Annotated in this window: 56 protein-coding genes and 2 tRNA genes; 35 read left to right on the top strand and 23 right to left on the bottom strand. The window is 67.8% G+C overall.

The features are described from left to right. Positions 1-206 precede the first annotated feature (206 nt). The 4 genes from Q8S30_RS20200 to Q8S30_RS20185 all read right to left on the bottom strand — a co-directional run bounded on the left by Q8S30_RS20200 (position 207) and on the right by Q8S30_RS20185 (position 3,451). Complete coding sequence (locus Q8S30_RS20200) at positions 207-647, bottom strand: hypothetical protein (RefSeq protein WP_371135565.1); 441 nt, start codon at positions 645-647, stop codon at positions 207-209. 33 nt (positions 648-680) lie between these two features. Continuing rightward, positions 681-1,679: an SLAC1 anion channel family protein gene (locus Q8S30_RS20195; RefSeq protein ID WP_305667824.1), complete on the bottom strand. Its 999-nt coding sequence runs from the start codon at positions 1,677-1,679 to the stop codon at positions 681-683. A gap of 86 nt (positions 1,680-1,765) precedes the next feature. After that, complete coding sequence (locus Q8S30_RS20190) at positions 1,766-2,119, bottom strand: DUF5368 domain-containing protein (RefSeq protein ID WP_305667823.1); 354 nt, start codon at positions 2,117-2,119, stop codon at positions 1,766-1,768. A 12-nt stretch (positions 2,120-2,131) separates the two neighbouring features. Then, positions 2,132-3,451, bottom strand: coding sequence for an FAD/NAD(P)-binding oxidoreductase (locus Q8S30_RS20185; protein ID WP_305667822.1), 1,320 nt, complete (start codon positions 3,449-3,451; stop codon positions 2,132-2,134). A gap of 166 nt (positions 3,452-3,617) precedes the next feature. Here Q8S30_RS20185 and Q8S30_RS20180 point away from each other — a divergent pair, with 166 nt between their 5' ends. The 3 genes from Q8S30_RS20180 to Q8S30_RS20170 all read left to right on the top strand — a co-directional run bounded on the left by Q8S30_RS20180 (position 3,618) and on the right by Q8S30_RS20170 (position 4,834). Then, positions 3,618-4,103: an Rrf2 family transcriptional regulator gene (locus tag Q8S30_RS20180; protein ID WP_305667821.1), complete on the top strand. Its 486-nt coding sequence runs from the start codon at positions 3,618-3,620 to the stop codon at positions 4,101-4,103. A gap of 110 nt (positions 4,104-4,213) precedes the next feature. Next, complete coding sequence (locus tag Q8S30_RS20175) at positions 4,214-4,375, top strand: hypothetical protein (RefSeq protein ID WP_305667820.1); 162 nt, start codon at positions 4,214-4,216, stop codon at positions 4,373-4,375. A gap of 60 nt (positions 4,376-4,435) precedes the next feature. Then, positions 4,436-4,834 carry a TfoX/Sxy family DNA transformation protein gene (locus Q8S30_RS20170; protein WP_305667819.1) on the top strand — a complete coding sequence of 133 codons (399 nt, stop codon included), beginning with the start codon at positions 4,436-4,438 and terminating at the stop codon, positions 4,832-4,834. A gap of 13 nt (positions 4,835-4,847) precedes the next feature. Here the strand turns inward: Q8S30_RS20170 and ndk are convergent, their stop codons facing one another. Further along, positions 4,848-5,270 carry a nucleoside-diphosphate kinase gene (ndk, locus tag Q8S30_RS20165; protein ID WP_305667818.1) on the bottom strand — a complete coding sequence of 141 codons (423 nt, stop codon included), beginning with the start codon at positions 5,268-5,270 and terminating at the stop codon, positions 4,848-4,850. Positions 5,271-5,549: 279 nt separating this feature from the next. On the opposite strand from ndk, the gene Q8S30_RS20160 reads away from it, so the two are divergent. Next, entirely contained in the window at positions 5,550-7,397 is a 1,848-nt protein-coding gene (locus Q8S30_RS20160) for an ABC-F family ATP-binding cassette domain-containing protein (protein WP_305667817.1), read from the top strand. A 243-nt stretch (positions 7,398-7,640) separates the two neighbouring features. On the opposite strand, the gene Q8S30_RS20155 is transcribed toward Q8S30_RS20160, so the two are convergent. After that, entirely contained in the window at positions 7,641-9,239 is a 1,599-nt protein-coding gene (locus Q8S30_RS20155; protein ID WP_305667816.1) for a hypothetical protein, read from the bottom strand. A gap of 401 nt (positions 9,240-9,640) precedes the next feature. Here Q8S30_RS20155 and Q8S30_RS20150 point away from each other — a divergent pair, with 401 nt between their 5' ends. From Q8S30_RS20150 to Q8S30_RS20140, 3 genes are read left to right on the top strand one after another with little or no spacing between them, the layout of a single operon-like run. After that, a complete protein-coding gene (locus tag Q8S30_RS20150; protein ID WP_305667815.1) occupies positions 9,641-10,291 on the top strand; it encodes a MarC family protein in 651 nt (216 codons plus the stop codon). A gap of 57 nt (positions 10,292-10,348) precedes the next feature. Next, a complete protein-coding gene (locus Q8S30_RS20145) occupies positions 10,349-10,930 on the top strand; it encodes a TIGR02281 family clan AA aspartic protease (RefSeq protein WP_305667814.1) in 582 nt (193 codons plus the stop codon). A gap of 7 nt (positions 10,931-10,937) precedes the next feature. Continuing rightward, the gene (locus Q8S30_RS20140; RefSeq protein WP_305667813.1) at positions 10,938-11,621 is read left to right on the top strand and encodes a M48 family metallopeptidase; all 684 of its coding nucleotides are present in this window, start codon (positions 10,938-10,940) and stop codon (positions 11,619-11,621) included. A gap of 68 nt (positions 11,622-11,689) precedes the next feature. Here Q8S30_RS20140 and Q8S30_RS20135 read toward each other — a convergent pair whose 3' ends face one another. The 3 genes from Q8S30_RS20135 to Q8S30_RS20125 all read right to left on the bottom strand — a co-directional run bounded on the left by Q8S30_RS20135 (position 11,690) and on the right by Q8S30_RS20125 (position 14,207). Continuing rightward, positions 11,690-12,232 (bottom strand): RSP_2648 family PIN domain-containing protein, encoded by a 543-nt coding sequence (locus Q8S30_RS20135; RefSeq protein ID WP_305667812.1) that lies wholly within the window; start codon positions 12,230-12,232, stop codon positions 11,690-11,692. Further along, positions 12,232-13,458 (bottom strand): RSP_2647 family RNA methyltransferase, encoded by a 1,227-nt coding sequence (locus tag Q8S30_RS20130; RefSeq protein ID WP_305667811.1) that lies wholly within the window; start codon positions 13,456-13,458, stop codon positions 12,232-12,234. The genes Q8S30_RS20135 and Q8S30_RS20130 overlap by 1 nt, the downstream gene beginning before the upstream one ends. A 77-nt stretch (positions 13,459-13,535) precedes the next feature. Then, on the bottom strand, positions 13,536-14,207 hold the full coding sequence (locus Q8S30_RS20125; RefSeq protein ID WP_305667810.1) for a DUF6778 family protein: 672 nt from the start codon (positions 14,205-14,207) through the stop codon (positions 13,536-13,538). Positions 14,208-14,560: 353 nt separating this feature from the next. Between Q8S30_RS20125 and edd the strand changes: the two genes are divergently transcribed. Then, positions 14,561-16,366 carry a phosphogluconate dehydratase gene (edd, locus tag Q8S30_RS20120; RefSeq protein WP_305667809.1) on the top strand — a complete coding sequence of 602 codons (1,806 nt, stop codon included), beginning with the start codon at positions 14,561-14,563 and terminating at the stop codon, positions 16,364-16,366. A gap of 54 nt (positions 16,367-16,420) precedes the next feature. Then, the gene (eda, locus tag Q8S30_RS20115; protein WP_305667808.1) at positions 16,421-17,077 is read left to right on the top strand and encodes a bifunctional 4-hydroxy-2-oxoglutarate aldolase/2-dehydro-3-deoxy-phosphogluconate aldolase; all 657 of its coding nucleotides are present in this window, start codon (positions 16,421-16,423) and stop codon (positions 17,075-17,077) included. Positions 17,078-17,220: 143 nt separating this feature from the next. Here the strand turns inward: eda and pgi are convergent, their stop codons facing one another. The 3 genes from pgi to zwf are packed head-to-tail and all read right to left on the bottom strand — an operon-like array spanning position 17,221 to position 20,987. Further along, entirely contained in the window at positions 17,221-18,831 is a 1,611-nt protein-coding gene (pgi, locus tag Q8S30_RS20110; protein ID WP_305667807.1) for a glucose-6-phosphate isomerase, read from the bottom strand. A 30-nt stretch (positions 18,832-18,861) separates the two neighbouring features. Then, positions 18,862-19,533, bottom strand: a complete 672-nt coding sequence (gene pgl / locus Q8S30_RS20105; protein ID WP_305667806.1) for a 6-phosphogluconolactonase — start codon at positions 19,531-19,533, stop codon at positions 18,862-18,864. Beyond that, complete coding sequence (gene zwf / locus Q8S30_RS20100) at positions 19,530-20,987, bottom strand: glucose-6-phosphate dehydrogenase (RefSeq protein WP_305667805.1); 1,458 nt, start codon at positions 20,985-20,987, stop codon at positions 19,530-19,532. Before zwf ends, pgl begins: the two co-directional genes overlap by 4 nt. Before the next feature lie 211 nt (positions 20,988-21,198). On the opposite strand from zwf, the gene Q8S30_RS20095 reads away from it, so the two are divergent. Together Q8S30_RS20095 and Q8S30_RS20090 are read left to right on the top strand one after the other, a co-directional pair. Then, the gene (locus tag Q8S30_RS20095) at positions 21,199-22,152 is read left to right on the top strand and encodes a radical SAM protein (protein ID WP_305667804.1); all 954 of its coding nucleotides are present in this window, start codon (positions 21,199-21,201) and stop codon (positions 22,150-22,152) included. A 73-nt stretch (positions 22,153-22,225) separates the two neighbouring features. Beyond that, entirely contained in the window at positions 22,226-23,149 is a 924-nt protein-coding gene (locus Q8S30_RS20090) for an HNH endonuclease (protein ID WP_305667803.1), read from the top strand. Positions 23,150-23,164: 15 nt separating this feature from the next. On the opposite strand, the gene Q8S30_RS20085 is transcribed toward Q8S30_RS20090, so the two are convergent. Next, a complete protein-coding gene (locus Q8S30_RS20085) occupies positions 23,165-23,923 on the bottom strand; it encodes a GNAT family N-acetyltransferase (protein WP_305667802.1) in 759 nt (252 codons plus the stop codon). Positions 23,924-24,046: 123 nt separating this feature from the next. On the opposite strand from Q8S30_RS20085, the gene msrB reads away from it, so the two are divergent. Further along, the gene (gene msrB / locus Q8S30_RS20080) at positions 24,047-24,445 is read left to right on the top strand and encodes a peptide-methionine (R)-S-oxide reductase MsrB (protein ID WP_305667801.1); all 399 of its coding nucleotides are present in this window, start codon (positions 24,047-24,049) and stop codon (positions 24,443-24,445) included. Between the two features lie 26 nt (positions 24,446-24,471). On the opposite strand, the gene Q8S30_RS20075 is transcribed toward msrB, so the two are convergent. Then, positions 24,472-24,939 carry an outer membrane protein assembly factor BamE gene (locus tag Q8S30_RS20075; protein ID WP_305667800.1) on the bottom strand — a complete coding sequence of 156 codons (468 nt, stop codon included), beginning with the start codon at positions 24,937-24,939 and terminating at the stop codon, positions 24,472-24,474. A gap of 307 nt (positions 24,940-25,246) precedes the next feature. On the opposite strand from Q8S30_RS20075, the gene Q8S30_RS20070 reads away from it, so the two are divergent. The 16 genes from Q8S30_RS20070 (at position 25,247) to Q8S30_RS19995 (ending at position 38,179) form a co-directional block, all read left to right on the top strand. Then, a complete protein-coding gene (locus Q8S30_RS20070) occupies positions 25,247-25,819 on the top strand; it encodes a YceD family protein (RefSeq protein ID WP_305667799.1) in 573 nt (190 codons plus the stop codon). A gap of 461 nt (positions 25,820-26,280) precedes the next feature. Then, positions 26,281-26,487 carry a 50S ribosomal protein L32 gene (rpmF, locus tag Q8S30_RS20065; RefSeq protein WP_161346859.1) on the top strand — a complete coding sequence of 69 codons (207 nt, stop codon included), beginning with the start codon at positions 26,281-26,283 and terminating at the stop codon, positions 26,485-26,487. Positions 26,488-26,517: 30 nt separating this feature from the next. Next, complete coding sequence (gene plsX, locus Q8S30_RS20060; protein WP_305667798.1) at positions 26,518-27,702, top strand: phosphate acyltransferase PlsX; 1,185 nt, start codon at positions 26,518-26,520, stop codon at positions 27,700-27,702. Positions 27,703-27,704: 2 nt separating this feature from the next. After that, a complete protein-coding gene (locus tag Q8S30_RS20055) occupies positions 27,705-28,676 on the top strand; it encodes a beta-ketoacyl-ACP synthase III (protein ID WP_305667923.1) in 972 nt (323 codons plus the stop codon). Between the two features lie 147 nt (positions 28,677-28,823). Continuing rightward, on the top strand, positions 28,824-29,126 hold the full coding sequence (gene ihfA, locus Q8S30_RS20050; protein ID WP_161346853.1) for an integration host factor subunit alpha: 303 nt from the start codon (positions 28,824-28,826) through the stop codon (positions 29,124-29,126). 121 nt (positions 29,127-29,247) lie between these two features. Continuing rightward, positions 29,248-30,219, top strand: a complete 972-nt coding sequence (locus tag Q8S30_RS20045) for a MerR family transcriptional regulator (protein WP_305667797.1) — start codon at positions 29,248-29,250, stop codon at positions 30,217-30,219. 105 nt (positions 30,220-30,324) lie between these two features. Continuing rightward, a tRNA-Pro gene (locus Q8S30_RS20040) sits at positions 30,325-30,402 on the top strand. A 60-nt stretch (positions 30,403-30,462) separates the two neighbouring features. Continuing rightward, positions 30,463-31,545, top strand: coding sequence for a 2'-deoxycytidine 5'-triphosphate deaminase (locus Q8S30_RS20035; RefSeq protein WP_305667796.1), 1,083 nt, complete (start codon positions 30,463-30,465; stop codon positions 31,543-31,545). 119 nt (positions 31,546-31,664) lie between these two features. Beyond that, complete coding sequence (locus tag Q8S30_RS20030; RefSeq protein ID WP_305667795.1) at positions 31,665-33,704, top strand: ASKHA domain-containing protein; 2,040 nt, start codon at positions 31,665-31,667, stop codon at positions 33,702-33,704. A gap of 89 nt (positions 33,705-33,793) precedes the next feature. Beyond that, positions 33,794-34,390: a sigma-70 family RNA polymerase sigma factor gene (locus Q8S30_RS20025; protein WP_305667794.1), complete on the top strand. Its 597-nt coding sequence runs from the start codon at positions 33,794-33,796 to the stop codon at positions 34,388-34,390. A gap of 7 nt (positions 34,391-34,397) precedes the next feature. Beyond that, complete coding sequence (locus Q8S30_RS20020; RefSeq protein ID WP_305667793.1) at positions 34,398-35,066, top strand: anti-sigma factor domain-containing protein; 669 nt, start codon at positions 34,398-34,400, stop codon at positions 35,064-35,066. Positions 35,067-35,158: 92 nt separating this feature from the next. Further along, a complete protein-coding gene (locus Q8S30_RS20015) occupies positions 35,159-35,704 on the top strand; it encodes a fasciclin domain-containing protein (protein ID WP_305667792.1) in 546 nt (181 codons plus the stop codon). Between the two features lie 306 nt (positions 35,705-36,010). Further along, positions 36,011-36,084, top strand: a tRNA-Gly gene (locus Q8S30_RS20010). Positions 36,085-36,688: 604 nt separating this feature from the next. Then, positions 36,689-37,039: a RidA family protein gene (locus Q8S30_RS20005; protein ID WP_305667791.1), complete on the top strand. Its 351-nt coding sequence runs from the start codon at positions 36,689-36,691 to the stop codon at positions 37,037-37,039. 131 nt (positions 37,040-37,170) lie between these two features. Beyond that, positions 37,171-37,710, top strand: coding sequence for a TIGR00645 family protein (locus Q8S30_RS20000; RefSeq protein WP_305667790.1), 540 nt, complete (start codon positions 37,171-37,173; stop codon positions 37,708-37,710). 40 nt (positions 37,711-37,750) lie between these two features. Further along, positions 37,751-38,179: an NUDIX hydrolase gene (locus tag Q8S30_RS19995; protein ID WP_305667789.1), complete on the top strand. Its 429-nt coding sequence runs from the start codon at positions 37,751-37,753 to the stop codon at positions 38,177-38,179. Between the two features lie 191 nt (positions 38,180-38,370). Here Q8S30_RS19995 and Q8S30_RS19990 read toward each other — a convergent pair whose 3' ends face one another. From Q8S30_RS19990 to Q8S30_RS19960, 7 genes are all read right to left on the bottom strand, one after another. Further along, positions 38,371-38,694, bottom strand: a complete 324-nt coding sequence (locus Q8S30_RS19990; RefSeq protein ID WP_305667788.1) for a hypothetical protein — start codon at positions 38,692-38,694, stop codon at positions 38,371-38,373. Between the two features lie 152 nt (positions 38,695-38,846). Beyond that, a complete protein-coding gene (gene adhP / locus Q8S30_RS19985; protein ID WP_305667787.1) occupies positions 38,847-39,863 on the bottom strand; it encodes an alcohol dehydrogenase AdhP in 1,017 nt (338 codons plus the stop codon). A gap of 86 nt (positions 39,864-39,949) precedes the next feature. Then, positions 39,950-41,476, bottom strand: a complete 1,527-nt coding sequence (gene adh, locus Q8S30_RS19980; protein ID WP_305667786.1) for an aldehyde dehydrogenase — start codon at positions 41,474-41,476, stop codon at positions 39,950-39,952. 159 nt (positions 41,477-41,635) lie between these two features. Beyond that, positions 41,636-42,601: a GAF domain-containing protein gene (locus tag Q8S30_RS19975; protein ID WP_305667785.1), complete on the bottom strand. Its 966-nt coding sequence runs from the start codon at positions 42,599-42,601 to the stop codon at positions 41,636-41,638. A 393-nt stretch (positions 42,602-42,994) separates the two neighbouring features. Beyond that, on the bottom strand, positions 42,995-44,158 hold the full coding sequence (locus Q8S30_RS19970; RefSeq protein ID WP_305667784.1) for a hypothetical protein: 1,164 nt from the start codon (positions 44,156-44,158) through the stop codon (positions 42,995-42,997). Continuing rightward, entirely contained in the window at positions 44,139-44,921 is a 783-nt protein-coding gene (locus tag Q8S30_RS19965) for an RlmE family RNA methyltransferase (RefSeq protein WP_305667783.1), read from the bottom strand. The genes Q8S30_RS19970 and Q8S30_RS19965 overlap by 20 nt, the downstream gene beginning before the upstream one ends. Positions 44,922-45,021: 100 nt before the next feature. Continuing rightward, on the bottom strand, positions 45,022-46,140 hold the full coding sequence (locus Q8S30_RS19960; RefSeq protein WP_305667922.1) for a Ppx/GppA phosphatase family protein: 1,119 nt from the start codon (positions 46,138-46,140) through the stop codon (positions 45,022-45,024). A 292-nt stretch (positions 46,141-46,432) separates the two neighbouring features. On the opposite strand from Q8S30_RS19960, the gene Q8S30_RS19955 reads away from it, so the two are divergent. From Q8S30_RS19955 to Q8S30_RS19940, 4 genes are all read left to right on the top strand, one after another. Continuing rightward, entirely contained in the window at positions 46,433-46,732 is a 300-nt protein-coding gene (locus tag Q8S30_RS19955) for a virulence factor (protein WP_305667782.1), read from the top strand. 46 nt (positions 46,733-46,778) lie between these two features. Next, on the top strand, positions 46,779-47,690 hold the full coding sequence (locus Q8S30_RS19950; RefSeq protein WP_305667781.1) for a methylenetetrahydrofolate reductase: 912 nt from the start codon (positions 46,779-46,781) through the stop codon (positions 47,688-47,690). A 2-nt stretch (positions 47,691-47,692) separates the two neighbouring features. Further along, positions 47,693-48,646 (top strand): methyltetrahydrofolate cobalamin methyltransferase, encoded by a 954-nt coding sequence (locus Q8S30_RS19945; protein WP_305667780.1) that lies wholly within the window; start codon positions 47,693-47,695, stop codon positions 48,644-48,646. A gap of 76 nt (positions 48,647-48,722) precedes the next feature. After that, positions 48,723-49,850 carry a class I SAM-dependent RNA methyltransferase gene (locus Q8S30_RS19940; RefSeq protein WP_305667779.1) on the top strand — a complete coding sequence of 376 codons (1,128 nt, stop codon included), beginning with the start codon at positions 48,723-48,725 and terminating at the stop codon, positions 49,848-49,850. A 7-nt stretch (positions 49,851-49,857) separates the two neighbouring features. Here Q8S30_RS19940 and aroB read toward each other — a convergent pair whose 3' ends face one another. After that, positions 49,858-50,982, bottom strand: a complete 1,125-nt coding sequence (gene aroB, locus Q8S30_RS19935; RefSeq protein WP_305667778.1) for a 3-dehydroquinate synthase — start codon at positions 50,980-50,982, stop codon at positions 49,858-49,860. A gap of 5 nt (positions 50,983-50,987) precedes the next feature. After that, complete coding sequence (locus Q8S30_RS19930; protein WP_371135563.1) at positions 50,988-51,533, bottom strand: shikimate kinase; 546 nt, start codon at positions 51,531-51,533, stop codon at positions 50,988-50,990. A gap of 212 nt (positions 51,534-51,745) precedes the next feature. Here Q8S30_RS19930 and Q8S30_RS19925 point away from each other — a divergent pair, with 212 nt between their 5' ends. The 3 genes from Q8S30_RS19925 to Q8S30_RS19915 form a co-directional block, all read left to right on the top strand. Next, positions 51,746-51,883 carry a hypothetical protein gene (locus Q8S30_RS19925; RefSeq protein WP_305667776.1) on the top strand — a complete coding sequence of 46 codons (138 nt, stop codon included), beginning with the start codon at positions 51,746-51,748 and terminating at the stop codon, positions 51,881-51,883. Continuing rightward, a complete protein-coding gene (locus Q8S30_RS19920) occupies positions 51,870-53,417 on the top strand; it encodes a hypothetical protein (protein ID WP_305667775.1) in 1,548 nt (515 codons plus the stop codon). The genes Q8S30_RS19925 and Q8S30_RS19920 overlap by 14 nt, the downstream gene beginning before the upstream one ends. Positions 53,418-53,440: 23 nt before the next feature. After that, positions 53,441-54,333 (top strand): tyrosine recombinase (locus tag Q8S30_RS19915; protein WP_305667921.1); only part of this gene is annotated, 893 nt, incomplete at its 3' end.

Raw genomic sequence — 54,333 nt, 5'->3', positions numbered from 1 at the left:
GCGCTGTCCTCACGGTCTCGTGTGGCCAGCGGCTCCGGGTGGCAGGTCCCGCACGGGCGGGGCGAGGCAGTGCCTCGCCTTTTCCCGCCCGAACTGCGCGGTCCGAATTACGCGACTGGCTCGAAGCCACTATTCTGCGCCACCACCCCACATGCCAAGGGCCGCGCGGCACAGCCGGCGGCCCCTCTCCTCGCACTGATTCCGGATCAGAAGCTCATCACCTGCGTATCCTCGGCAATGACCGCCGCGCCCATCGCATCAGGCGCTGCGGCCGTCACGCCGTCGATCAGCACCGAGGCATCGGCCCCCTTGCCCGGCAGGTAGATGGCGCAGACCTCTACCTGCACGCCGTTCTTCTCCATCAGCATCTTCATCAACCCCTGCGGGCTCGCGCCCTTCGGCGGCTGGCCGGCGGTGGCGGTTTCGGGGGCCTCCTTCAGCGCGATATCGGCGGCCGGACCGCAAAGCAGGATCCGCGCCTCGGCGCCCGCGGCGACGGCATTCATGGTCAGCACCATCGCCATCAGCTGGGTCTGCGGCTCGGGCGCGGTCAGGATGGTGATCAGCTTTTGCGCCTCATCGGCGGCGGCAGGCTGGGCGATCATCAACGCGGCAATCGCGGCGGGCAGGAAACGGGCCTTGGTCATCGGGTCGTCCTTTTCAGGTGAGGGGGAAACGGGTCACTCGGGCCGGCAGATCTCGCCCCGGGCCACGGCAAGCGTGGTACGCCCCACCAGCCCGGCGATCACCACCGCCAGCAGCGCCAGCAGTGCAAAGCCGATGCGCTGATGCGCGATCGACTGCGCCGCGGCGCCGTGGGCAAAGCTGGCGATGGTCAGCGCCGCCAGCGGGAAGGACAGCGCCCAGAACGACATGACGAAGGGCAGCCGCAATATCCGCGGCGCCTGCAGCGCGACGAGGGCGGCAAAAACATAGCCCAGGCTCAGCAGGATATGCCCGAAGGCATCCACGCCGGTGGCAGGCGCCATCATCCGCAGCCAGGCGACATAGGCCACCGCCGGGGGCGCGATCAGGATCACCAGCGTCGGCTGCAAGCGGCCCGGCAGCGGGTCGTGGAACACCAGCCGGTTGAAGACCAGCGTCAGCAGCACCAGCCAGAACAGCAGGCCGCCCGAGAAGAACAGCCAGGACAGGTCCATGTACCCCAGCGGCGCCCCCGCCACCGGCACGATCACATTGCCAACGGCGGGGATGAACCAGGCCGGGCTCAGATGCCCGTGCTGAAACGCCCGAGTCCCGATCCAGCCCGAGATCACCGCCAGCGTCAGCGCCCCTTGCAACAGCGTGCCAAGCGCCCAGACCACCAGCGCCAGCCGCGGCCAATCCCCCAGCAGCGCCACTCCCAGCAGCAGCATCGAGACCGACACGGTGGGAAAGAAGGCCAGCCGCACCGGATGGTGCCACTCCGCGCGCACCGCCGCCGGATGGCGCAGCGCCTTGGCGCCATAAAGCGCGATCAGCGTCAGGAACACCGCCCCCGTCACCGCCAGCAGCAGATGCGACAGGCCGGGCCCCCGCCCAAGCGCGCGCTCGGCGGCATGGACGGCGAGCGTGAAGCCGCCAAGACCCATGGTCGTGGCAAAGAAGGTGATCGGGAAATGCTCCAGCCTTCCATGCGGCACGGCGGGGGCAGAGGCGACGGGACTGGACGAGAACATCGGTAATACTCCGGCAGAGGGGGGCCACCGCGTGGCGGCCGCCGCGCGGGAAGGGCAGGTTTCGGTGTCGGCCGCTGGGGCCTATGTCAGCCGCGCTGCGGACCGCCGATCAGCGCCTGCGCGACATAGGCAAAGATGGTCAGCCCCACCGCGCCCGCCGCACCGATGACGATCAGCACGATCACGTCGACCGGCCCGCCGATGTCGCGGAACCCCGACGACGTCATCTCCTGCACGAACCAGATCGCGGCAAGGGCGCCGACCGGGGCCAGCAGCTCGGCCCGTACCAGGCGGCGGCTGACCAGATTGCGGTCGCGGATCAGCACATAGACGAAGGCTATCGTCCCCAGCGCCGCTGCCACGACCATCGCCCAGAACAGGCCAAAGCCGAAAATCTCCTCGAACACCGCCAGAAGCGTCTCGAATGTCAGGTCTTTCATGCCCGTCTCTCCTCAGGCCTTGCCGCGCAGCATGGCGTTATAGGTGGGTTTCAACGCGATTTCCTTCATCAGCCAGGAAATCCACAACTCCTCCAGCGGCGCGATCACACCGGGGAAAGACGGGGTCAGGTTGTCGTTATAGTCGAACTCGACCAGCATCGCCTTGCCGATCCGGGTGATCAGCGGGCAAGAGGTATAGCCGTTATAGACCTGAGTGCCCTCCTTGCCCTCGATCTGCGCGACCAGATGATCCTCGACCACCGGCACCATCCATTTGACGCTGGCCGCGGTCTTGCCCTTGGGCACGCCGCAGATGTCACCCAGCCCGAACACCTCGGGGAAGCGGGCATGGCGCAGCGTGCCCTTGTCCACCTCGATCCAGCCCTGATCGGTCCATTTGTCGGCCCAGGACAGGCCGGAGGCCCGCACCACATCGGGCGCCCGCATCGGCGGGATCACGTTGATGAAGTCATAGCCCTCTTCCTTGGGCCCCTCGGGCGTCTGGAAGGTGGCAATGCGGCGGCCCGGATCGAGCGCGATCAGCACATGGTCAAAGGCGGTCTGGATCCTCCGCTCGCCAAACAGCATCCGCAGCTTTTCCGACACGATGGGGACAGAGAAGAAGGCCTTGTTATGGGCCAGATACTTGATCTCCACCTTGTCCCGCGTGCCTTTGCGCACCGCATAGTCATCGGTCAGGAAGGTGTATTTCAGCGGCGCGCCGGCGCATTTCATCTCGGTCGCCGGGCGCGAGAACAGGCCCACCCCGCCCTCCGAGGTGAACTTGTCCATCGCTTCCCAGGTCTTCGCCGCATGCTCCGGCCCGGCATAGACTGACCCCACGCCATCGCTGCCGATCAGGTCCAGCGACATGCCGGGGATCGCGTCGTAATCGAGCTTCAGGCCCGTCGCCACCACCAGAAAGTCATATCCCAGCACCGTGCCGCCGGTAGAGGTCACGGTCTTCGCCACCGGGTCGATCCCGGCCGCCGCCTCCTCGATCAGGGTCACGCCCTGCGGCAGCCAGTCCTTCGTCGCCGACACAGAATAACCGGCAGGCTTCAGCCCCGCCGCAATCAGCGTGAAGCCGGGCTGATAGAGATGCTGCTTGCGTGCATCCAGCAGCGTGATCTCGGCCCCTTCCAGCCGGGTCACAAGCCGGTTCGCCAGCGCCGTGCCAGCGGCCCCCGCACCCAGAATCACGACCCTCGCCGCAGTCTTCACCCGCGCCGCCTGCGCCGGGGCAGAGCCCAAGGCCAACAGCGCCGCGGATCCGCCCGCCAGCCCCAGAAATCCCCGGCGCGACGATACCACCCCGTCAAATCCGTTCATCCACCCGTCTCCCCGTTACACATGCATGATCTAGCATGTATTCACAGGGAGCTATTTGATGCAGATCAAAACATACATCGCCAATATGTGATCTGCGTCAATTCGCCGGGCTTCGGACCCGATTAGGGTGTGCGGCAACCGCAGCCCCAATCAAGGACATCCCGCGATGAGATTGACGATCCGCACCAACCTCGCCATGCGCGCGCTGATGTTCTGTGCGGTGAACGAGGGGCGCTATGTCCGCAAGCATGAGATTGCGGCGGCCTGCAACGCCTCGGAAAACCATCTTGCGCAGGTGGTGAACACGCTCGCGCAGCTTGGTTTCGTCGATACCCAGCGCGGCCGCGCCGGGGGCTTGCGCCTCGCCCGGCCGATGGACGCGATCACCGTCGGCCAGGTCTGCCGTGCTTTCGAGACCGGAGTGCCCTTCACGGAATGTTTCGATCCCGAAGTGAACACCTGCCCGCTGACCGCCTGCTGCCGGCTGCGCAAGGGTCTCGTCGACGCGCTGGAGGCCTTCTATTCCTCGCTCGACAGCCTCAGCCTCGCCGATCTGGTCGAGGATAACGTGCCTCTCGAACACTTGCTGTTCCTCGTCACCCCGCGGCGGCCGCCCGCCTGCACCCAGATGCAGCCGCTGCAGACCCATTGACGCAGCCCTGATCCCGTCTTAACTCCGCCACGCTTCGGCCTGACATCCCTGTCACGCTGGGGCAGAGGCAGCAGAACGCCCCGAATCATGGGGCAACAGGATCAACACGCATGACCATTTCCCAGATGTCTTCCAGCAGCGCCCCGGCGCAGCAACAGGGCTCAGCCACCACGCCCACCTCCAAGCCCGAGGCAAAACGCGAAGGCAGCGCCCCGCAGCAGATGCAGGCCGCAGCCCCCACCCCGCGCTTCACCGACTGGGCCTCGATCTGATCGCTTGACGCCGCCTTGGGCGCCGCGGCAGCATCGCCGCGAGTCCAAGGAGCGTTCGCGATGCCCGCCGAGCCCAAGCCCGCCCGGCCCCGCGCCGCACAGACCGACGCTGATGCGCCGGACGGCGCGCGCCCCGTCTCTGCAATCCCCAACCTCGGCCCCGCGGCCGAGGCCGACTTCGCCCGCATCGGCATCACCTCCGCCGAGGCGCTGATCGCGCTTGGCCCAGATGCCGCCTATGCCCGGCTGCTCGCCTCCGGCACCCGCCCGCATTTCATCATGTATTACGCGCTGGTCATGGGCCTGCAGGGCCGCCCCTGGAACGATTGCCGCGGGGCAGAGAAAGACGCGCTGCGCGCCCGCTTCGACAAGCTCAAATCAAGTAGTGCCCAGAACGACGAAAGCCGCTCCCAACTGGAAGCGGCCCTCGATATGCTTGGGGTGCGGTCAGCGCGCTGACCGCCTGCCCGGCTTAGCCGACCAGTTCGAGACCCGAGAAGAAATAGGCGATCTCTTCGGCAGCGGTTTCCGGCGCGTCCGAGCCGTGGACCGAGTTCTCGCCAACCGACAGCGCGAATTCCTTGCGGATGGTGCCGTCATCGGCGTTCGCCGGGTTGGTCGCGCCCATCACTTCACGGTTCTTGGCAATGGCGCCTTCGCCTTCCAGAACCTGCACGACGACCGGCTCGGAGGCCATGAACTCGGTCAGCTCGCCAAAGAACGGCCGGTCCTTGTGGACCTCGTAGAATTTCTGCGCCTGCGCCAGGCTCAGGAAGATCCGCTTCTGCGCGACGATGCGCAGCCCGGCTTCCTCGAATTTCGCGTTGATCTTGCCGGTCAGGTTGCGCCGGGTCGCGTCGGGCTTGATGATCGAAAGGGTGCGTTCGATGGCCATGTGCCTTGCCTTTATCCGTTCGGCCGCGAGCCCCTGCCCGCAGCGGTAATTGCCCGCGCCTGCTACCATGCCCGCCCCGCCTTGAAAACCCGCCTTGAAAACCCGCCTTTCCGGCAGCCCCGCCCTGCACCCAAAGCGCGCCCCTCCTCCCCCTTCGTTTTGGTCCAAGTATCCCGGGGGGCCCGGGGGGCTGGCCCCCCGGCCTCCGCCAAGCCCTCAACACGCCCTTGCTGCCAAGCAGCAATTGACCTTCGCGCCTCCATCAGGCAGGGAGACGCCATGCTCAAGATATCCGACATCACCTATTCCGTGGAAGGCCGCCCGCTGTTCGAAGGCGGCACGGCCACGATTCCCACCGGCCACAAGGTCGGCCTCGTCGGGCGCAACGGCGCCGGCAAGACCACCCTCTTCCGCCTGATCCGGGGCGAACTGGCGCTGGAGGGGGGCACCATCACCCTGCCCAACCGCGCCCGCATCGGCGGCGTCGCGCAGGAGGTCCCCTCCTCCGGCACCTCGCTGATCGAGACGGTGCTGGCGGCAGACGTCGAACGCGCCAGCCTGATGGCCGAGTCCGAAACCGCCACCGACCCGCACCGCATCTCGGAAATCCAGACCCGCCTCACCGATATCGACGCCTGGTCCGCCGAGGGTCGCGCCTCCGCCATCCTCAAGGGCCTCGGCTTCGATGCCGAGGCGCAGCTGCGCCCCTGTTCCGACTATTCGGGCGGCTGGCGGATGCGGGTGGCGCTGGCAGGGGTGCTCTTCGCGCAGCCCGACTATCTGCTGCTCGATGAACCCACCAACTATCTCGACCTCGAAGGCGCGCTCTGGCTCGAGGCCTATCTCGCCAAATACCCCCATACCGTCCTCATCATCAGCCATGACCGCGGCCTGCTGAACCGCGCTGTCGGCGCCATCTTGCATCTCGACAACCGCAAGCTGACGCTCTGGACCGGCAATTACGACACCTTCGCCAAGAACCGCGCCGCCAGCCTTGCCGTGCAGGCCGCCGAGGCGCGCAAGCAAGACGCCCGCCGCCAGCACCTGCAGGCCTTCGTCGACCGCTTCAAGGCCAAGGCCAGCAAGGCCAAGCAGGCGCAAAGCCGCGTGAAGATGCTGGAGAAGATGACGACGATCACGGCCCCCGAAGAGGCCGCCAAGCACGTCTTTACCTTCCCCGCGCCCGAAGAGCTGCCGCCGCCGATCATCAACATGGAGGATGCCTCGGTGGGCTATGGCGGCCCGCCGGTGCTGCGCAACCTCTCGCTGCGCATCGACCAGGATGACCGCATCGCGCTTCTGGGCCGCAATGGCGAGGGCAAGTCCACCCTGTCCAAGCTCCTCGCCGGCAAGCTGACCGCCAGCACCGGCAAGGTCACCCGCTCGAACAAGCTGCGCATCGGCTATTTCGCCCAGCATCAGGTCGATGAGCTGCATCTCGATGAAACGCCGCTCCAGCACATCATGCGCATCCGCCCGGCCGAAGGGCAGCCGCGTCTGCGCGCCCGCCTCGCCGGCTTCGGCCTTGGCGCCGATCAGGCCGAAACGCCCGTGGCGCGCCTCTCGGGCGGCCAGAAGGCCCGCCTCTCGCTGCTGCTCGCCACCATCGAGGCGCCGCACCTGCTGATCCTCGACGAACCGACCAACCACCTCGACATCGAATCGCGCGAGGCGCTGGTCGAGGCGCTGACCGACTATTCCGGCGCCGTGATCCTCGTCAGCCACGACATGCATCTCCTGAGCCTCGTCGCCGACCGGCTCTGGCTGGTGAAGGGCGGCGCCGTCGCCCCCTATGAGGACGACCTCGAGGCCTACCGCGCCCTCTTGCTGCAATCGGACGATCCCAAGCCCGAAAAGCCGAAAGCCGAGAAGAAACGCGCCAGCCGCGACGAGATTCTGGCGCTGAAGGCCGAGCTGCGCAAATGCGAGGAGCGCCTCGCCAAGATCAACGAGATGCGCGACCGGCTGGCGAAGAAGCTGGCCGACCCCGAGCTCTACGAAAAGGGCCGCGGCGGCGAGGTCGAGACCTGGCAGAAGAAATATTCCGAAGTCATGGACGGCCTCGACCGCGCCGAGGCGATGTGGATGAAGGCGCAAGAACGGCTGGAGGCGGCGGAGGCGGCGTGAGGGGGGCGATGGGGGCCAGCAAGGCGGCCAGTCCGTTTTTTGCAGCAATGACTTAAGAGAGCCTTTGTTGCCACTCGGCTCTTACCGCGCGTGCCCGCCCGGGACCTCACTCCCGCGTTTTGGCAACCAGGATCGCAACTCCATTTAGACGACATTGGTACCTCGCGCATGGCGCCATTATCTCGCGCGCGATTGATGGTTATTACATCAGCACAATCGGCGGCAAATGCACTTACATTTGAACTACACCTGGGTAGAAGACAAAAAACCTTCCATCTCGTCAGAGGCATCGGCACTGGGCAGGATAGTTATTCGCGTCCCGCTAAGCTTGGCAGTGTGATTAGCGAACTCGCCCAACGCAGCTTCGTCGTCAGCTACCTTGGAAATGTGCAGAGGAGTCATGCTAGTTGACCGAAATTCACAGTGCTCTCCTGTTTTTTCTAGAGATAATGCGAGCTTCAGTGCATACGCATAGACATCCTCACCCAGAACGAATGTGCTCACGAAAAGAGCAGGGTACTCGCCCGATTCGACGCACTCATCGGCCTGCATCTCAAACGAGAATGGACCAAGATCATTTGAGCGGAAGAAGAAGCCATGGATCTGCGTGAGCGCTTTGGCAGATATCTTTAGGTCACGCAGGCTAACTGGGCGGTTAGCGGCACTAGCTTCAATTAGAAGGCTGTTAGCCATTTCGAGCAAGGATAGAATCTCGTTTAGATACTCAGGTCGGTCGTCAATGTTCACAGCATCGCCAAAGCTACCAGAGAGTAGTTGACGCCCATCGTTCGTACGAACTGTGAGTTCTGAGTCACCGGCAAACACGACATCCCACAGCTTGAAGATCTTAAGCCACTCTCCGATAGGGTGCGCGCTGCTCTCGTCGAAGGTGTTGGTGAGTTGAATGGCCCCTTGCTCTACGCTGAAGATTGCATCGAGCAACTCAGATCTGGCGATCATTTTCATCGTCTCGATAGGAATCGCAGGAAAGATCGGTACGATTAGATCACAGTTCAACTCGATGCGCTCATCGCGTATTCGGCTGAAAATTGAGATGACACCAGCATCCACGGGTGTCGGAGTGATCTGCAGCACGGCGCCTTCCATACCACCCGGGATGGGCAATCCACCAGGAAGCTTAATGCTGAATCGTTCTTCAAAAGGCTTGAGGCCCTTGATGCCCAACTTCTTCAGTCCGAGCATTCCGTCGATGAGGTCTCTCGGAGTAATTTCTTCGAAGGTAATGTCTATCGAGTAACGTCCGCCGTCTTGGTAGCCTGCTGTATCGCGCTGGCGGATTTTCTCGGCCGCGTAGGCGTTCATATCCTCGCCGATAATTAAGGTGAGTGCTTCTTTCAGCGCGTCGGGCGTTTGCTCAACTTTATGAGCAGCTGCAACTCCAAAAGTGATCTCAACCCTATTGAGGGCGTCGGTACCCTTCGAGAATTCTTCCCGGAGCCGTTGAAGTATCCTTGATAGGTTGTCGTCCAATATATGCAAAAGGTGCATATCGACGACGTTGTCGCAGTCGTCCACGCGTATGATGCACACCAAAGTTGGGCGATTATCGATGGCCAGCCGCTCCGCAACGGAGAGCTTTACGGATACTCTATCGTTTGTGGCCAGAATGGTTTTGATCTGGATCGAGCAGCCCAGAGGCGCCGCTCGCTTGTCATATGGCTCCGACTCGAGCCTGGCCTTGGCTGGGAACTCGAGAACTCGATCGCGCCCAAGACGATCTGGCTCGATGCGGCCGACGAGTAACTTGGCTTTGTTCGTGAGCAGGTCGAACCAAGACTCGCCGATTCTGCCAATGTGGTCTGAAATTGAGAATTCGCTCATGCGGTGGTCCATTTGGTCATGCCTAGTTTGGCATCTTAACATATCAGGGCAGAGACCAGACTGTAAGAAAACGACCCCGAAGCAGACATTGATCGCGGTCGCAGCGAATCCGCTTCGTCCTGCATAGCTACCAGTCGGGCGGCCCGAAGCCGCGCCCCTGGCAAGGCAACCCGGCACCGCCGACCCAATTCCTCCTGCCCCCGCGGCGACGCCCAGGCCCCAATTCCCGACTCTTTCACCATACATATGACATCCATATAGCTTCTGTATGGTTTCCACATAGCCGTTTTCAGCGAAATCAATGGCTTGCACCGCGATCCGCCCTCCCGCCCCTCCCACCCTCCCCACCTCCCCCCACAACCCCGCTTGCACCCCTCACCCCGAGGCCCCACACTCCCCTCATGGCCGACCTCTCGCTCTACATCACCGCCTTCGTCACCCTGTTCATCGTGGTCGATCCCATCGGCCTCGCCCCCCTGTTCATTGCGCTGACCCAAGGCATGAGCCCCCGCCAGCGCCGCGCCGTCGGCCTGCGCGCCTGCGCCGTCGCGGCCATTCTGCTCACCCTCTTCGGCCTGCTGGGAGAGCAGCTTCTGGGCGGCATCGGAATCTCCATGCCCGCCTTCCGCATCGCCGGCGGGCTCCTGCTCTTCCTCACCGCGCTCGACATGCTCTTCGAACGCCGCACCCAGCGGCGCGAGGGGCAATCGGCAGAATCCGCGGCAGATCAAGCAGATGACCCCTCGATCTTCCCGCTGGCGACCCCGCTGATCGCCGGTCCCGGCGCCATGGCGACGATGATCCTGCTGGTCGGCAGCCCCGGCGCCGGCTGGGGCCATGTCGCCGCCATCCATGGGGTGATGCTCTCAGTGCTGGCCTGCGTGATGGCCCTGTTCCTCATCGCCGGCCCCATCGAGCGAGCGCTCGGCCGCACTGGCGTGCTGGTCGTCACCCGGCTGCTGGGGATGCTGCTCGCCGCCCTCGCCGTACAATTCGTCCTCGACGGCATGCGCGGCGCCGGGATGATCGGCATGCTCCCCACAGGACGGTGAAGTGCTGCCCCTGACATTTGCCGCCCGGCACCCTACATTCCACCGGGGAGGCGCATGATGACCGGCGACGATTACGGACGGCTGATCTATCTGGGACTGCTGGCGCTTGTCGTCGGCGGATCGGTCTTCCTCGCCGCCCGCCGCAACAGCGCCCGCATGGCCAGCCAGGCCGCGATCTGGGTACTGATCTTCCTCGGCGTCATTGCCGCCCGGGGCCTGTGGAACGACATCAGCCATGAGGTCATCCCCCGCCAATCCGCCTTCGAGGAAGGCGCCCGCGTCGAGGTCCCGGTCAGCCGCGACGGCCATTATTACCTGACGCTGGACCTCAACGACACGCCGGTGCGCTTCGTGGTGGACACCGGCGCGACAGACATGGTGCTCAGCCGCAGCGACTCCGCCCGCATCGGCATCAACCCCGAAACGCTGGCTTATGTCGGCTCGGCCATGACGGCCAATGGCCGCGTCGCCACCGCGCCGATCCGCGTCGACAGCGTGGTTCTCGGCGGGGTGGAGGACCGAAATGTCCGCGCCACCGTCACCGATGGCGGGCTCGAGGAATCGCTGCTCGGCATGGGCTATCTCTCGCGCTTCTCCAGCATCGAGATCCGACGCGACACGCTGGTGCTGACAAGGTGAGCCTGACATGCTGAAATTCCTGCCGATCCTGCTCATGCTCGGCTATGGCCTGCTGATGTGGCAGTTCTCCTCGTGGAAACTGCGCAAGGAACTGGACGAGAAATCCGCCCGCCTCGTCGATCCCACCCTGCGCCCGGTGCTGGACCGGCTGGCCGCGGCGGCCGGCGTGCAGTCGATCCCGGTGCAGATCTACGAGGTGGACGCAGTGAACGGCCTTGCCGCCCCCGATGGCCGCATCTTCCTGACCCGTGGCTTCTACCAGAAGTTCCGTGACGGCGCTGTCAGCGCCGATGAACTGGCCTCCGTCGTGGCGCACGAACTCGGCCATGTCGCGCTTGGCCATTCCCGGCGGCGGATGATCGACTTCACCGGGCAGAACGCGGTGCGGATGCTGCTGATGGCGGTCATCGGCCGCGTCATCCCCGGCCTCGGCGCCGTGATCGCCAATTTTGTCGCGGGCCTGCTCGCCGCCCGCCTCTCGCGCGGGGATGAGTATGAGGCGGATGCCTGGGCCTCGGCGCTGCTGGTCAAGGCCGGCATCGGCACCGCCCCGCAAAAGACCCTGTTCACCAAGCTCAACGCCCTCACCGGCAACCGCGGCAGCGCCCCCGCCTGGCTGCTGAGCCACCCCGCCACCGAAGCCCGCATCGCCGCCATCGAGGCGAACGAGGCCCGCTGGGGCCTGCGCTAGGCCCCCCCTCTTCTTTGCAAAAATTCCCGGGGGGGAGTCTCCGCAGGAGACGGGGGGCAGCGCCCCCCTTACGCCGCCAGCGCCTTGCCGAGCCTCGGCAATCGTGCCCGCTTCATCAACGCCCGCAGCGGCTGCGCTTCCCCTGACAGCCGTTCCGCCTCGGCCCGCACCGCCTCGACCACGGCGGCGACCGCGCCAGGATGCGCGCGCCAAAGCTCCACCAGAAACTCGTCGGGATGCACGGCGCGGATGCCCCTCGGGGCCAGCGCCCAACTCGGAAAGTCCCGCAAATTCAAGGTGACGATCGCATCCGCCTCTGCCGCAATCGCCGCCGCCAGCACATGCCGGTCATCCGCATCGGGCAGGTCCAGCGTCAGCTCGGCGCCCGGCGCAAACCCCACACTCGCGGCCGGAAACCGCAAAGCCGCCGCCACCGCCTCGCCGCGCGCAACGACCTCCTGACCAGGGCCAAGCCGCGCCGCGGCCCGCGCCCATTCCTCGATCAGCCGCGGCGACCAGAGCGGGGTATACAGCCCCCGCCCTGCCAACCCCAGCATCACCTCGCGCAGCACGGTCGGGTAGAGGACGCAGGCGTCCAGAACCGCCCGCATCAGCCATCCAGCCGGAAGAACACCGTCTTGAGGTAGCCCGACTCCGCCAGCTGCGGCAGGATCGGATGGTCCGGCCCTGCCGAGCCCGTGTAAAGGATCTGCCCCCGCCGCCCGCCACGGCCGATGCCGCGGGCGCTGGCATTGCGGAAGCTGGCAAGATCGGCGGCGTGCGAGCACGAGCAGAGGCACAGATAGCCGCCGGGTGCCACCAGCGCCGCAGCCTTCATCGCCACCCGCTCATAGGCGCGCAAGCCCGCCTCCAGCGCCGGTTTGGCGGGGGCAAAGGCCGGCGGATCGCAGACCACGAGGTCGAAGACCTCGCCCTCGGCCGCCAGCGCGTCCATCACCTCGAAGGCATCGCCCTGCCGCGTGGCAAAACGCGCGGCCATGCCGCCCGCCTCGGCGCCCTGCTCCGCCAGCGCCAAGGCCGGGGCCGATCCATCGACAGCCAGCGCAGACGCAGCACCGCCTGCCAGCGCCGCAAGGGCAAAACCCCCGACATGGGCGAAGACGTCCAGCACCCGCGCGTCCTTGGCCAGCGTCGCGGCAAAGGCATGGTTCGGGCGCTGATCGAAGAAGAGGCCAGTCTTCTGCCCGCCAAGCACATCGGCCATATAGGTCGCGCCATTCATCCGCACCGGCACCGGACCTTCCACCGCGCCTTGCAGCAGCAGCGTCTCCTCCGGCAGGCCTTCCAGGGTGCGCGAGCGTCCCTGCCCGTTCTTGACGATGGCGGTCACGCCCGTCACCTCGGCCAGCGCCGCCGCGATCTCGGGCAGCAGCGCCTCGGCCCAGGCGGCATTGGGCTGGATCACCGCGACATCGCCGAAACGGTCGATCACCACGCCCGGCAGCCCGTCCGCTTCGGCATGGACGAGGCGATAGAAGGGTTCAGGATACAGCCGCGCCCGCAGTGCCAGCGCCCTGGTCAGCCGCGCCGCGATCCAGGCGCGGTCGATCACCGCCTCGGGGTCGCGGTCCAGCATCCTTGCGATGATCTTGGAATTGCCGTTGACGGTGACGGTGCCCATGGCCCGCCGCTCGCTGTCTTCCAGCCGGGCGATGGTGCCGGGGGCGAGCGCCTGCGTGCGCCGGTCGGTCACCAGCTCATCGGCATAGATCCAGGGGAAGCCATGGCGGATCGCCCGGGCCTCGGCCTTGGGGCGCAGGCGCACGGTGGGACGGGACGCAGGGTCGAGGGCGGTGGGGGTGAGGGGATCGGTCATCCCCTTCCTCTAGTCGTTTTGGCCGCGCCGCGGAAGGGGGTCTGGGGCGGGAAGCCCCCGGATCCCCCTTCGCAGCCTCAGTTCTGCAGCATCGCATCCGCCGGGCGCACCTGCGCATGCGACACGAGCGCCGGTGCAGGCGTTCCCACCGGAGCCGACAGCTCGCGCAGGATCACCGATTTCAGCTGCTCGCCGATCAGCACCTTGTCGGTCAAGCCGCGGGCCTCGGCCTCGACCGCGCGCTTGCCGCCCCAGGCTTCGAGATCGGCATTCACCATCCGCGGGCCATCCACCACCGCGCCGGTCTGGGCATCGCGCACGGTCAGCAGGAAGCGGATCGCATGCACCCCGCCGGTGGTGAACTTCGCCTTCTCCGTCAGCGAGTGGAAGCGGCGCAAATCGACCTCGACCACCACCGCCGGGCCGCTGCGCATGCTGCGCGTGCCCTCGGTCAGCGCCGCGGTCATCAGCGCCTCCACCTGCGCATGACGGTCACCGCGCGGATCGCCGCGCCAGACGATGTCGGCAATGGGGAAGAACATGTTGGCCTCGGACACCTTGAGCGTCCGCGGCACCGTCACGCGCAGGGCCTGCACATCATAGCGCGGCTGCGCGATCACCAGGCTGCGCGCCGGCTGTGCGGCGCCCGTCAGCGGCGTCGCGGCGCTGCGCGAGGAAACATCGCTCCCGGCGCAGGCACTCAAGGCCAGCGCGGCGGCAAGGGCAACAAGGCTCGGAAACTTGGTCATCTCACTCACTCCGAAACGTGGCGGCCTGTCTGCTCGTTCTTGTTCCGCCGGTGAGGGGAAACTGCCCCCGGATTGCGGCGGAACTTGGGAAAATCTGGTGCATCTGCGTGATTGATCGCAGGGCGGCAACAATGTCGCGGAGGCAAGCCTGCGCCAACTGCGCTTGCGCATAACCGCCTGCCGCCCGCCCCTGCTTGCACTGTTAGCGCTATCGGTGTATCCCCGGGCCGTGGCCCGCGTTAGGCTGGACCCAGCCCCCGAATGCTGCAGGCGCGCCCTGCGCCGCCCGCCCCCTGCGCACCGGCCACACAACCGAACGCCCCGCCCGCAACAGCCAGGACGCCAGACATATCATGCCGCTGAACCCCGCCATTGCCGCCGTCACCGACCGCATCCGCGCCCGCTCGGCCACCAGCCGCGCCGCCTACCTGGACCGGATCGCCCGTGCGGCCGAGGCGGGACCGGCCCGCGCGCACCTTGCCTGCGGCAATCAGGCCCATGCCTATGCCGCCATGGGCGAGGACAAGGGCGCGCTCGCGGAAGGGCGCGCCCCCAATATCGGCATCGTCACCGCCTATAATGACATGCTCTCGGCCCATCAGCCCTATGAGCGCTACCCCGAGGTGATCCGCGCCGCCGCCCGCGCCGTCGGCGCCACCGCGCAGGTCGCAGGCGGCGTGCCGGCGATGTGCGACGGGGTCACCCAAGGCCAGACCGGGATGGAACTCTCGCTCTTCTCACGCGACGTGATCGCGCTGGCCGCCGGGGTGGCGCTGTCGCACAACACCTATGATGCCGCGATCTATCTCGGCGTCTGCGACAAGATCGTCCCCGGCCTGATCATTGCCGCCGCCACCTTCGGCCATGTGCCGGCGGTGTTCCTGCCGGCGGGCCCGATGACATCCGGCCTGCCCAATGACGAGAAATCCAAGATCCGCCAGCAATTCGCCACCGGCGAGATCGGCCGCGAAGAGCTGATGCGGGCCGAGATGGCCTCCTATCACGGGCCGGGCACCTGCACCTTCTACGGCACCGCCAATACCAACCAGATGCTGATGGAGTTCATGGGGCTGCACCTGCCCGGCTCCAGCTTCGTCAACCCGAACACCCCACTGCGCGAGGCGCTGACCATCGCGGGGGTGGAGCGGGCTGCCGCAATCACCGCGCTTGGCAACGACTTCCGCCCCGCCGGCCATGTGCTGGACGAGAAGGCCTTCGTGAACGGCCTTGTCGGGCTGATGGCGACGGGCGGGTCCACCAACCTGGTGCTGCACTTGCCCGCCATGGCGCGGGCGGCGGGGATCGTGCTCGATCTCGAGGATTTCGCGGCAATCTCGGACGTGGTGCCGCTGATGGCCAAGGTCTATCCGAATGGCCTCGCCGACGTGAACCACTTCCACGCCGCGGGCGGGCTGGGGTTCATGATCGGCGAGCTGCTGAACGCGGGCCTGCTGCATGACGACGTGATCACCATCGCCGGCGACGGCCTCGCCCGCTATGCCGCCGAGCCCAAGCTGAAGGACGGCGCGCTGGTCTGGGAAGACGGCCCCGCCGCCACGCTCAACGACAGGATCCTGCGCCCGGCGGGTTCCGCCTTCCAGCCGACCGGCGGGCTGAAGCAACTGGCCGGCAATCTCGGCCGCGGGGTGATGAAGGCCTCGGCCGTAGCCCCCGAGCGGCTGGTGATCGAGGCCCCGGCCCGGATCTTCGAGGATCAGGAACAGGTAAAGGCCGCCTTCCGCGCGGGGGAGTTCACCTCCGACACCGTGGTCGTGGTGCGCTTCCAGGGCCCGCAGGCGAACGGGATGCCGGAACTGCACTCGCTGACCCCGGTGCTGGCGGTGCTGCAGGACCGCGGGCTGCGGGTGGCGCTGGTGACCGACGGGCGCATGTCGGGAGCCAGCGGCAAGGTGCCCTCGGCCATCCATGTCTCGCCCGAGGCGGCGGTGGGCGGCCCGCTGGCGCGGCTGCAGGACGGCGACGTGCTGCGCGTCGATGCGGTCGCGGGCACGCTGTCGGTGATCGGCGTCGATCTTGACGCCCGCGCCGCCTTTGCCCCCGACCTCACCGCCAACCGCAGCGGCATCGGGCGTGAACTGTTCGAGGCCTTCCGCCGCAACGTGGGCGCCGCCACCGATGGCGCCGCCGTGGTGGTGTAGGCCCGCCGCAGCAGCTATCCTGACCTCACCGCCGACTGACTCAAGGAACCGACCATGACCCCTTCCGAAAGCAACGCCGCCGACCGCAGCACCCGCGCCCGCGAGATCTGCCTGCTGGCCCCGGTTATCCCGGTGCTGGTGATCGACGATCTGGCCCATGCGGTGCCACTGGCCCGGGCGCTGATCGCCGGCGGCCTGCCAGCGCTGGAGGTGACGCTGCGCACCCCGCAGGCGCTGGACGCGATCCGCGCCATGGCCGAGGTGCCGGGCGGCGTCGTCGGCGCCGGCACCCTGCTGACCCCCGCCGATGTCCGCGCCGCCAAGGCGGCCGGCGCGCAGTTCGGCGTCTCGCCCGGCGCGACCGACCGGCTGATCGCCGCCTGCGAGGATGAGGGCCTGCCGCTGCTGCCGGGTGCTGCCACCGCGACTGAAGTGATGCTGCTGCTGGAATGGGGTTTCACCGTGCAGAAGTTCTTCCCCGCCGAAGCCTCGGGCGGCGCCCCTGCCCTCAAGGCCATCGGCGCCCCGATCCCGCAGGTCAGCTTCTGCCCCACCGGCGGCGTCAGCCTCGCCAATGCCGGCGACTACCTGAGCCTGCCGAACGTGCTCTGCGCCGGCGGCAGCTGGGTCGCGCCCAAGGCGGCACTGGCGGCTGGCGACTGGGACAAGGTGGAAGCGCTGGCCCGCGAGGCCGCGGCGCTGCCGCGCTGACCGAAGCCGGGGGGCCGTCTGCCCCCCGGACCCCCCGAGGATATTTCGGCCAAAACGAAGCAGCCCCTCTTCGTTTTGGTCCAAATATCCCGGGGGTGAATTGCGCCGCAGGCGCAAGAGGGGGCAGCGCCCCCTCCCCTGTTTCACCGCCCGCGCATGTACTCCACCAGCATCCTTGTGGAACCATCCTTGCCCGCGCCGTCCGCCTGCCCCTCCAGCACCGGCTGCAGCGCCAGCGCCAGTTCCTTGCCAAGCTCCACCCCCCATTGGTCATAGGAGTTGATGCCAAGGATCACGCCCTCGACGAACACCCGGTGCTCATACAGCGCGATGATCTGCCCCAGCACGAAGGGCGTCAGCCTCGGATAGGCCAGCGTGGTCGAGGGGCGGTTGCCCGGGAACACCCGGTGGCGCGCCTGCCGGTCCTGCTCGGGCCCGGTCAGGCCCTTCGCCGCCATCATCTGGAGCGCGGTGTCCAGCGAGCGGCCGCGCAGCAGCGCCTCGGATTGCGCGAGGCAATTGGCGATCAGCAGGCGGTGCTGGTGGGCAAGGTCGGGCTCGTGGCCTGTCGCGGCCAGCAGGAACTCGCAAGGCACGACGCGCGTGCCCTGATGGATCAGCTGGTAGAAGGCGTGCTGGCCATTGGTGCCGGGCTCGCCCCAGACCACGGGGCCCGAGTCGATGGTAAGGTCCGAGCCATCCATCGCCACGCGCTTGCCATTCGATTCCATCTCCAGCTGCTGAAGATAGGCCGGCAGGCGCAGCAGCCGCTGGTCATAGGGCAGCACCGCGCGGGTCGCATAGCCGCAGACCTGCGCGTGCCAGATGCCGACCAGCGCCAGCAGCACCGGCAGGTTCTGTGCCAAGGGCGCAGAGCGGAAATGCGCGTCCATGTCGGCGCCGCCGGCAAGGAACGCGTCGAACTCCTCGGGCCCCACCGCCAGCATCACCGCCAGCCCGATCGGCCCCCACATCGAATAGCGCCCGCCGACCCAGTCCTCGAAGCCGAACACACGGCTTGGCGCGATGCCGAAGGCGGCGGTCTTGTCGGCGGCGGTGGAGACGGCGGCGAATTGCGCCGCGGGGTCGGTGACCTTTTCCGCCATCCAGCGGCGGGCGGTTTCGGCATTGGTCATCGTCTCGATGGTAGTGAAGGTCTTGGAGGCGATGATGACCAGCGTGGTCTCGGGGTCCAGCCCCTTCAGCACGTCATGGATATGCGCCCCATCGACGTTGGAGACGTAATGCACGGCCGGCCCGTCATGGTAGGGCGCCAGCGCCAGCGTCGCCATCACCGGGCCGAGGTCCGACCCGCCGATGCCGATATTCACCACATCGGTGATCGCCCCGCCCTGCCCGGTGAAGCGGCCCGCGCGCACGTCGCGGGCAAACTCCTGCATCCGCGCATGGGTGGCGCGCAGGGCTGGCATCACGTCCTGCCCGTCCACCATCACGCAGCCGGAAAGGTTGCGCAGCGCCGTGTGCAGCACCGCCCGCCCCTCGGTCTCGTTGATCTTCGCGCCCGCGAACATCGCGTCGCGCCGGGCCTCGACACCGGCGCCGCCCGCCAGCGACAGCAGCAGCGCCATCGCATCCGCGTCAATGTTGGTCTTGGAGAAATCCAGCAGCATCTCGCCGCCGTCCGAAGCGATGCGGGCGGAAAACTCCGCCGCGCGATCTTGTGCGAACAGCGACAGGATCGCGCGATCCTTCACTGCCTCCTGGTGGCGTTTCAGCTCGTCCCAGATGGTCATGCTCTCTCCGATCGGCAGATTTTCAGGCGCTCAGGCGGCCCAGTGAACGGTCGCGTTGGCAAGGACCGCCCGGACGGGCGCTTCCTCGGGGGGCAATGCACGCGCAGAATCAAGCGCCGCGCGCTTCTCGTCTCCGGTGATGAGGATATGGATGCGCATCGCGCCTGCAAGCACCCTTGCCGACAGGGTCACCCGCGGCTCGCCCGCCGCCTCGGCCCGCATCGGCAGCAGGATCGGCGCATCGGGGGCCAGGGCCTCGGTAAGGCGGTCGGCGCCGGGGAACAGGCTGGCGATATGCCGGTCGGCGCCCATTCCCAGCAGCAGCACGGAAATCGGCAGATGTGGCTCGATCGCCGCAGCCAGCCCGGGGATCGCCTCCTCTGGCGCCGAGTCCGGCGCATAAAGCGGCAGATAGGTTGCCGCCGCCGCCCGCTCCACCAGCAGCCGGCGGCGCAGCAGCCCGGCGTTGGAGCGCTCGGAAATCTCCGGCACCCAGCGTTCGTCGTTCAGGAACACCGTCACGCGGTCCCAGTCCAGCCGCGAGGCGGAGAGAAGATCGAACACCGGCCCCGGCGTGGTGCCGCCCGGCACGCAGAGGCTGGCGGTCGCCTCCATGCGCAGCGTCTCGCCCAGTTCCGAGGTGAGCCGGTCGGCCAGCCCCATGAACATCGCCTCGCGGTCGGGATATTCGACAAACTTCATTCCTTGATCTCCCGCCAGCGCCGGCCGTCGCGGTGCAGCAGCATCAGCGCATCTTCCGGCCCTGAAGAGCCCGGGTCATATCCTTGCGGGCGGTCGCCGCGCGATTCCCAGCCCGCGATGATCGGGTCGGTCCAGGCCCATGCCGCCTCGACCTCATCGCCGCGCATGAACAGGGTCTGGTTGCCGCGGATCACATCCATGATCAGCCGTTCATAGGCATCGGGGATATCCGCCCCATTCTCCCCCAGAGCCTCGGCAAAGCTCATGTCCAGCGGCACCTGCACAAGGCGCATCCCGCCCGGGCCCGGTTCCTTGATCATCACCTTGAGGTTCATCCCCTCATTGGGCTGAAGGCGGATCACGAGCTGGTTCTCGCGCCAGTCGCCCCCCGCCTCGTCAAAGATCGAATGCGGCGGTTCCTTGAAGGTGATGGCGATTTCGGACGCGCGGGCGCGCAGCCGCTTGCCGGTGCGCAGGTAGAAGGGCGTGCCCTTCCAGCGCCAGTTCGCCACATGCACGCGCAGCGCAATGTAGCTTTCGGTGCGGCTGGCGGGGTTCTCGGCATCTTCCACATAGCCCGGCTCATCATGGTGGGCTCGGTACTGGCCGCGCACCAGATCGTCCGGGCCGATGGGATCCAGCGCGCGGATCACCTTCAGCTTTTCGTCGCGCACCGCGTCGGGATCGAAGTGATAGGGCGGCTCCATCGCGATCAGGCACAGCAGCTGCATGAGGTGGTTCTGCACCATGTCGCGCATCGCGCCCGACTTGTCATAATAGCTGCCGCGCCCGCCGACGCCGACCGTCTCGGCCACGGTGATCTGGACGTGATCGACGTATTGGGAATTCCACAGCGGCTCGAACAGGATATTGGCAAAGCGCACCGCCATCAGGTTCTGCACGGTTTCCTTGCCCAGGTAATGGTCGATCCGGTAGATCTGGCTTTCGTGGAAATGCGCGGCCAGCGTCGCATTCAGCGCCTTTGCGCTGGCCAGATCGCGGCCAAAGGGTTTTTCCAGCACGATGCGGCTGGTCTCATCGGCGATGTCATGCTGGTGCAGGCGCTCGGCCAGATCGCCGAACAGCGCGGGCGCGACAGACAGGTAGAAAGCCCGGATGCGGCCGGGCTGCATCGTCTCTGCCAGTTGCTGCCAGCCATCGGTGCCGCGGGCATCCAGCGGCACATAGCTGAGACGTTGCAAGAAGGCCTCGATCATCTTGGGGTCAGAGCGGCGGCTATCCACAAATTCCGCAATCGCATCGGCCACCTGCGCGCGAAAGCCGGCATCGTCCAGGTCGGACCGGGCGGCGCCGATGATCCGCGCCTCTTCGGGCATCTGCCCGTCATGGAAGCGCCGGTAAAGCCCCGGCAGGATCTTGCGCTTGGCAAGATCGCCTGTAGCCCCGAACAGGACGAGGTCGAAGGGATCGACCGGAATGACGCGTGAAACCATGCTGCCCTCGCCTGTGCTTGCCTTGCGAAGCCGCGCCTTGCGGCCCGGGCCTGCCGCCCTGATAGCGCTAACGGCGCCTGTCTACCGGGCCGTGCCAGCCAAGTCTAGCATCGCTTGGCGCTGCCGCCTACTGCGACGCAGCAATCCGATTGCGGCTTTCCGCCGTATCTGCATCGGGTTAGCCTTCACCCCCAAGCCACAGGAGACAGCGATGGACCTTGCCACGCGCCCCGCAGCCAATATCGGCAAGTTCCGCGACCCTGCAATGACATCCGCCGGAGAGCCGCGCGCCACCGTGGCGCTGACCCGGGCCGAGACGCTGTGGTTCAACACCGGCACCCTGTGCAACATCGCCTGCAGCCATTGCTACATCGAAAGCTCGCCCAGCAACGACCGGCTGGTCTATCTGACGACGGCCGAGGTGGAGCGGTTTCTGGACGAGGCGTCTAGCCTTGGCTGGCCGCTGCAGGAGGCAGGGTTCACAGGCGGCGAGCCGTTCCTGAACCCCGAGATGCCGGCAATGGCAAGGGCGGCGCTGGCGCGCGGGCTGCGGGTGCTGATCCTGACCAATGCCATGCTGCCGATGCAGCGCCCGGGGGTGAAGGCGGCGCTGCTGGATCTGCAGCGCGCCTATCCGGGCCAGATGACCCTGCGCATCTCGCTCGACCATTTCGACGCCGCCCGCCATGACGAAGAGCGCGGAGCGGGCAGCTTCGAGCGGTCCCTAGCCGGGATGGACTGGCTGACGGCGGAGGGGTTCACGCTGTCGGTTGCGGGCCGGCAACTGTGGGGAGAACCGGAAGCCGAGCTGCGCGCCGGCTTCGCCGCCCTCTTCGCCGCGCGCGGCTATCCGATCCGCGCCGATGCCCCCGCGGAGCTGGTAATCTTCCCCGAAATAGACGCCGCCGCCGAGGTGCCCGAGATCACCACCGCCTGCTGGGGCATCCTGAACAAAAGCCCGGGCAGCGTGATGTGCGCCTCCTCCCGCATGGTCGTCCACCGCCGCGGGGCCGAGGCCGCCACCGTCACCGCCTGCACTCTGCTGCCCTACGAGCCGGAGTTCGACCTCGGCCCGACGCTGGCAGGGGCGGCACGGCCAGTGGCATTGAACCATCCGCATTGCGCGAAGTTCTGCGTGCTCGGCGGAGCGAGCTGCTCGGCCTGAGGGCGCAAGAGGGGGCTCTGCCCCCCGCCCTGCGGGCTCCCCCGGGATATTTGGACAAGGCAAAGGCGGGCGGATGGCAAAGCTGGTTCTGATGCACAAGGCGGACTCGATCTATGACGACGAGCCGGACGCCCGCTACGATTTCCCGCGCAGCTACCTGAAGGCGGTTTCAGAGGCGGTCGGAGACTGGATCATCTATTACGAGCCGGTGAAGGCCGGGCCGCGGGGATATTTCGCGGTGGCCCGGATCGCGCGGGTGATCCCCAAGCCCGGCGTGGAGGGCCGCTTCCTCGCGCTGATCGACCCCGGCAGCTTCCTTCCCTTCGACCGCGAGGTGCCCCGGTTGATAAACGGGCGGCCGCTGGAGGGGGCGCTGACCGAGGCGGACGGAACGGCGAAGAAGGGCGGCGCGGTGCAGCTCGCCGTGCGCCGGCTGCCAGAGGCCGATTTTACCCGGATCGTTGATCTGGGATTGCCGCAAGAGCTGGAGCGGATCGAGGCGACCCGCTATGGCGCGCGCGCGGGAGCGCTGCATGAGGAAGCGGCGATCTTCGAGCGCCCGGTGCTGGAGCGTCTCACCCGCCGCCCCTATCGCGACATCGCCTTCCGGCGGAAGGTGCGCGCCGCCTATGACTATCGCTGCGCGCTGTCCGGGCTTCGCCTGCGCAACGGGGGCGGGCGGCCAGAGGTTCAGGCGGCGCATATCCGCCCGGTCGAGAGCCAGGGCAGCGACTCGGTCCGCAATGGGCTGGCATTGTCGGGGACGCTGCACTGGATGTTCGACCGCGGCCTGATCTCGGTGGCCGAGGATTGCGAGACCATCCTCGTGTCGCACAACAAGGTGCCGGGCGATGTGGTCAGCCGCCTTCTCTCGCCGGGTGGCAAGCTGCTGGCGCCGCTCGATCCACGCGACGCACCGCATCCGGCCAACCTGACATGGCACCGGGAGAATGTGTTCGGGCAGGTGCTTGCGGACGGGCCCGCGCCCTGGGAGTAGCGGCAAGGGTCGTCCCTACCCCGCCACGCCCCGCAGCAGCCGCGCCCGGGCGGGCGGAATCGCCCGGATCTCCAGCCCGGTGAACACATGCAGCGTGTTCAGGTCGCGGTCCACCACGGCATGGTCGCTGACCCAGCCGCCCATCATCAGATAGGTGCGCAGCAGGGGCGGCATCCCCAGCATCGCGCGCCTGGCATCGGGCTTGCGGCGGCGCAGGCGCTGCGCGAAGCGGAAGACGTTGGGGGCCTTCACCCGCGGCAGCCAGCGCTTGGGCGCAAGGTGTCGCGCGGCCAGCATGGTAAGCGCGTCCAGATGCGCCCCTGTCTCGGCCCCCATGAAGGAAGAGCAGCCGAACAGCATCTCCACCCTCTCCTCATCGACATAGCGGGTCATCGCGCCCCAGGCGACGCGCAGGATGTCGGGGTCATGCCAGGCGGGATGGATGCAGAAGCGGCCCATCTCGACCATCGGGCCGTCGAAGGCGCGCAGCGCCGAAAGCTCGTAGAACTGCGCCGAATAGCTGCGGCCGATCTCCTCCCCGCGCGCCAGCGGCAGCAGCCGGAAGCAGCAGACCAGCGTGCCCGTGCGCACCTCCTCGACCAGCACATGCCGGCAGACCTCATCGAAGGCGTCGGCATCAAGGCCCATCGGCGCCTCGCCGGCCAGCCCGCGATTGGCGACAAACGCCAGCCAGCGCAACCCTTGCGCGCGGGCCAGATCCTCGGAGGTTTCGGCAAAGCGGGCCTCGTAGCGGCCCCGGCGCAGCGACAACATCCAGCGCGTCCTTTACAACTGCGGCCATCACAGCTTCTGGCGCGGCAGGGCCCCGGCCTGTGGGATCTGCCATTGAAGCCCCATATACACCTTTCAATGATCCCGCGCGAAGAAAGGCAGCCAATGGCCCCCAAAATCCAGAAATCCGATGCAGAATGGCGCGAACAGCTGTCCGAATCTGCCTACCGCGTCACCCGGCAGGCGGCGACCGAGCGTCCGTTCAGCCATCCGGGCTTTGCCCCCGGGCCCGGAACGTTCCTGTGCACCTGTTGCGGCGAGCCGCTGTTCACCAAGGATACCAAGTTCGATTCGGGCTGCGGCTGGCCGTCCTTCACCGCGCCGCTGAAAGGCGAGGCAGTCGAGGAGCATGTCGATACCACACACGGGATGCGCCGGACCGAGGTGACCTGCTCCAGTTGCGGCGCGCATCTGGGCCATGTCTTCCCCGATGGTCCGCCCGAGGCAGGGGGCCTGCGCTATTGCATCAACGGCGTGGCGCTGGATTTCGAGCAGGACAGCTGACGCGCTTGCGGTGCCGGGACGCGGGATCAGTCGATGAACTGGCCCGCGTTCACGTTGCCGATGCTGCCCAGAAGCTGGCCAAGGAAGGTCACGCCCTTGATGTTGCTGTCGGTGACGCGGCGCGAGAGCGTGACGACACGGCCATCCTGTAGCCCGAAGCGCTCGATATTCTCGACGACGCCGCCCTCGTTGAAGCTGATGGCGACGACTTCGCGGCTGATCTCCTCGGGCTTTTTCCAGCCGACCTCACGCCAGCGGCTGCCGACATAGTACCAGCCGCCATCCTCCAGTACCCCGGCCGAAGACGGGCGGCCGACGAAGTCGCCCACCGTGTCACGGGTATCCTGCCCCACGACCAGCATGGCCAGATCGCTGTCCGAGGGCACATAGCCGTGGCTGCGATAGATCGGCTGGCAGGCGGCAAGCCCGCCAATCACAAGCAAGGGCCACAGATTGCGCACAATCTGCCTGACGATCCGTTCGATACCGACCATGTCGCTCCTGCCCCTTGCCTTGCGGCTCCGTTCCCGGCCCAGTTTTTCCGGCCCAGTTTCCGGCCCGTTCGCGGCAACTCTCCGCCATAACCCGCCCGGCCCTACCGCCAGGCTTGCGCCCCGCATCAGGTCCAGCCCTTGCCATGCCGGCACTTGCCTCCTAAGCGGCTTACAACAAGGATGGCCCTGTCTTCAAGCCGTCCCGCGATCTGGGGTGGCCTTGGCCCCCACTGCGGGGTGCGGCACGGCAGCCACAGACTGATGAGGAGACTTGACGATGCAAGACCGTTCCCCGATGCCTCCCGCCATGACACCCCCTGTGAACATGCCCTGGTCGCAGGCCTTCCGCGTGGCAGAGCTGGCCTCGCGCAAGCCGACCCGCTTCACGCTGGCGCTGGACGAGGCGGCGCTGGCGGCGCTGGCGGCGGATCTGGGCCTCCTGGAGGTCCGCAAGCTGACCTTCAAGGGCGAGCTGGTGCCCAAGGGCCGCCATGACTGGGAGCTGACCGCCAGGCTGGGCGCCAGCGTGGTGCAGGCCTGTATCGTGACGCTGGCCCCGGTCCAGACCCGGATCGATGAGGACGTGAAGCGCCGCTACCTCGCCGAGATGCCGCAGATCGAGGCCGATGAGGTCGAGATGCCCGAGGATGACACGGTCGAGGCGCTGCCGCAGGTGATCGACGCTGGCGCCGTGATGGCCGAGGCGCTGGCGCTGGCGCTGCCGCTCTACCCCCGCGCGCCGGGGGCCGATCTGGGCGCGGTGCAGGGCACCCCGCCCGGGGCCGAGCCGATCGTGGAGGAAAAGCTGCGGCCCTTTGCCGGGCTGGCGGACCTGCTGAAGCAGCGCGAGGGAGAGGCGGAGAAGAAGAAGGACGAGTGAGCGCCTGCTGCTCCTAGCCTCATGCGGCGCACTGGCATGAAATGGTGCTGCCCAGAATTTCGGCCGTCGACGAAATTCTGATGTGCCCGCCCTGCGGGGCGGCACATACGTGCCCACCTGGGCGGACACATCAGAATTTGGCACCGTTCGTGCAAGCTTCACCCCCCTTGCCCTGCGGCTTGCGCCTTCGGGCAACCGACGCGGTCGGCTTGCCACTGGCAAGCCGCCTGATCTCGCCGGAAAGATGCACCCACAAGGGCTGGACGCCCCCCTCGGCAGCAGGTTAGACAGCCCCCAGAAAAGACTTGCGCAGGCAGGGAATCCGAGTATGTTCCCGGCCTCATTCACGAAACGGGTTCACCCCCCGTGCCAGTTGGCATGACGGTGCGAAACCCAAGCAAAACGGGGGCTTGCCCCCACAGACAAACGGGGGCTTGCCCCCTCGAACCCGAGGTCGAGATATGGCTGTCCCCCAGAACCGAGTCACGCGGTCCCGCCGCAACATGCGCCGCGCCCACGATGCCCTGGTCGCCGCGAACCCCGCCGAATGCCCGAGCTGCGGCGAGCTGAAGCGCCCGCACCACGTTTGCGCCTCCTGCGGCACCTATGACAGCCGCGAAGTCGTGGCACAGGCTGCCGAGGTCGATCTGGACGAAGACGCGGCGTAAGCCGGTCTTTTGGCGCGCTGGCCGCGGATGATGTCGCAACCCACCGGAACGACCAGCGTCCGCGCCGCCGAAGCCGAGGCAGGCTCCGCAAGCGGAGCCGCATCCGTGCGCGTCCCGGGCCGGATCGTGATCTCTGTCGATGCAATGGGCGGGGACCGCGGCGCAGCTGCCGTGGTCGCCGGCATCGTGCGGTCTGCCGAGAAGAACCCCGACATCGCCTTCATCGTGCATGGGCCGGAACCGGAGCTGAGCAAACTGCTGGCCCGTCACCGCGACCTGCTGCCCCGCTGCGAGATTCGCCATGCCGAGGGCGTGGTGAAGATGTCCGACAAGCCCAGCCAGGTCATGCGCCACGGTGAGGGCACCTCGATGTGGTCCACCGTCGAAAGCGTCAAGCGCGGCGAGGCGACGGTGGCGGTGTCCTGCGGCAATACCGGCGCGCTGATGGCGCTGTCGATGATCCGCCTGCGCAAGCTTCCCGGCGTCAACCGCCCCGCCATCGCCTGCCTCTGGCCCTCGCGCAATCCGCAAGGGTTCAACGTGATGCTGGACGTGGGTGCCGACATCAAGGCCGATGCCGAGGACCTGCTGCAATATGCGCTGATGGGCGCCTCCTATGCCCGCAACGGGCTGGGGCTGGCGCGCCCCCGCGTCGGGCTGCTCAATGTCGGCACCGAAGAGCACAAGGGCCGGGCCGAGCTGAAGCTGGCCCATGACCTGATCGCCGCGGCGACCGAGGCCGGCGCCTTCGACTTCGTCGGCTTCGTCGAGGGCGGTGATCTGCCGTCGGACCGGGTTGACGTGATCGTGACCGATGGCTTTACCGGCAATATCGCCCTGAAAACCGGCGAGGGCACTGCCAAGCTGATCTCGGATTTCCTGAAAGAGGCATTCAATGCCACCTTCCTGTCCAAGATCGCGGCGCTGCTGGCGCTGACCTCGCTCAAGCGTCTGCAAAAGCGCATTGATCCGCGCCGCGTGAATGGCGGCGTGTTCCTCGGCCTGAACGGCACCGTCGTCAAATCGCATGGCTCGGCCGATGCGCTCGGCGTCTCGGCGGCGATCAAGCTCGCCTTCCTGCTGGCCCAATCGGGCTTCCAGGACCGGCTTGCAGCGCGGGTTGCCTCTGCCGGACAGGCGCGGCAGGATGCCGCCGCGCAGGGCGGCGCTGCCGCTGTGCCGGGGGGAAGCATCTTGAACGGAACAACCGAATGACACTGACGCGCGCCGTGGTCCGGGGCGTCGGGCATTATCTGCCCGACCGCATCATGCCCAACGCCGAGTTTGAAGAGCGGCTGGAAACCTCGGATGAGTGGATCCGCAGCCGCACCGGGATCGAGCGGCGGCATATCGCGGCCGAAGGCCAGCTGACCTCCGACCTCGCGATCCGGGCCGCGCAGGCCGCACTCGCCGATGCCGGGATGGACGCGGACCGCATCGACGCCATCGTGCTGGCGACCTCCACCCCCGACTACACCTTCCCCTCCGTGGCGACGATGGTGCAGGCCGGGCTCGGCATGACCCGCGGCTTTGCCTTCGACGTGCAGGCGGTCTGCGCCGGCTTCGTATTCGCGCTCGCCAATGCCAATGGCCTGATCCTGTCGGGCCAGGCCAAATGCGTGCTGGTGATCGGCGCCGAGACCTTCAGCCGGATCCTGGACTGGGACGACCGCGGCACCTGCGTGCTGTTCGGCGACGGCGCCGGCGCGCTGGTGCTGGAGGCCGAAGAAGGCGCCGGCACCTCCGCCGACCGCGGGATCCTGTCGTCGGACCTCAACTCCGACGGGCGCTACAAGGATCTGCTGCATGTCGATGGCGGCGTGTCCAGCACCGGCACCGCCGGGCATCTGCGGATGCAGGGCAATGCCGTCTTCCGCCACGCCGTCGAAAAGCTGGCCTCGACCGCGCATCTCGCGCTGGAAAAGGCCGGGCTGACCGCGGGCGATGTCGACTGGATCGTGCCGCATCAGGCCAACCTGCGGATCATCAGCGCCACCGCGCAGCGGATGCAGGTGCCGATGGAGCGGGTGGTGGTCACCGTGCAGGACCACGGCAACACCTCGGCCGCCTCGATCCCGCTGGCGCTGTCGGTCGGCAAGCAGCGCGGCCAGATCCATGAGGGCAACCTGATCGTGACCGAGGCCATCGGCGGCGGCCTCACCTGGGGCTCGGTCGTCCTGCGCTGGTAGCGCCACCGGCGATTCCTTGCCGGTGGCCCCGTCGCAGGCCCTCGCCAGACCGTTTCGAGGCTGGTTGAAGACCCTGCCCCAAGTCATTGATATTGACTCGGAAATCCTCTGCCCCCATCCTTGCCGCAAAATACGGGAGGGACCGGCATGGGTGAGAAGACACTGACGCGCATGGATCTGAGCGAGGCCGTCTTCCGCGAGGTGGGCCTGTCGCGCAACGAATCCGCGCAACTGGTGGAATCGGTGCTGCAGCACATGTCCGATGCGCTGGCACGGGGCGAGCAGGTGAAGATCTCGTCCTTCGGCACATTCTCGGTGCGCGACAAGGCCGCCCGCGTCGGGCGCAACCCCAAGACCGGGGATGAAGTGCCGATCAGCCCGCGCCGCGTGCTGACCTTCCGGCCCTCGCATCTGATGAAGGATCGCGTGGCGGCGGGCAACCGTAACTGACCGGCCCCGCCCGGGCCACGAAGGGGGCGTGATGGAAAACTCCGCCGGACCTGCGCAACCTGGGGTGGCAGCCGCGGCCCAAGGCAGTGCTGCGACTGACAAGGTTGCGGCCCCCAAATCCGTGACCGCCTTCCGCACGATCAGCGAAGTTTCCGAGCTGCTGGAAACGCCAGCCCATGTGCTGCGCTTCTGGGAAAGCCGCTTCCCGCAGGTCCGCCCGGTCAAGCGCGCCGGCGGGCGCCGCTATTACCGCCCTGCCGACGTGGCGCTGCTGGCCGGCATCCGCAAGCTGCTTCACGATGATGGCCTTGCGATCCGCGGCGTGCAGAAGATGCTGCGGGATCATGGTGTGAAGTCCGTCACCGCGCCGGCGGAGCCGGCGGGGGAAACGGCGGACGCGGGGGAGTGGGCGGATGCCGCAGCACCGGCCGAGACCGTGTCGGGCGCCGAGGATCACGGCACCGCTCCGCCGGATGATATGACAGCGGCTTACGAACAAGACGAAGCTGCGTCTCCCGCCGAGGCGGCCACCCCCCCGCGCGTCGCACTGGCGGAGAACCATCAACCCGCTGCTGCGGATGATGCCGCGAAGCCGGCGGTCGAGCCGCCCTTACCTCCCGAGCTGACGTCCGAAGTGCTGGAACCCGAAGACGCTGGCGCCTTGGCCCACGTTCCAACTGAGGCGCCCACCCCACCTGCAGCGATGCCCCACGAAGCCTTTGCGCCTGAGCCCGAGGAAGCCGCTCAGCAGGCCCCCACCGAGGCGCAGCCCGCGGAGGATCCTGCGCCCGCCCCGGACATACCCGACGAGCCGCCCCGCCCCCGCGTGCTGATGCGGCGCCGGACTGCTGGCGATCCGCCCGGCCTCTTCTCGCTGATGGACGCGCCCGAGCATCCGCGCCCGGCCCCTCCCGAGCCCGCGCCCGACATGGCGCCGCCCTCGGACGAGCCCCCGGTGGAGCGCCCGCTGGCCGCCCTCCTGCGCGCCGCGGACCCTGCCCGGCTTGCCCCCCATGCCGACGCCTTGGGCGCGCTCCACGCCCGGCTGGAGGCGATCCGCGCCCGGCGGGACTGCGCCGGCCGGGGGCGCTGACGCCGCCGCGATGCGACAGGCTCAAGTCCCCGCCGACGATTCCCATGACGCCGCCGCGATTTGCCGCTTGCGCCCGCACCAAGCCTCGCACTATATCACCGCCGTCGGGCCGTGGCGCAGCCTGGTTAGCGCGTCCGTCTGGGGGGCGGAAGGTCGTGAGTTCGAATCTCACCGGCCCGACCAACATCGAAACGCCCGTTCCCGCATGGGGGCGGGCGTTCGTGCATCTGCAGGGGGGCAGTGATGACCGCAACCGGAGTGCTTCCCGATACCGCCTTGCAGGCGCTGATCGACCAGGGCGCCATCGCGGCAGACCCGGGCGTGATCCCCGCGCAACTGCAACCCGCCAGCCTTGACCTGCGCCTTGGGCGCACCGCCTACCGCGTCCGCGCCTCGTTTCTGGCGGGCAAGGGCCGCCCGGTGGCCGACCGCATCGCCGAGTTCGAGATGCACCGGATGGACCTCAGCGATGGCGCGGTGCTGGAAAAGGGCTGCGTCTATGTCGTGCCGCTGATGGAACGGCTGGCGCTGCCCGAAGGCATCACCGCCGTCGCCAATGCCAAGAGCTCCACCGGCCGGCTCGACCTTCTCACCCGAGTCATCACCGATGGCGGGGTGGAGTTCGACCGCATCCCCGCCGGCTATACCGGCCCGCTCTATGCCGAGATCTGCCCGCGCTCCTTCTCGGTGCTGGTCCGGCCCGGGATGCGGCTGAACCAGATCCGCTTTCGCGCCGGCCAAGCCGTGCTGACCGATGCCGAACTGCGCACCCTGCACGCGGCGGACCCGCTGGTCAGCGGCACGGCGGTGATCTCCGAAGGGCTCGGCTTCTCGGTGGACCTGAAGCCAGAAGGCACCGACCTCGTCGGCTATCGCGCCAAGCCCCATACCGGGGTGATCGACCTCGACCGCATCGGCCATTACACCCCGCGCGACTTCTGGGAAGAGGTGCGCACCGAGGATGGCAGCATCATCCTCGACCCCGGCGCCTTCTACATCCTCGTCAGCCGCGAGGCGGTGACGATCCCCCCCGCCTGCGCAGCCGAGATGGCCCCCTATCTGGCGATGGTGGGCGAGTTCCGCGTGCATTACGCCGGTTTCTTCGACCCCGGCTTCGGCCATGCCGCCGCGGGCGGTGTCGGCAGCCGCGGCGTGCTGGAGGTGCGCTGCCACGAGGCGCCCTTCGTGCTGGAACATGGGCAGGTGGTCGGGCGGCTGGTCTATGAGCGCATGGCCTCGGTGCCCGCGCGGCTCTATGGGGCCGACCTTGCGTCGAACTATCAGGGGCAAGGGCTGAAGCTGTCCAAGCACTTCCGGCCCGCCTGAAGTTTCGGGGCCTGACCCGCAGGCCAGTGCCGCAACCCGCCCCTGCCCTGCCGCGAACAGGCATGGCGCCCCCTCCCGCGCGCCTTAGAACAGGCAGGCGGCAGCCAGCGGAGACTTCCATGACCGAGGCCACAGAGGCGCTTGTGATCTTCACCCCCTCGGGCAAGCGCGGGCGCTTTGCGCCGGGCACCACCGTGCTCGCCGCCGCCCGGCAGCTGGGGGTGGATCTCGATTCCGTCTGCGGCGGGCGCGGCATCTGCTCCAAGTGCCAGATCACGCCGGGCATCGGCGCCTTCCCCAAGCACGGGCTGACCGTGGCGGCGGATGCGCTCAGCAACTGGAACGCGGTGGAAGAGCGCTACAAGCAGAAACGCGGGCTGGCCGAGGGCCGCCGCCTCGGCTGTCAGGCGCATATCCAAAGCGATGTGGTCATCGACGTGCCGCCCGAAAGCCAGCTGCACCGGCAGGTGATCCGCAAATCCGCCTCGGACCGGGTGATGGTGATGGACCCCGCCACCCGCAGCTATTTCGTCGAGGTGGCCGAGCCGAGCATGGACGAGCCGACGGGCGACTTCCAGCGCCTCTGCACCGCGCTGGCCGAGCAATGGCAGGTCATTGGCCTTGCCCCCGACCTGCACATCCTGCGCAAGCTGCAACCCGTGCTGCGCAAGGGCGAGTGGCGCGTGACGGTCGCCGTCAACCGCGGCGCCGATGGCTCTGTCCGCATCGTGGATGTCTGGCCCGGCTTCCGCGAGGCGCCGCTCTGCGGGCTGGCCATTGATCTCGGCTCCACCACCATCGCCGCGCATCTGTGCGACCTGTCGGATGGGCGGGTGCTCGCCTCCTCGGGCGTTATGAACCCGCAGATCCGCTTTGGCGAGGATCTGATGAGCCGCGTCAGCTATGCGATGATGAACCCCGGCGGCGATGTCGAGATGACCCGCGTGGTGCGCGAGGCCATCGACGGGTTGGCGGCGGCGCTGGCGATCGAGGCGGGGCTGACCGGCGCGGACATTGTCGAGGCGGTGGTGGTCTGCAATCCGGTGATGCACCACCTGCTGCTGGGGATCGACCCGGTGGAGCTGGGACAGGCGCCCTTCGCGCTCGCCTCCTCCAGCAGCCTGACGCTGGCGGCCGCCGATCTGGGGCTGGCCGCGCTGAATGCCGGCGCGCGGGTCTACATGCTGCCGCTGATCGCCGGCCATGTCGGGGCCGATGCGGCGGCGGTGGCGCTGGCCGAGGCGCCGGAGACCTCCGACGATCTGGTGCTGATCGTCGATGTCGGCACCAATGCCGAGATTCTGCTGGGGGACCGGCGGCAGGTGCTCGCCTGCTCCTCCCCCACCGGCCCGGCCTTCGAGGGCGCGCAGATCAGCGCCGGCCAGCGCGCCGCCCCCGGCGCCATCGAGCGGGTGGAGATCGACCCGGTGACGAAAGAGCCGCGCTTCCGCGTGATCGGCTCGGACCTCTGGTCCACCGACGCGGGCTTCGCCGAGGCGACCCAGCAGACCGGCATCACCGGCATCTGCGGATCGGGCATCATCGAGGCGGTGGCCGAGATGCGCATGGCCGGGATCGTCGACGCCTCGGGCCTCATCGGCTCGGCCGAACAAACCGGCACCGACCGCTGCGAGCCGACCGGGCGCACCCATGCCTACCTCCTCCACGATGCCAGCGCGACCGGCGGCCCGCGGATCAGCGTCACCCAGGGCGACATCCGCGCGATCCAGCTGGCGAAATCCGCGCTCTATGCCGGGGCGCGGCTGCTGATGGATGAGATTGGCGTGGACAAGGTCGACCGCATCGTCCTCGCCGGCGCCTTTGGCGCCCATATCAGCCCCAAACACGCGATGGTGCTGGGGATGATCCCCGATGCGCCGCTGGACAAGGTCTCCTCTGCCGGAAATGCAGCAGGCACCGGCGCGCGGATCGCGCTCTGCTCCCTCGCCGCCCGTGCCGCCATCGAGGCCACCGTGCAGCGCATCCACAAGGTCGAAACCGCCATCGAGCCGCGGTTCCAGGAGCATTTCGTGGCCGCCAACGCGATCCCGCACGCGACCGCGCCCTTCCCAGAACTGGCGCAGGTCGTCACCCTCCCCGATGTCAGCTTCAACAGCGGCGGCTCCGGCGGCGAGGGCGGGCGACGGCGGCGGCGCTGACCAATCAAGGACTTGCCCCTCGCACCCTTGCGCTGCCCGGCGCTTCCGCTACCTTGTCGGCAGCCGCGCCCGCGGCGAGGGAGGACTGCATGAGCGAGCTGCGGCCGCATTCCAGCGACCGGCAGGGCCCGTCCGGGGCCGGCACGGCTGAGCCTGACCCACTCGCGCCCCTGCTGTCGCGCGTGGCCTCTGGCGACCGCGAGGCGTTCCGCCAGCTCTATTCCGCCTCCAGCGCGAAACTCTTTGGCACTGCCCTTCGTATGTTGGGCAACAGGGCCGAATCCGAAGAGGCGCTGCAAGAGGTCTTCGTGCGGATCTGGACCCGCGCCCACCGCTATGATGCCGGCCGTGCAAGGGGCATGACCTGGATGATCGCGGTGACGCGCAACCACTGCATCGACCGCCTGCGCGCCCGCCCTGCCCAGACCGAGGATGCCTCGGCCTTGGAGACGATTGCCGCCCCGGGCCTTTCGCCCGAGGCAAGCGCCATCGCCAGCAGCGAGGCGCGCCGGATTGCCGACTGCTTTGGCCAGCTGGAACCTGACCGCGCGCAGGCGGTGCGCGGCGCCTATCTGGACGGGCTGTCCTACGAGGCGCTGTCGGCCCGTTTCGCGGTGCCGGTGAACACGATGCGGTCCTGGCTGCGGCGGGGCCTGATGAAACTGAAGGACTGCCTGGAGGCATGAACGGGCGATGAACGGCGAGGCGGACATAGCAGAAGGCGATGACGGGCTGGCGGCGGAATACGTCCTCGGCACGCTGCCGCGCATCGACCGGGCCGCGGCTGCCGCCCGGGCGCGCAGCGATGCCCGCTTTGCCGCCCGCATCGCCGATTGGGAAATCCGCCTTGCCCCGCTGAATGACGGTTTCGCCCCGGTCCGCGCCCCCCGCACGCTCTGGCCGCAGATCGAGACGCGGATCTTTGGCGCCCCCGCCCCCCGCTCACGGCTCGGTCGCTGGTCGTTGCTCGCCGGGCTCGGTCTCGGCGCGGGCCTCGCCGCCGCCGTGGTGCTGACCGTACTTCCGGTGCTGCGCCCGATCCCCGATGCAGTCGTGGCCGAGCTGGTGGCCGAGGGCACCGACCTGCGCGTCGCAGCCCGGTTCGAGCCGCGCTTCGGCGTGATCCATGTCACGCGCATCGCCGGCCCCGCCGCCCCCGAGGGGCAGGACTATCAGTTCTGGGTCATCGCCGAGGGCGGCGCCCCCGTCCCGCTTGGCCTGCTGCGCGAGGGCGAGCTGGCTGCGGCGACCGAAGTCCCGCCGGGCACGGTTCTGGCCGTCAGCCTCGAGCCTCTCGGCGGCTCGCCCACCGGCCAGCCCACCGGGCCGATCCTGGTGACGGCGACGATCACGGGCTCGTGATCGCACCCTCTGCAACTCGGCTCCCCACCCTCCCGTAGCTGTAAGGGTCAGGGCGGGGACGACCTCCGCCCAACACCTCGGAGGACTAAGTGATGATTTCCACCCGTATCCTGGCTGCCACCCTTGCTCTGGTCGCTGCCCCCGCTTTTGCCGAAAACCCGATGGTCGGCGGCGCCGCAATGTTCGCGGACAAGAACATCGTCGAAAACGCCGTGAACTCGGCCGATCACACCACGCTGGTCGCCGCCGTGCAGGCCGCGGGCCTCGTGGAAACGCTGCAGGGCGAAGGTCCCTTCACCGTCTTCGCGCCGACCAATGCCGCCTTTGAAAAACTGCCGGCCGGCACCGTCGAAACCCTGCTGATGCCGGAGAACAAGGACCAGCTGACCAAGATCCTGACCTGCCACGTCGTCGCCGCCAACGCGACTGCCGAAGCGATCATGGGCATGGTTCAGGCGGGCAGCGGCTCGCACACCGTCAGCACCGTCGGCGGCTGTGACTTCACCGTCTCCACGATGGGCAGCGCCGTGATGATCGAAGACGGTCAGGGCAATGTCGCCAACGTCACCATCGCCGATGTGATGCAGTCGAACGGCGTGATCCATGTGATCGACACCGTGCTGCTGCCCGCGATGTAAGACCCGGGAGCCCCTTGCGCTGCAAGGCGCGGGGGGAGCCGGCTGCGGCTGGTGGCAGGGGCCTGCGCAGGGTGGGATGTCTCTCCCGTGCCAGGCGCCGGCGCTGACACCGGCCGCATGCGGGGCCACAAGGATTGGCGGGCCCTTTTATCGGTTACCTTTCAGCGTTCCGGCCCGCCCCGGGCCCGCGGTCCCGCAACGGACCGCGGGCCTTTGGCATTTCGGCCTTGTGCAGCCTGCCCGCCCCGCCCGCCCGCGCGAACCGGCTTGACGCGCAAGGGCGGTTTGACTACCTACAGCGCTGTCGCGGGTGTAGCTCAATGGTAGAGCAGAAGCTTCCCAAGCTTACGACGAGGGTTCGATTCCCTTCACCCGCTCCACTCCCACCCCGACCGAAAACCCGCGCCAACCCCTGTGAGAGCAGGCGGCCAAGGCAAATCGAAACGCCGCAGTCTCGTATTCCGTAGCGGAATCCGCAAAATCTGTTGCGCAGCCTGCAGAATTCTGCGATGCAGAACTCCTTCCTGTAACCAGTTGTTCCTTGTGCGACACGAGTTTCCGTGTGCCGCAGTTCAGGCACGATATTTTGCCGGGACAGGGGGCTTCCCATGACAGAATTATCTTCCTCCGCACCGCGGAGGCATTTTGCATGCCGTCGTTGCGGCTATATGTTACGTTATAACGCACCTCGATGCGGGGATTGTTACAACAAGACACCGATCTACAATCATGCCGCTTTTTGGCGGACTTTGGCGGTGGTCGGCATTGCCGTATTGGCAATCGGCGTATTGGTCGTGATCTGATACGTCTCGGGCGGCCCGGGTGCCGGCAAGCACCAGGGTCGTCCAACCCTTCCTCTCCGCCTCCGCTTCTCTCTGCATGATCCTGCACCCTGCTCCGCGCGCCGCGGGGTGGCAAAACCATCTGGTCCCGCCCCGCGGCACGGGCTATGACCCGGAGCAGTCCGAACGCAGGAGAGAGACCATGTCCGACATCACCCGCATCGAATCCGGCCCGCGCATGAGCCAGGCCGTGATCCACAATGGCCTCGTCTATCTGGCCGGCCAGGTCGGCAACCCGGGCGAAAGCGTCACCGACCAGACCCGCACCGTCCTGTCCGAGATCGACCGCCTGTTGGCCGCCGCCGGCTCCGACAAGACCCGCATCCTGACCGCGCAGATCTGGCTGGCCGATATGGCCACCTTCGCCGAGATGAACGCCGTCTGGGACGACTGGGCCCCCGCAGGCGCCACCCCGGCCCGTGCCACCGGCGAGTCGAAGCTGGCGACCCCGGATTACAAGGTCGAGATCATCGTGGTCGCCGCGCAAGCCTGACACCTGCCGCGGGGGCGCCCTGTGCGCCCCCCAGCCCGCGCCGCGCCCGCGCTGCCGCAGCCCCAGATCGCCTTTGACCGCTCGCCAATCCTGCCGTAATGCTGCGCTGCAACAAGGCAGGATGCGGAACCATGGAACGACTTATCGAACGCGGGCTGTTCGCCAGCCGCTGGCTGATGGCGCCGATGTATCTGGGGCTGGTCGGGGCCCTGCTGATCCTGCTCTATGCCTTCCTGATGGAGCTGGTGCATTTTGCCCTGTCGATCCCGGGGATGACGGTCGATGACGCCGTTCTGGGCGCGCTGGCGCTGATCGACCTCAGCCTTGCCGCCAACCTGCTGCTGATCGTGATCTTTTCGGGCTACGAGAATTTCGTCAGCCGCATGGACCTGAGCGGGCATGAAGACCGGCCCGACTGGCAGGGCGAGGTCGATTTCTCGACCCTCAAGCTCAAGCTCGTCGCCTCGATCGTCGCCATTTCCGGGATCCATCTGCTGAAAGTGTTCATGGATGTCGGCACCTATAGCGACGACAAGATCCGCTGGATGGTGATCATCCATCTGGTATTCGTGATCTCGGGCGTGCTGCTGGCGCTGATGGACTGGATCGCGATGAAGGGCAAAGTCATGAAGATCGCCGCGAAATCGGCGAAGGCAGATACCGGACGGTAACCCGCGCCTGCCGGTGAACCGCAGCGGCGAGGATCCCTCGATGAGCAACGCCCCCACCCGCCCCATCGCCGCCGTCATCGCGGTCGTTCTGCGCGGGCCAGAGGTGCTTCTGGTGCGCCGGATCAACCCGCCAGATGCCGGGCTCTGGGGCTTTCCGGGCGGCAAGGTCGAGCCGGGCGAGACGCTGGCCGAGGCCGCCTTGCGCGAGCTTGGCGAAGAGACGGGCGTGACAGCCACCGCCGGCGCCGTGATTGACGCGCTCGACGTGCTGGACCGGGACGCGGACGGCGAGTTGCGCCACCATTTCATCCTGATCGCCGTCGCCTGTACGTGGGTTCAGGGCGAGCCGGTTGCCGCCGATGATGCCAGCGACGCGGGATGGTTCCGGTTTGCCGATCTGGACCCGGACGATCCAGCCTTCAGCCACGATGTCGTCGCCCTCGCCCGCCGCACCGCCGGGCTGCCCTGAGCGCCCTGCGAGATACGAACAGGCCGGGCAGCAACGCCGCCCGGCCTGTCATCGCCCGAACGGGGCGTCACTGGAACGCCCGAACGGGGCATCAATCACACCGCCCGAACAGGGCGTCACTCATGTGGCCCGAACAGGGCGTCACTCATGTGCCCGAACAGGGCGTCACTCATATCACCCCGAAACGGGCATCACTCGATCGTGTAGCTGCCGGTTTCGCACAGATCGGCGCTGTCCTCGATGACATCGCCATCGTCGAACACGAAGCGAAGGTCATAGCTGCATTGGGTGCGGCCATCGGCGATCGTCACATCGACGGAATTGCCCGAGGGCAAAACGCCGGTGCCGAACACGTCTTCCTCCCAGTCCCCCACGTCGACGGGCGAAGTATAGAACTCGACCAGATCGTAGCCACTAACATTGATCAGTTCGAAGGTCAGATCCTGCGCAAGCGCCGGACCGGCGGCAAGCGTCGCCAAGGCGCCCCAAAACACGAGGCGCGAAACGGATTTCATCATAAATCACTCCAACGGGGATTGCCGCCCCCGACACGGCGCACATCGCGCCGCCTGCACCTTGCCACGCTGCCAAGCCTTTGCAAACATTTCCTTAATGCACGCCTGAGCCCCGGCGCCCGCCGCCCCCCAAGGTCGGCGGGCACCCCGCCTCAGGCCGACATGTCCAGCACGATGCGTCCGTCGATCTTGCCGGCCTGCATCCGCGCGAAGACATCGTTGATCTCTTCGATCCGCGCCGTGGCGGTATGGGCCCGCACCAGCCCGCGCCCGGCAAACTCAAGGCTTTCCTTCAGGTCGAGCCGGGTGCCGACGATGGACCCGCGCACGGTGATGCCTTCCAGCACCATGTCGAAGATCGGCAGCGGGAAATCCCCGGGCGGCAGACCGTTCAGCACGATGGTGCCGCCGCGCCGCGCCATCTTCAGCGCCTGAGCAAAGGCCGAGCGCGACACCGCCGTCACCAGCACGCCCTGCGCGCCGCCGATTTCCTTGCGCAGGAAGGTGCCCGGATCGGTGTTCATCGCGTTGATGGTGATCTCGGCGCCCAGTTCCTCGGCCAGCCGCAGCTTGGCCGGGTCGATATCCACCGCCGCCACATGCAGCCCCATCGCGCGGGCATATTGCACCGCCATATGGCCAAGCCCGCCAATCCCCGAAATCGCCACCCAGTCGCCGGGCTTGGTCTCGGTCATCTTCAGGCCCTTGTAGACCGTGACCCCGGCGCACAGCACCGGCGCCAGTTCCACAAAGCCAAGATTGTCCGGCAGATGCCCGACAAAGGCCGGATCGGCGATGGCATATTCGGCAAAGCCGCCATTCACCGAATAGCCGGTATTGCTCTGCTTCTCGCACAGCGTCTCCCAGCCGCCGAGGCAATGGTCGCAAAAGCCGCAGGCGGTATAGAGCCACGGCACCCCCACCCGGTCGCCCTCTTTCACAGAGGTCACGCCGCTGCCGATGGCAGAGACATAGCCCACACCCTCATGCCCCGGAATGAACGGCGGATTGGGCTTTACCGGCCAGTCCCCATGCGCGGCATGCAGATCGGTGTGGCACACGCCGCAGGCCTCGATCTTGACCTGGATCTCGCCTGCGCCGGGCTCGGGGACCGGGGCGTCCTCGATGACAAGCGGGGCCCCGAACTCGCGGACAACCGCAGCTTTCATCATTCTTGTCATGGCCTTGTCTCCATTCAATGTTCGGGCCCCCGCCCCGCCGTGCTGCGGGCGGGGACATCCCCGCCCGCCGCCGATCAGAAGAACCCGAGCTTGTTCGGGCTGTAGCTGACCAGCATGTTCTTGGTCTGCTGGTAGTGGTCGAGCATCATCTTGTGGGTCTCGCGCCCGATGCCGGACTGCTTGTAGCCGCCAAAGGCCGCATGGGCCGGATAGGCGTGGTAGTTGTTCACCCAGACGCGCCCGGCCTGGATGTGCCGGCCAAAGCGGTAGCAGGTGTTGATGTCGCGGCTCCACACGCCCGCACCCAGGCCATACATCGTGTCATTGGCCAGCTGCAGCGCTTCCTCCTCGTCCTTGAAGGTGGTGACCGAGACAACCGGGCCGAAAATTTCCTCCTGGAAGACCCGCATCTTGTTGTGGCCCTTCAAGATCGTCGGCTGGATGTAGAAGCCCTTCGCCAGATCGCCGCCAAAGGCCGCCGCCTGACCTCCGACCAGCACCTCGGCGCCCTCTTCGCGGCCGATGGTGAAGTAGCTCAGGATCTTGTCCTGCTGCTCCTGGCTCGCCTGCGCGCCGACCATCGTCTCCATCAGCCGCGGGTCGCCATGCTTGATCGCCTTCACCCGTGCGATGCAGCGGGCAATGAACTCTTCATAGATGTCTTCCTGGATCAGCGCCCGGCTCGGGCAGGTGCAGACCTCGCCTTGGTTGAAGGCGAACAGGACGAACCCTTCCACCGCCTTGTCGAGGAAGGCATCGTCCTTTGCCATCACGTCGCTGAAGAAGATGTTGGGCGACTTGCCCCCCAGCTCCAGCGTCACCGGGATCAGGTTCTCGGTCGCATATTGCATGATCTTGCGGCCGGTCTCGGTCGACCCGGTGAAGGCGATCTTGGCGATGCGCTTGGACCGCGCCAGCGGCGCGCCCACATCCGGGCCCATACCGTTGACGATGTTCAGAACGCCCGGCGGCAGCAGATCGGCGATCAGGTCAGCCAGCACCAGAATGGCGACCGGCGTCTGTTCCGCCGGCTTCAGCACCACGCAGTTGCCCGCCGCCAGCGCCGGCGCCAGCTTCCACGCCGCCATCAGGATCGAGAAGTTCCACGGGATGATCTGCCCGACCACGCCCAGCGGCTCGTGGTAATGATAGGCGATGGTGTCATTGTCGATCTCGCTCATCGAGCCTTCCTGGCTGCGCAGGACGCCGGCGAAATAGCGGAAATGGTCCACCGTCAGCGGGATATCGGCAAAGGTCGTCTCGCGGATCGGCTTGCCATTGTCCCAGGTTTCCGCAGCAGCCAGCAGGTCCAGATTGGCCTCCAGCACATCCGCGATCTTCAGCAGCAGGTTCGAGCGGTGGGCGGCCGAGGTCGCGCCCCAGGCTTCGCGCGCGGCATGGGCGGCGTCCAGCGCCAGCTCCACATCGGCCGCGCCCGACATCGCCACTTCACAGATCTTCTCGCCGGTGATCGGGGTGACGTTGTCGAAATACTTGCCGCTGACCGGGGCGACCCATTTGCCGCCGATGAAATTGTCATAGCGCGCCTTGAACGGCGAGACCTGAACGCCCTTGAATGCGCCGGGCATATCGTTTGCCATGGTAGTTCCTCCCGAGTGATGCCCCTCCTCCGGGGCGATGGGAGAACCATGACGGCTGGTGCGGGTCGTGCATAGCCGGCCTGCATGGCGTGCATGGGCCGGGTGTCTCGCTGGTGAGACAGGTGCAGGTGCAGAATGCGGGAAACGGGGGGGCGCGGCTCAGTCGCCGAGCCCGAGCGCCTTCATCTTCCGGTAGAACGTCGCCCGCCCGATCCCCAGTTCCCGCGCCGCAGCCGAGACATTGCCCCCCGCGCGCGCCAGCGCCCGGTGCAATTCCGCCCGCATCGCCTCATCCAGCCCCGAGGCGCCCTCACGCAGCAGATCGCGCGCGGGAAGCCGCCCCAGAAGCGCCGGATCGAACCCAAGGCTCCGCCGCGCAGCGCGGGTGGCCCCCACGATCAGATCATCCCGGTCAATGGCCAGCAGCGACGGGCCGCCCCCATCCTCCACCGAGTCGGGCGCCAGAATCCGCAAGCCGGCAAAGGCCGCGCGGAACAGTTCCGCCTCGATCCGCTGCGCCGCGTCCTGCACCGTCAGCGCGATCAGCCGCGCATAGCCCTCGGCCAGATCCTCGCGCACCGAGGACACGTCGATCACCCCCGCCAGTTCCGCCCCCGCGCCAAAGACCGGCGCGCCCATGCAGGTCAGCGCGGTGTTGCGGGCGCGGAAATGCTGGTCGCGCAGCACCAGCACCGGGCGGCGCTCGGCCAGGCAGGTGCCAATCCCGTTGGTGCCTTCGGCCGATTCGCTCCAGTCGCTGCCGGGGGCAAGGCCGGATCCGTGGAAATGCTCCTGGTCCGCCTCGCGGATCCGCTCATCAAGGATCAGCCCCTCGGGATCGGACAGCATCACCGCGCAGCCCGCCTCCCCCGCCGCCCGCGCCAGCCGATCCAGGATCGGCCCGGCGATGGAGACAAGCAGCCCCGAAGCCTCTGTCCGCGCGCGCAATTCCGCTTCTGTCAGCCGCGCAGGCTCGGTGCCCGTGGCCGGGTCGATGTGATGATGCAGCAAGGATCGCCGCCACGACGCCGCAAAGGCCGACCGCCCCGCTGCCGCCGAAGACAGCGCCACCTCGCGCACGATCTGCGCATGGTCGCGCCGTGGATCTGGGTTGAGCCTTGCCACCGGAACGCCTCCCCGCGTTGTCGGTCCATTGGCGATCAAGGATAGGGCAATGCGGGATTCATGCAACAGGGGCGTGTGGGGAGGGGTGAATGGGATATTGCCACTCTCGGGCGCGCCTGTTCGGGCGGGAAAAGGCGAGGCACTGCCTCGCCCCCGCCCGCCGCGGGACCCATCGCCCGGAGCCGCTGGCAACGCAAGACCGTATGAGGACAGCGCCCGACCTGGCGGGCGAGAAGCGCCCGCCAGGGGCGGGGCGGGCGCTGGCCGGGCCCTTTGGGGGCCCGTCCGGTGCAAAATGCACTCTCAGCGCATGGCGAAGGCGATGGCCTTCGCTAATGAGAGCGCCGCAAGAAGAACGCCAAGCTCTCGCACACCGCGAAAAGCGGGTAGCCCTCAAAACGGCCCCGCATACGCCAGCGCAACCTCCCCGCCCGCCCCCGTCAGCACAAGCCTCTCCCCCGCCACCCGCACCGCGTCCACCGAAACCCACCCCGCCGGCCGCGGCACCGCCCCCAGCAGATGCCGCACCACATGCACCCGCCCCGGGGCCAGCGCCAGACAGCTCGCCGCCCCCTCCGCCGCCACCCGGTTTACACCCGCCGCCGCGCGGTTCCCCTCATCCCCCGCGGTGATGCCATCCTCGATCCCCAGCACCCCCCGGTGCCGCCCGTCCCAGGGCGCCGCATCCCGCCCGCCATTCGACAGCCACAGCATCGTCACCGGCAGCTCGGCCGGGTCCTTCAGCGCCAGCACAAGATCATCCTCCGCCTCGCGTAGTGCCGCCGTCCAGCCGAGGCCGTTGCCCGCCGCCTCCACCAAGGTCAGGAAATCCTCATGCCCCAAGGGCGCCGCCGGCCCCAATTCCCGACTATTCTCGTTTACATATGACATATGCATGGGTTCTGCATGGTTTCCACATGCCGCCCAATCCCCCTGCGGATACTCGAACAGCGACACTGGCCCCGCCATCCCCGGCAGCGCGCCGAGGTCTTCGGACCGCCCTCCCGGCACCAGCCGATGCCGCCCCGGCTCCACATGCAGCCCGGTCAAAGCCGCCCGCTTGGCCGAAAACGACAGCCATCCCCGTCCTGCAAAGCGGATCATCGGATGATGCGCCAGCGTCAGACTGCCGCTGCCACCTTCAATCCGGTGGGTCTGCCGCAAAAACGGAACCCCGCCAACCAATTGCAAATGCTTGAAAATCCGCGCGCCCCGCACCGGAGCCACCAGCTCCAGAACCGCCTCCGCCGCGCCCGGCGCCTCGCTCACGGCAACCACCCGCCAGGCGGTATTGGCGCTCGGCCCATGGATCGGCTCGCCCGGCTCCAGATCATCCCGCCCGAACGGCGCCGACAGGAAATCCCCCTCCAGCCCCGCCTCCACCGGCGCTAGGCCATCCGGCACCGCCTGCCCAACCCAATGCGCCCGGTGCAACGGCCGGATCACCCGCCCCACAGACCCGAACCAAAGATCGGTTAACACCCCGCGCGCAAGGTCGATCTCCAGCCCCGCATCCGCGCAGGCCAGCCGCAGCCGGTCACTCTTCGGGGTCGGCATCGCCCTCATCCTGAGCCGCATTGCGCCCCTTAAACCCCTGCGCCACAACGAACTTCTCGGAACTGTCCGCCCGGCTTGCGGGGGGCTTCACATTCGCCACCTTGCGGAAGTTCTTCTTCAGCAACGTCTGCAACTCCTGCTCCGCCCCGCCCGCCAGCACCTTCGCCACGAAGGTCCCGCCCTCTTCCAGCACGTCGAAGGCAAACTGCGCCGCCGCCTCGCAAAGCGCGATGATCCGCAAGTGATCGGTGCCCTTGTGCCCCGAACTCGCCGCCGCCATGTCCGACATCACCACATCCGCCGGCCCGCCAAGCCAACCCTTGACCAGCGCATCGGCGTCATCCGCAAGGAAATCCAGCTGATGGATATCGGCCCCGGCAATCGCCTCCATCTCCTGAAGGTCCACCCCCAGCACGGTGCCGATCTTCTTGCTGGACTTGTCGCCAAGCGCATTCACCCGGCTCACCGCCACCTGACACCAGCCGCCCGGCGCGCAGCCAAGGTCAACCACCCGCGCGCCCGGCACCAGGAAGCGGAATTTATCGTCCAGTTCCAGGATCTTGTAAGCCGCCCGCCCCCGGTAGCCTTCCTTGCGGGCGCGCACCACATAGGGATCGTTCAGCTGCCGCTCCAGCCACAGCGTCGAGGACAGCTTGCGCCCCTTGGCGGACTTGACCCGCACCCTCAGCTCGCGCTGACCGCGGCCCGAGGCGCTGCCGCCCGCGCCACTCGCCCCGCCCGATTTTCCCGGTGTCTTGACCATTCCCGCAATCCTCTCGCCGCCCGCAAACCCGGCCTTAACTATTCGTCGGCCTGCGGCATATCATCGGCCCAGATACGCGCCTGAAGGCCCGCCTGCAACCTCAGTAAGGCCCTTCCTCCAGCACCCCGTCCGCCGACATCTGCGCATAAAGCAGCCCCTCGCGCAGCCCCCGGTCCGCCACCGACAGCTTGTCGGTCGGCCAGATCCGCATCAGCGCCTGCAAGATCGCCGCCCCCGACATGATCAGCGTATGCCGGTCACGCCCGATCCGCGGGTCGGTCCGCCGCCCCTCCGGCCCCAGCGCGAGGTAATCCCGGATCACCCGGTCGATCTGGTCCGAGGACATGCGCAACCCGTCCACCTTGGTGCGGTCATAGCGGCGCAGGCCCAGATGGCTGGCAGCCACCGTCGTCACGGTGCCCGAGGTGCCGATGATCTGGAACCCCTCGCGCGCCTGCGCGGAGTTGTAGGGTGAGAAATCGGCCAGCTTTTCCTCGAAATACCAGCTCATCAGCGCAAATCGCGCCGCATCATCCTCCACGTCCTGAAACTGGTCCTTCAGCGTCGCCACCCCCAGCGGGACCGAGATCCAGTCCACCACCTTCGCCGCCGGTTCCAGCGCCGCCGGGTCGCTGCGGAACCCGCCCGACAGCCGCATGATCGCCCGCGGCCGGTCCGGCCCCGGCACGCCGGAAATATCTATCCACACCAGTTCCGTGGACCCGCCGCCGATATCCACCACCAGCAGCTGTTCGGTGCTCTTGCTGACCAGCGGCGCGCAGGAAATCACCGCCAGCCGCGCCTCTTCCTCGGGCTCGATGATCTCCAGCGGCAAGCCGGTCTCACGCCGCACATAGCGGATGAAGTCGCGGGCATTGCGCGCGCGCCGGCAGGCCTCGGTCGCCACCAGCCGCATGTGGCGCACCTGGTGCTGCTCGATCTTGCGGCGGCAGATCTGCAGCGCCTGCACCGTGCGCGCCATCGAGGCCCGCGAGAGCTTGCCCGAGGCCTCAAGCCCCTGGCCCAGCTGGACCGTCTTGGAAAAGCTGTCAACGACATGGAATTGCGCACCCTTCGGGCGGGCAATCAACATGCGACAACTGTTGGTCCCGAGGTCCAGCGCCGCATAAAGCTGCGCCGGGTCGGGCATATGGGTAGCGTGGGGCTCGACCGAATGAGCCGGGAGCGCCCCCGCACCCGTGGGACGCTTGGGCGCCATCGTCACGCCCTCCGATTTCAAGTTATCCCCAAGGTAAGGCCAGCCAAGCCCGGGCGCAAGCGCAGCTATGCAGAGCCCCCTGTGCGCCGCCGCCCGCCCCCCGCGACCCTCCCCCATTCGTTCTGGTGCAAATATCCGCGGAGGGGTGCAGGGGAGGGGCGCGCCCCTCCCCTGCCGGGGGCGCGGGGGGCTGGCCCCCCGCCCTCTGTCGCTGCCCCCTCGCGGAATGTCGAAATCCGGCACCGGACCGGGCATTTCGCGCCTTATTGAGGAGACAGCGAGGAATCATCCCATGCCCGATATCACCATCCTCTACTGGCGCGACATCCCGGCCCAGATCATCGTCGGCAAGGGCCGGCGCGGGGTGAAACGGGCACTGCCGGAACGCTTCGAGCAGGCCATCGACCGCTGCGCGATGAAGATCGGCGCGCGCGACAGCGACGCCTACTTGGCCGAATGGCGCAAGGCAGAGCCCTATGCGCTGGAGGCCGAAACCGACGAGGCCGCCGCCGAGGCCGAACTGGCGCGGATCACCACCGAATATGATGACGCGCGGCTGCGCGTGCTGATCGCCAATGACGGCCGGGCCTGACGCCCCGCCGTTCTCCCCAAAACCCGGCCGCTGGAGGGCCTTGCGCATGGCTTTGCTGAACTTCCGCCGCGACGACAAGCCTGCCCCCGCACCCTCGGGACTCGAGGCATTCCTCGCGGGCTACTCGCTCGAGGTGATGCCGCGCACCGCCGCCGGGGTTGAGGACTTCCGCACCCTGCTGCCCGCCGGTACCCGCGTCTACATCGCCCATATCGAGGGCACGCCCATCGAGGACATGGTCGCCACCGCCCGCCGCCTGCGGCTTGAGGGCTATGAGCCGATGCCGCATTTCCCGGCCCGGATCATCCCCGATGCCGCCACGCTGGCTGACTGGACCGCGCGCTACAAGGGCGAGGCCGATGTGCGCCAGGCGCTGCTTCTGGGCGGCGGCGTGAACACCCCCGCGGGCGAATTCGACAGCTCCATGCAGCTCTTGGAGAGCGGCGCCTTCGAGGGCTTCGACCGCCTCCACGTCGCCGGCCACCCCGAGGGCAACCGCGACATCGACCCCGATGGCTCGGACAGGATGGTGATGCAGGCGCTGCGCTGGAAACAGGACTTCGCGAACCGCACCGACGCGAAAATGGCCATCGTCACCCAGTTCTGCTTCGAGGCCGCCCCGGTCATCGCCTGGGCCGACCGCCTTGCCGCCGAGGGCATTGCCCTGCCGATCCATATCGGCATCGCTGGCCCCGCCAAGCTGCAGACCCTGCTGAAATTCGCCATCGCCTGCGGCGTCGGTCCCAGCCTGCGCGTCCTGCAACGCCGCGCCCGCGACGTGACCAAGCTGCTGCTGCCCTTCGAGCCGACCGAGATCCTGACAGAGCTCGCCGCCCACAAGGCCGCCAACCCCGGCTTCGGGATCGAGGCGGTGCATTTCTTCCCGCTTGGCGGGATCAAGACGAATGCCAATTGGGCGATGCAGAATGGCGGCGCGCCAGTTCAGAAAGAGGTTTAAGAATGACCCGTACCACCATTGAATCTAAGACAAAAACCGTCACCATCGGCTTTGACGTACCCTTCTGCGTGATCGGCGAGCGCATCAACCCCACTGGCCGCAAGAAACTCGCCGCCGAACTCGAGGCCGGCGACTTCTCCACCGTCGAACGCGACGCGCTGGAGCAGGTGGCCTGCGGGGCGATGGTGCTCGATGTGAATGCGGGCGTCGTCTACAATTCCAACCCCAACCCGAATGAGACGGAGCCGCCGCTGATGGAGGCGATGATCCGGCTGGTGCAGGGGCTGGTGGATGTTCCGCTGTGCATCGACAGCTCCGTCCCCGGCGCGCTGGAGGCTGGGCTGGCGGCGGCGGAAGGGCGGCCGCTGCTGAACTCCGTCACCGGCGAGGAAGACCGGCTGGAACTGGTGCTGCCGCTGGTCAAGAAATACAACGTGCCGGTGGTGGCAATCTCCAACGACGATACCGGCATCTCGATGGACCCCGAGGTGCGGTTCGAGGTGGCGCGCAAGATCGTGCAGCGCGCCGCCGATTTCGGCATCCCGGCGCAGGACATCGTGGTCGATCCGCTGGTGATGCCGGTCGGCGCGCTTGGCGATGCCGGGCGGCAGGTGTTCACACTGGTGCGGCGGCTGCGGGATGAGCTGGGGGTGAACACCACCTGCGGCGCGTCGAACATCAGCTTCGGCCTGCCGAACCGCCACGGCATCAACGCCGCCTTCCTGCCGATGGCGATCGGCGCGGGGATGACCTCGGCGATCATGAACCCGGTGCGCTCGGTCGAGATGGAGGCGATCCGCGCCGCCAACTTCCTGATGAACCACGACCCGAACGGCACCGAATGGATCCGCTTCGCGCGGGTGCTGGAGGCGGTGAAGGGCGGGCAGGATTTTGCAACCGCCTCGGCCGAGGTCGCAGCCGCAGGCCGCGCCGGGCGCCGGCGCAGCCGGGGGTAAGGTGGAGGGGGCGCCGCACCGGCGCCCCCTCACGATTCCGGTCGCTGCGGGCCAGGTTTCGGGCTATGCGGGCGAAATGACCCCAGAACCCCTGCCCCCCACCGATTTCGAGATCTTCCTTGTCGCCCCGCCGGGGCTGGAGGCGCTGCTGTGCGATGAGGTCCGCGAGGCGGGCTTCGCGGACCCCGTGGCGGTGCCCGGCGGCGTGACGATCATGGGCGGCTGGCCCGAGGTCTGGCGCGCCAATCTGCAGATCCGCGGCGCAAGCCGGGTGCTGGCGCGGATCGGCGCGTTCCGGGCGATGCATCTGGCGCAGCTGGACAAGCGCGCCCGCAAGTTTCCGTGGCGCGACGTGCTGCGCCCCGATGTGCCGCTGAAGGTGGAGGTGACCTGCAAGGGCTCCCGCATCTACCACGCCGGTGCCGCGGCACAGCGGATCGAGACGGCGCTGCGCGAGGAGCTGGGGGTGGCGATCTCCGCCGAGGCTGAGTTCAAGCTGAAGGTGCGGATCGACGATGACCTCTGCACCATCAGCGTCGATACCTCGGGCGAGTCCTTGCACAAGCGCGGCCACAAGGAAGCGGTGAACAAGGCCCCGATGCGCGAGACGCTGGCGGCGCTGTTCCTGCGCCAATGCGGGTATGGCGGGACCGAGCCGGTGGTCGATCCGATGTGCGGGTCCGGCACCTTCGTCATCGAGGCGGCCGAGATTGCGGCGGGTCTGCTGCCGGGCCGCACGCGGCATTTCGCGTTCGAGCAGCTGGCGAGCTTCGATGCCTTGGCCTGGGAGCGGATGCGCAGTGCCGCCCCCCGCCCCCGCCCCGCCCTGCGCTTCTACGGCGCGGACCGGGATGCAGGCGCAATCAAGATGAGCCGCGCCAATGCCGAACGGGCGGGCGTGAGCGACCTTGTGCAGTTCGACACCCATGCGATCAGCGACCTGATGCCGCCCGAAGGCAAGCCCGGCCTGGTGATCGTCAACCCGCCCTATGGCACCCGGATCGGCAACAAGAACCTGCTCTATGGCCTCTACGCCGCGCTTGGCCAGACGCTGCTGACCCGCTTTGCCGGCTGGCGCGTGGGGCTGGTGACCAGCGAGCCCTCGCTGGCCAAGGCGACCGGCCTGCCCTTCGCGCCGCCCTCTGCCCCGGTGCCGCATGGCGGGCTGGGGGTGCAGCTGTTCCAGACGAAGGCGTTGCGGTGAGGGGGCGTTAACGCCCGCGCAGCCCCTCGGCCAGCACCCCTCGCACCACGCCCAGATCGACCCCATCGGCCACAAAGGCCTCGCCGATGCCGCGGGCGAGGATGAAGCGCAGCTTGCCGTCCTGCACCTTCTTGTCCTGCGCCATCAGCGCCAGCAGCGCGTCGGCATCCGGCAGATCGCCCCCGATATCGGCGAGGTCGGTCTTCATGCCCATGGCGCGAAGATGCGCGCGCACCCGGCTCGGCGCCTCTTGCGAGCACAGGCCAAGTCGCTGGCTGACCTCGAAGGCCAGCGCGCAGCCGATGGCGACGCCCTCGCCATGCAGCAGCCGCGCGCCGTAGCCGGTGGCGGATTCAAGCGCATGGCAGAAGGTGTGGCCAAGGTTCAGCAGGGCGCGTTCGCCCTCCTCCGTCTCATCCCGGCTGACGATGGCGGCCTTCATCTCCACCGACCGATGCACGGCGTATTGGCGCAAGCTGGCATCGCCAGCGGCCAGCGCCGGCCCGTTCGCCTCCAGCCAGTCGAAAAAGACCGCATCCCCCAGCAACCCGTATTTCACCACCTCGCCATAGCCCGCGAGGAAGTCGCGCGGCGGCAGCGTGGCCAGCAGGCCGATATCAGCGAGCACGAGGCTGGGCTGGTGAAAGGCCCCGATCAGGTTCTTGCCGTGGGGGGAATTGATGCCGGTCTTGCCGCCGACAGAACTGTCCACCTGCGCCAGCAGCGAGGTCGGGATCTGCACGAAGCGCACGCCCCGGCGCAGCACCGCGGCGGCAAAGCCGGCCAGATCGCCGATCACCCCGCCGCCAAGCGCGATGACGATGTCCCGCCGCTCCACCTTCTCGGCCAGCAGCCATTCGACCGCGCGTGAAAACTCGGGCCAGCCCTTGGTGCCCTCACCCGCAGGCAGCGCCAGCGCGGTCATGTGGATGTCCCCCAGCCCGGCGCGCAGGGCGTCCAGATGCAGGGCGGCCACATTTTCATCCGTCAGCACGGCCACACGCGGGCGGCGTAGCAGCGGCGCGATCTCGGCCCCCGCGCGGGCCAGCAGGCCGGCACCGATGCGCACCTCATAGCTGCGCGCGCCCAGATCGACGGCGACGGTTTGCACGGCGGCGGTTTCGGTCGGCATTGGCATCATCCCTTGTCCAGCAGCCCCGGATGCGCCGCAAGGGCGGCGATCACCTTGGCGGTCATCTCGTCGATGGAATAGTCGGCCCGCGCCTCGACCGTCACATCGGCCAGCGCATAGATCGGGGCCCGCACCTCCAGCAGCGCGGCCAGCGTGCCCTTGGGGTCCGGCGTGCGCAGCAAAGGGCGCGAGGGCTTGTGCCGCACCCGCTGCCACAGCAGCTCCAGATCCGCCTTCAGCCAGACCGATACGCCCTTTTCCGCAATCGCCTTGCGGTTGGCTTCCGCCAGGAACGCCCCGCCGCCGGTGGACAGCACGCAGGGGTTGCCCGCCAGCAGCCGGCGGATCACCTGCGATTCCTTGTCCCGGAAGAACGATTCGCCGTCGCGGGCGAAAATCTCGGCCACCGAGCGGTTGGCGGCGCGCTCGATCTCTTCGTCCGAGTCGAGAAAAGGCAGCGACAGGGCCCGCGCGAGGGCATTGCCCACCGCCGTCTTGCCCGCGCCCATCATGCCGACCAGCACCACCGTCTTGCGCAACCGTGCCTTCACCGCGAGTGTTTTCCCCGTTTTGTCCCGTTTGCCGCGGTGCGCCCGCGCTTTCCCGCCGGTTGCGCAGCTATTTCGCGGCCCCGGCAAGTTTCCGCCCTGAATGGCGTGAACAGCCCGGAAAAGCCATATATAAAACCGATGGTGCCCCTGCGCCGCCCTGCCTCGCGGCGCGGCGGGCAGACTCGGGGCGAACAAGAAAAGGGCAGATCAGTATGGGGCGGATTTTGAAGGCGGTGGCCGTGCTGGCGGTGCTTGGGGTCCTCGGGCTGACGGGCTATGCCTATCTGGGCGATCTGACGCCCGCGCCAAGCGAAATGCGCAAGCCGGTGGAGCTGAATGCAGGCAGCTAAGCACATCTTCGCCGCCGGGCTGGCAGCGCTTCTGGGCAGCGCCGCCGCGGCACAGGACGCGCCGATGTCGGCGATCGACTGGCTGTCGCAATCGGTGGCGGCCACGCCCGTAGCCTTGCCCGCGCCCGCGCGACAAGAGCCCGCAGTCTCCACCGGGGCCGCGCCCGAATCCATAACCGTGACCCCGCTTGGCGGCACCACGCTCGATGCACTTGGCCTGACGCCGGCGCAGCGGGCGGGGTTGCCAACTGGCCTCTGGGGCGAGACGCCGACGCTGGACCTTGCCCGCCGCATCCGCGCCGAACGGGCCGAGACGCTGCCGGCGATCCAGTCGCTGCTCTATGCGCTGCTGCTGGCGGAGCTGGATCCGCCGCATGATGCCGATGGCAGCGGCCAGCTGTTCCTCGCGCGCGTCGACAAGCTGCTGGACCTCGGCGCGCTCGACCCGGCGCTGGCGCTGCTGGAATTGCCCGACGATCCGACGCCGGAACCGTTCCGGCGCTGGTTCGACGTCGCCCTGCTGATCGGCGAAGAGGACCGCGCCTGCGAGACGATGCGCGCGACGCCGCAGGTGGCCCCGACCTTCCCGGCGCGGATCTTCTGCCTCGCCCGCGGCGGCGACTGGAACGCGGCAGCGCTGACCCTGTCCACCGGCGAGGCGCTTGGCCATATCGATGCGGAAACCGGCACCCTGCTGGCGCGGTTCCTCGACCCCGAACTCGCCGACGGCGCCGAGGATCTGCCGCTGCCCGCCCGCCCCTCGCCGCTGGTGCTGCGGCTGATGGAGGCGGTGGGCCAGCCGATGTCCACCACCACCCTGCCGCTGGCCTTCGCGCAATCGGACCTGCGCTCCAACTCTGGCTGGAAGACCCGCATCGAGGCCGGCGAGCGGCTGGCGCGGTCCGGCGCCATCGGCCCGAACTTGCTGCTGGGGCTTTACACCGAACGCGGCCCCGCCGCCTCGGGCGGGGTCTGGGACCGGGTGGCCGCCGTGCAGGCGCTGGAGGCCGCGATGGCGAGTGGCAGTGTCGATGCCGTCGCCAAGACGCTGCGCCCGGCCTGGGAGCAGATGGTGCAGGCCGAGCTGGAAGTGCCCTTCGCCGAGCTTTATGGCGAGCAACTTGCGGCGCTGCCGCTGAAGGGCCGCGACGGCCAGCTCGCCTTCCGCATTGGCCTTCTGTCCCCGGCCTATGAGACGGTCGCCGCCGCCCGCGTCCCGCAGGACGGGGTGGAATCCTTCCTGATCGGGCTCGCGAAGGGCGACGTCACCCGTATCGTGCAGCCAGACCAGATGGGCGCCGCGATCCGAGCCGGCTTTGCGCAAGGTGCCCCGCTGAGCGAGGATTACGCGCCGCTCTTCGAAGGCAACCGTCTGGGCGAGGCGCTGCTGATGGCCATCGACGACGTGACCGAGGGCGCGCGGGGCGATCTGCGCCGCGTCACCTCGGGCCTGACCGCTTTGCGCAAGGCAGGGCTCGAAACCCCCGCCCGCCGCGCCGCGCTGGAGTTGATGCTGCTGGAGCGGCGGGGGTGACCCACCCTTCTGCCGCCCGGCCGATGGAGATGTGGATCTCGGCCTTCCTCGAGGCGCAGGCGGCCGAACATGACGCGGCCATCAACACCCGCCTCGCCTATGGCCGCGACCTCAAGGACTTCGCCGCCTTCCTCGCCCACCGGGGCCTGCATTTCAGTGGCGCCCCCCGCGAGGCGGTGGAGGATTACCTCGTGCGCTGCGAGGCCGAAGGCCTGTCGAAGGCCACGCGCGCCCGGCGGCTGGCCTCGATCCGGCAGATGTACCGCTTCGCGCATGAGGAAGGCTGGCGCGAGGACAACCCCGCCATCCGCCTCTCCGGCCCCGGCAAGGACCGGCGGCTGCCTGCCACGCTGACACAAGCCGAGGTCGGCGCGCTGCTGACCGCCGCGCGCGAGACCGGCAAGACGCCCGAGGACCGGCTGCGCAGCACCTGCCTGATGGAGCTGCTCTATGCGACGGGGATGCGGGTGACGGAACTCGTCACGCTGCCCGTTTCCGCCGCGCGGGGCGACCCGAAGATGCTGCTGGTGCGCGGCAAGGGCGGCAAGGAACGGCTGGTGCCGCTGTCAGGGCCTGCGCGGACCGCGATGCTGGACTGGCTGAAGGCGCGCGATGCGGCCGAAGAAGCGGCACGGCTCGCCAAGCGCACCCCGCCCTCGCGCCACCTGTTCCCGGCGCGCGGCAAGGCTGGGCACCTGACCCGGCAGGGCTTCTTCACGCTGCTGAAGGACATCGCCCTGCGCGCCGGCCTCGACCCCGCCCGAGTCACCCCCCACGTTCTGCGCCACGCCTTCGCCACACATTTGCTGGAAGGAGGCGCCGACCTTCGGGCGATCCAGCTGATGCTCGGCCATGCCGACCTTGCGACCCCCGAGATCTACACCCAGGTGCTGGACGAACGGCGAACCGCGCTGGT

Source organism: Frigidibacter sp. (assembly GCF_030695035.1).
Taxonomy (GTDB): domain Bacteria; phylum Pseudomonadota; class Alphaproteobacteria; order Rhodobacterales; family Rhodobacteraceae; genus Frigidibacter.
The sequence above is the reverse complement of the archived record's forward strand: the minus strand, read 5'-3'. Positions and strand labels throughout refer to the sequence as shown.

What these genes read in the sequence shown, in the direction of transcription:
- pgi (WP_305667807.1), bottom strand. Translation starts at nt 18,831, where the DNA reads ATGACCATCTGGGACGAGCTGAAACGCCACCAGGAGGCAGTGAAGGAT.
- Q8S30_RS19965 (WP_305667783.1), bottom strand. Translation starts at nt 44,921, where the DNA reads ATGGTCAAGACACCGGGAAAATCGGGCGGGGCGAGTGGCGCGGGCGGC.
- adh (WP_305667786.1), bottom strand. Translation starts at nt 41,476, where the DNA reads ATGGCAAACGATATGCCCGGCGCATTCAAGGGCGTTCAGGTCTCGCCG.
- Q8S30_RS20200 (WP_371135565.1), bottom strand. Translation starts at nt 647, where the DNA reads ATGACCAAGGCCCGTTTCCTGCCCGCCGCGATTGCCGCGTTGATGATC.
- rpmF (WP_161346859.1), top strand. Translation starts at nt 26,281, where the DNA reads ATGGCTGTCCCCCAGAACCGAGTCACGCGGTCCCGCCGCAACATGCGC.
- ihfA (WP_161346853.1), top strand. Translation starts at nt 28,824, where the DNA reads ATGGGTGAGAAGACACTGACGCGCATGGATCTGAGCGAGGCCGTCTTC.
- Q8S30_RS20090 (WP_305667803.1), top strand. Translation starts at nt 22,226, where the DNA reads ATGGCAAAGCTGGTTCTGATGCACAAGGCGGACTCGATCTATGACGAC.
- Q8S30_RS19950 (WP_305667781.1), top strand. Translation starts at nt 46,779, where the DNA reads ATGGCTTTGCTGAACTTCCGCCGCGACGACAAGCCTGCCCCCGCACCC.
- Q8S30_RS20005 (WP_305667791.1), top strand. Translation starts at nt 36,689, where the DNA reads ATGTCCGACATCACCCGCATCGAATCCGGCCCGCGCATGAGCCAGGCC.
- aroB (WP_305667778.1), bottom strand. Translation starts at nt 50,982, where the DNA reads ATGCCGACCGAAACCGCCGCCGTGCAAACCGTCGCCGTCGATCTGGGC.
- Q8S30_RS20130 (WP_305667811.1), bottom strand. Translation starts at nt 13,458, where the DNA reads ATGACCGATCCCCTCACCCCCACCGCCCTCGACCCTGCGTCCCGTCCC.
- Q8S30_RS19970 (WP_305667784.1), bottom strand. Translation starts at nt 44,158, where the DNA reads ATGCCGACCCCGAAGAGTGACCGGCTGCGGCTGGCCTGCGCGGATGCG.
- Q8S30_RS20140 (WP_305667813.1), top strand. Translation starts at nt 10,938, where the DNA reads ATGCTGAAATTCCTGCCGATCCTGCTCATGCTCGGCTATGGCCTGCTG.
- Q8S30_RS20160 (WP_305667817.1), top strand. Translation starts at nt 5,550, where the DNA reads ATGCTCAAGATATCCGACATCACCTATTCCGTGGAAGGCCGCCCGCTG.
- Q8S30_RS20190 (WP_305667823.1), bottom strand. Translation starts at nt 2,119, where the DNA reads ATGAAAGACCTGACATTCGAGACGCTTCTGGCGGTGTTCGAGGAGATT.
- Q8S30_RS20070 (WP_305667799.1), top strand. Translation starts at nt 25,247, where the DNA reads ATGACACCCCCTGTGAACATGCCCTGGTCGCAGGCCTTCCGCGTGGCA.
- Q8S30_RS19990 (WP_305667788.1), bottom strand. Translation starts at nt 38,694, where the DNA reads ATGAAATCCGTTTCGCGCCTCGTGTTTTGGGGCGCCTTGGCGACGCTT.
- Q8S30_RS20085 (WP_305667802.1), bottom strand. Translation starts at nt 23,923, where the DNA reads ATGTTGTCGCTGCGCCGGGGCCGCTACGAGGCCCGCTTTGCCGAAACC.
- Q8S30_RS20175 (WP_305667820.1), top strand. Translation starts at nt 4,214, where the DNA reads ATGACCATTTCCCAGATGTCTTCCAGCAGCGCCCCGGCGCAGCAACAG.
- Q8S30_RS20170 (WP_305667819.1), top strand. Translation starts at nt 4,436, where the DNA reads ATGCCCGCCGAGCCCAAGCCCGCCCGGCCCCGCGCCGCACAGACCGAC.
- Q8S30_RS19925 (WP_305667776.1), top strand. Translation starts at nt 51,746, where the DNA reads ATGGGGCGGATTTTGAAGGCGGTGGCCGTGCTGGCGGTGCTTGGGGTC.
- Q8S30_RS20185 (WP_305667822.1), bottom strand. Translation starts at nt 3,451, where the DNA reads ATGAACGGATTTGACGGGGTGGTATCGTCGCGCCGGGGATTTCTGGGG.
- Q8S30_RS20095 (WP_305667804.1), top strand. Translation starts at nt 21,199, where the DNA reads ATGGACCTTGCCACGCGCCCCGCAGCCAATATCGGCAAGTTCCGCGAC.
- Q8S30_RS20000 (WP_305667790.1), top strand. Translation starts at nt 37,171, where the DNA reads ATGGAACGACTTATCGAACGCGGGCTGTTCGCCAGCCGCTGGCTGATG.
- ndk (WP_305667818.1), bottom strand. Translation starts at nt 5,270, where the DNA reads ATGGCCATCGAACGCACCCTTTCGATCATCAAGCCCGACGCGACCCGG.
- Q8S30_RS20030 (WP_305667795.1), top strand. Translation starts at nt 31,665, where the DNA reads ATGACCGAGGCCACAGAGGCGCTTGTGATCTTCACCCCCTCGGGCAAG.
- Q8S30_RS20155 (WP_305667816.1), bottom strand. Translation starts at nt 9,239, where the DNA reads ATGAGCGAATTCTCAATTTCAGACCACATTGGCAGAATCGGCGAGTCT.
- Q8S30_RS20135 (WP_305667812.1), bottom strand. Translation starts at nt 12,232, where the DNA reads ATGCGGGCGGTTCTGGACGCCTGCGTCCTCTACCCGACCGTGCTGCGC.
- Q8S30_RS19995 (WP_305667789.1), top strand. Translation starts at nt 37,751, where the DNA reads ATGAGCAACGCCCCCACCCGCCCCATCGCCGCCGTCATCGCGGTCGTT.
- eda (WP_305667808.1), top strand. Translation starts at nt 16,421, where the DNA reads ATGACCCCTTCCGAAAGCAACGCCGCCGACCGCAGCACCCGCGCCCGC.
- msrB (WP_305667801.1), top strand. Translation starts at nt 24,047, where the DNA reads ATGGCCCCCAAAATCCAGAAATCCGATGCAGAATGGCGCGAACAGCTG.
- pgl (WP_305667806.1), bottom strand. Translation starts at nt 19,533, where the DNA reads ATGAAGTTTGTCGAATATCCCGACCGCGAGGCGATGTTCATGGGGCTG.
- Q8S30_RS20125 (WP_305667810.1), bottom strand. Translation starts at nt 14,207, where the DNA reads ATGACCAAGTTTCCGAGCCTTGTTGCCCTTGCCGCCGCGCTGGCCTTG.
- Q8S30_RS19960 (WP_305667922.1), bottom strand. Translation starts at nt 46,140, where the DNA reads ATGGCGCCCAAGCGTCCCACGGGTGCGGGGGCGCTCCCGGCTCATTCG.
- Q8S30_RS20195 (WP_305667824.1), bottom strand. Translation starts at nt 1,679, where the DNA reads ATGTTCTCGTCCAGTCCCGTCGCCTCTGCCCCCGCCGTGCCGCATGGA.
- plsX (WP_305667798.1), top strand. Translation starts at nt 26,518, where the DNA reads ATGTCGCAACCCACCGGAACGACCAGCGTCCGCGCCGCCGAAGCCGAG.
- Q8S30_RS20150 (WP_305667815.1), top strand. Translation starts at nt 9,641, where the DNA reads ATGGCCGACCTCTCGCTCTACATCACCGCCTTCGTCACCCTGTTCATC.
- adhP (WP_305667787.1), bottom strand. Translation starts at nt 39,863, where the DNA reads ATGAAAGCTGCGGTTGTCCGCGAGTTCGGGGCCCCGCTTGTCATCGAG.
- Q8S30_RS20025 (WP_305667794.1), top strand. Translation starts at nt 33,794, where the DNA reads ATGAGCGAGCTGCGGCCGCATTCCAGCGACCGGCAGGGCCCGTCCGGG.
- Q8S30_RS20035 (WP_305667796.1), top strand. Translation starts at nt 30,463, where the DNA reads ATGACCGCAACCGGAGTGCTTCCCGATACCGCCTTGCAGGCGCTGATC.
- Q8S30_RS20015 (WP_305667792.1), top strand. Translation starts at nt 35,159, where the DNA reads ATGATTTCCACCCGTATCCTGGCTGCCACCCTTGCTCTGGTCGCTGCC.
- Q8S30_RS19940 (WP_305667779.1), top strand. Translation starts at nt 48,723, where the DNA reads ATGACCCCAGAACCCCTGCCCCCCACCGATTTCGAGATCTTCCTTGTC.
- Q8S30_RS20020 (WP_305667793.1), top strand. Translation starts at nt 34,398, where the DNA reads ATGAACGGCGAGGCGGACATAGCAGAAGGCGATGACGGGCTGGCGGCG.
- Q8S30_RS20180 (WP_305667821.1), top strand. Translation starts at nt 3,618, where the DNA reads ATGAGATTGACGATCCGCACCAACCTCGCCATGCGCGCGCTGATGTTC.
- Q8S30_RS19955 (WP_305667782.1), top strand. Translation starts at nt 46,433, where the DNA reads ATGCCCGATATCACCATCCTCTACTGGCGCGACATCCCGGCCCAGATC.
- edd (WP_305667809.1), top strand. Translation starts at nt 14,561, where the DNA reads ATGCCGCTGAACCCCGCCATTGCCGCCGTCACCGACCGCATCCGCGCC.
- Q8S30_RS20075 (WP_305667800.1), bottom strand. Translation starts at nt 24,939, where the DNA reads ATGGTCGGTATCGAACGGATCGTCAGGCAGATTGTGCGCAATCTGTGG.
- Q8S30_RS20145 (WP_305667814.1), top strand. Translation starts at nt 10,349, where the DNA reads ATGACCGGCGACGATTACGGACGGCTGATCTATCTGGGACTGCTGGCG.
- zwf (WP_305667805.1), bottom strand. Translation starts at nt 20,987, where the DNA reads ATGGTTTCACGCGTCATTCCGGTCGATCCCTTCGACCTCGTCCTGTTC.
- Q8S30_RS19920 (WP_305667775.1), top strand. Translation starts at nt 51,870, where the DNA reads ATGCAGGCAGCTAAGCACATCTTCGCCGCCGGGCTGGCAGCGCTTCTG.
- Q8S30_RS19945 (WP_305667780.1), top strand. Translation starts at nt 47,693, where the DNA reads ATGACCCGTACCACCATTGAATCTAAGACAAAAACCGTCACCATCGGC.